We start from the raw sequence: 57671 nt of genomic DNA, 5'->3' as shown, positions 1-57671 counted from the left end.
AAATACACAACATATCCGCTTTGATGAAGGAAAACCAGAGTTTGACCATTGGCAATGGGTCAGTTACTGGTATCCACTCGGACAAGTAATTCACTTTAAACGTGGAGTTTATCGTCGCGCTTTGCAAGAGTTGGTGCGCGAACTTCCCCTAAAACAAGAGCTGATTATTCCTGAGCAAGACAACCATTTATTAGTGGAATAAGCCGCTTGATAAAAACGTATTAAGAGATGTCCACGATAATCGCTAGAAATCTTAGTGTTTATCGTGGACATTTTTTATGAGCGCAGTTTATGAAGCGTAAGCACATTCTCGACTGGTTATCTCTGCAATGACAGTTGTACTTGTTTCACTATTTTTGGTCAAAGTCACAATACTTTGCGTGCGTGTGCCATAGGTTGGTACATCTTTTGCTCCATTGCCAAAAGCAACCGGCTTAATATAAACAGACGATAAGACGTGCTCAATTTCAACAGCCACACCTGTATGCGGCAAATGCTCTTTGGGTGCTTGCACAGTATCGGACAATACGTCAAAAGCAGCCTGTTGCCAGTATTCAGGTGAGTTATTTTCAGCAATGAGAGGCAGCACTTCTTGCCGCAGCCTGCCGCGTAATCGTTCAGTTTTGAACCAACTGTCTTCTGGTTGACCGTTGGATATCACATGCAATCCTGCGTACAACGGTGTGGGAGCATGGCCACGATTATTAACAATAACCGCTTGCGTTGCATCACCAATAATCAAGTTGAAACCGGCATAATCTTGCAATCTGATATTTCGTGCAAAATCCATCGGACTTAAAGCACTGGTTAAAAACTCAGTCACAAGCTCGCCACGTGAACGCTCATCACGACCAGCTTGCACACCATCACGAAAATTTAAGATCGCCGCCCAGCGTCCATTTTGTTGATACACACCATCATGCGCTTCTTGGTGAATCCCTAACCACGTACCGCCGCTTTGCTTGTCACGTCCGGCATAGATGGGCTGATCAGACCACTGATGCAACTCTTGAGTTGGACGCTCTAAAAACTCATCACGATTGGACAATAGCACCAATGGCAACTCGTCAAATAACTGCCAAGCAATGGCGACAATACACATAGTATTCCTTTTACAACAGTCTATTATGGGAGTGATTTTTAGTAAAAATAAAAGCTATCTTTTAAAGCCAATTAACTAAAAAATCATTCTTTATTAATTTCCATTCAATATCTTATTGGCAGGATAACTGATTTGAGACGTCGAGCGTATCACTTGTGACTGCTTACTTGGTAAGTCAAACTCCCACGCTACCATACCTTGATTGTCATTCCAATTTCGCTTAGTGACGGGCGGTGTATGAGTAACCGAAACTTTTAGACTGTCATCGCGACTGATAGGCTCACTGCCTAATACTTGCAAACGCACAGATCGGTTATGCTGGTTGGCAAATTGATAAGCTTTAGTTGTTGTTAAAATTTGCTGCCGACTCAGCACGCCTTTCTCACCCTGCTTGTCTTCATTTATTATCTCTTTCACCATGATGTTTGGATCACGACCAAAGCCAATCCCCTGCTCTTTTAGCATCTGATAATTGTAACGCGATTGTCCAACGTAGTTATCGTCACGGTACAGCTGCAAGGATCCATCTACCCAATCTGAGGTTAAGAATGGTGCAGACGCATACCAATAGGCAGCGGTTTCAACACTAGGTGTGCTCCGAACCCACAGCTTGCTACTGCCAGATTGCTCTCCAATAACCGTACGCACTCGTCTACCACCACTGGGAATAGTCACTAATTGTGGCAACCGATACTCAATAATACCATTTTTGTTTTGGCTACTGACCGTAAAATTCGGTAATGGCGCTATATTTGGTGATCCAGAAGCGTCGCTATAGCTCTCTCTTCCAGATACTAATACAACAGGCATAGCCTCCGACATAGGTGGTACATACTGAACATTTTGGTTTTCTTCATATAGCGATAAGCGCGGCACATAAGGCAGCTGTCCTGTCGCACTTTGGTTGGGATTAACCGTACTAAGTGTCACAGGTACGTTGGACCAGTTCTCGCCAGTTTGTTGGGCGATGATTGCAGAGGCGGTGATACTCAACTGATCGCTATTTGTGTTTAGACGCGCTTGATAGGTTGGCTCCCAACCTGCGCCTTGTACCTGATAATGCAATTTAAGCGTACTTGGCGAGCGACTGGCAGTACGCACACTCACCTGTATCACACTATTAGAAATTGACGTTGAGTTGCCTGCTATCAGCTGATTCAGTGCGTCTTGTGCACTTACCCGACGCTGCTCGATCTCTAAAATCTTTTGGTTAAGACTGGCAGCTTGAGTCTCTATATCGCGTGCATTGTTGGCAATAGTTCCATCCATATTGACTTGCGTGACTATGGTCAAATTTTGCAAGTATGCTTTTGCCAAGCGCGCCGCTTCTAATTCAGCATTGATACTGGCTAGGGTATTTTGCTGAGCCTTAGCATTACCCTGGTATTGACACTCGGCTGCTTGCTCCCCCGCCAACTCTTCAATACTGATTTCACCAATATTGACGTTACCCATTGACTGTACGCTTAGACTCTCTTTATCAATATAAGGCGATAAGCAAGAAAATACAACGGTTTGCTCACCACTCCCTGTGATTGGTAATGCCCGTGTGACGCTTGCCAAGCCTTGGTAAACGGTCACTTGCTCGATACTACTTATTGCCGCCTGTGCGCTAGACAATCCCAATATGGTACTTCCGCCAAATACAAGCGGTAAGACAAAGCATTTATTCATTAGATTAAGCGGTGATAATGCGCCTATATCATAAGTCGAGACAAACCAGAGGGTTGGGCGTGCTTTCATATATCTTTCCCTAGAATTGAAATATTAGAAGTGAGATTTCTCATAATGTCAGCGCACGTCTCATATGAGATAAACGCACAACAAAATATTAAATGTATGAATGTATTAAACGCATGATTACCACTTTTTTACGATAGCGATAATAAGTGTCTTTTTAAAATCATACTCTATTACATGACTGATCTAAAAACTATAGTTTACTCTTATCCATTATCAATACCACCTCTATTCGCCCAAAAAATCTTCCGACCACAGCTCTTATCACCGATACCTGCTGCATTTTATTTATTGTTTTTCGTACCTAACAACCTAAAGAGGCGGCACAAGACAGATGCGTTAACTCACCCTCGCTGATTGTCGGTATAGCAATAATGTATGCCCGACGCATGAAATTTGCTATTATAGTCAGCACTTTATTACCAATATTATGATGCCCTTATGATGATTCATCCTCAGTACGATCCGGTAGCCTTGGCACTTGGACCAGTCGAAGTCCATTGGTATGGCCTCATGTATCTGCTGGCATTTGCCGCAGCTTACGGTTTGGCTTGGTATCGCAGCACCAAACGCGACAATTGGACGACTGATATGGTCTCCGACTTGGTCTTTTATGGTGCCCTTGGCGTTATTTTAGGTGGCCGCGTTGGTTACGTCTTATTTTATCAATTTGGTGAATTGCTACAAAATCCTGCCTATCTGTTCAAAGTTTGGGAAGGCGGCATGTCTTTCCATGGCGGTATGATTGGTGTCTTGCTTGGCATGTTGTACTTTGCCCGCAAATACAAAAAAACACCGTTTCAAGTGCTGGATTTTATCGTGCCTTGCGTACCAACAGGTTTGTTATTTGGCCGTATCGGTAATTATATCAATGGTGAACTATGGGGCCGTGTCTCTGATGGTGGATATAACTGGCTGACCTATTTCCCGCAAGCTGCGCCTTTTGATGTGCAGCAACTACAAGCCAATCCTCAGCTACAAGAATTGATGGTTGAAGTAAACGGACAATACCTATTGCCGCGCCATCCATCGCAGCTATATGAAGCGTTTGCTGAAGGCTTATTGTTGTTCCTTTTTCTGTGGTGGTATTCATCAAAACCGCGTCCACGTATGGCCGTCACTGCTGTATTTTTATTAGGTTATGGTATCAGTCGCTTTATCATTGAGTTCTTCCGCCAGCCAGATGCTGACCAAGGGTTTGTGTTGCTTGGATGGCTCACCAAAGGTCAGATGTTAAGTGCGCCAATGATCATTATTGGCTTTGCCTTACTGATTTATGCTTACAAGCGCGGTATTTATGACTGGGGTAAGCAAGCCGCTTATTAAGCGTTATTTTTAGCGAGTATCAAATTAATAATATGCTTTGAGAGCATAGAAGAGCCGTTTTATGAACAGTAGTAACCTTGATAGTAAACCTTTAAATAATAAAAATGAGCAGGCGTATCTAAACTTGCTGCATCAGGTACTAACCGAAGGAACAGAAAAAGGTGACCGTACTGGTACTGGTACACTCAGTCACTTTGGTGCGCAATTGCGCTTTGATTTAGCGTCAGGGTTTCCTTTATTAACCACAAAAAAAGTCCATTTTAAATCCATTGTTTATGAGCTATTGTGGTTTTTGAGTGGTAGCACTCATGTCGATTATCTGCAAAAAAATGGCGTCCGTATTTGGAATGAATGGGCGACAGCAGAACAAACCGCTCGCTTCAATCGTCCTGAAGGCGATTTGGGTCCTGTGTATGGTCACCAATGGCGTAATTATGGTGCAAGCCAGCTTGATGACGGCAGCTACCACAACGATGGCGTCGATCAAATCACGCAAGTTGTTGAGCAAATAAAGAGTAATCCCAATTCACGACGCCTTATCGTATCGGGTTGGAACCCAGGAGAGGCCGAACAAGTCGCCTTGCCGCCCTGCCATACTCTATTTCAGTTCTTTGTCGCTGACAATAAACTGTCATGCCAGCTATATCAGCGCTCAGCGGATTTATTCCTAGGTGTGCCATTCAATATTGCAAGCTACGCGCTCTTGACCCACATGGTCGCACAGGTTTGTGGACTGGACGTTGGTGAGTTTATCTGGACAGGCGGTGATTGCCATATTTATCAAAACCACCGCGAACAAGTTGAGTTGCAATTGACACGCTCACTTTATGAGCTGCCAACCTTAACGCTCAATCCCGATGTTGATGATATTTTTGCTTTCAACTATGAAGATATTAGCGTTAATGGTTATGAATCACACCCTGCCATCAAAGCAAAAGTCGCTATATAAATAGTGGTTTTTACTATATTTTAAAAAGAAAAATAAGGATAAATTATGAGTTATGCCCACACTGAAGTTGCCCAAATCGCTGCGATTAGTAGCAATCGCTGTATCGGTAAGAACAACGAGTTGCCGTGGCATATCTCAGCAGATTTGCAGCATTTTAAACAGATGACGACCATACAGAATGATGGTGGCATACAAGGTATTGTCATTATGGGTCGCAAGACATTTGAGTCGATGGGCAGCAAGCCGTTGCCAAAACGTGTGAGCTTTATCATCAGCACTCAAATGGATTATGCTGAGCAAAAAGGTCTGGTCGGCAAAGACAACGCTCATGTGGTGCATAATTTAGACGATGCCTTAACGCAAGCGGCCAGTCTTGCTCACGGTGCTCATCTTGAGACGATTTGGGTCATTGGTGGTGAGCGCGTGTTCAATGATGCACTGATGTATACCGATCGTATTGAGCTGACCCACGTCGATACTGATATTACTGATGGTGACGCATTTTATCCTACGCTGCCAGAGCGCTTTAAAGCAGTAAAAGAGTCTGAGCAAATGCACGATGACAAAAGCGCTTTAAGCTTTAAGTTTACGACTTATAAAGTAGATGCTGCTGAATAGCAGGTTTTGGTATATCAAAAAAGGGTCTGCCTCTGATAAATAAGATTATCTGAGGCAGACCCTTTTTTATTTAATAGTTATTTAATAACTGTCGAGTAGCTATACAGCTTCAGTCATGCAAAGTTACTCATGCAATACTTTATAGACGGTTTTTGCAAGTACAGGCCCAATCCCTTGTACGCCTGCCAGCTCTTGCTGGGATGCGCCAAGTAGTTGCTGCATACCACCAAAGTGATTGAGTAAGTCACGACGGCGCTTTTCGCCTAACCCTGGTATAACCTCCAGCACTGACGACGAGCGGCGCTTGTCACGCTTCTTACGATGCGCAGTAATGGCAAAACGATGCGCCTCATCGCGAATGTGCATCAATAAATGCAGTGCCTTACTGTCCATCGGCAGATCTAACGGCTCATGATCGATAAAGTGCAAGACTTCAAGACCTGCTTTACGTCCCTCGCCTTTTGCCACACTGATGAGCAGCGTATCTCCCAAGATACCCAGCTCTGTCAGCACTTCTTTTGCGATACCAAGCTGGCCTTTACCGCCGTCAATGAGCAACAAGTCAGGCAATGGTTGTTTCTTATAGCGACGCGTCAAGACTTGCTTCATCGCGGCATAGTCATCACCGCCTTGAATGTCATGAATGGCGTACTGGCGATAATCGCGACGACGCGAGCCGCCTTGATCGAAGACTACGCAGCTACCAATCGTTGCCTCACCCATCGTATGAGAAATATCAAAACACTCAATCCGATCAATGGTACGTTCTGTGACATCAGACAACACCTCTTTTAGCGCACCAAAACGCGCATGCAGCTCTAAATAATCGCCCAATTTGGTTTTTAGGGCGTTGTTGGTATTTAATTTTGCTAAATCCAACCATTCTGACCGATGCTCACGCACGCTAGTCTTGATGACCACCTTACTGCCAAAATGTGTCGCCAATGCTTCACCAACCGCATTTTGGTCAGGTAGCTCATGACTTAAAATAATCTCTGCTGGCAAGTCATCGGTCACCTGAAAATAAAACGAGGTGATGAACGCCGATAAGTTGTCCGCTAATGGCTCGCTACTATCGACATCAGGGAAGTAATTTTTACCACCCAACACACGCCCGCCACGTACGGTTAATACATTGACGCAAGTCATACCTGCTTGACTGGCAATGGCAATCACATCAGCCTCGCCTTCTACCGTATAAACCGCCTGCCGCGCTTGTACTTCTCGCAGCATTGACAGCTGATCGCGATAAAACACCGCCTTTTCAAAATCCAATGCTTCAGCAGCGCCCTCCATTTTTTCAATCAACGTGCTATGGATATCACCAGAATCGCCCTTCAAAAAGCGAATGGTGTTATTGACATCTTCGCTATATTCCTCGGGTGACACCAAACCCACACAAGGCGCACGGCAACGCTTGATCTGATACTCAAGACAAGGACGCTTACGCTGCTTAAAAAAAGTATTGGTACATTGACGCATTTGAAACATTTTTTGCATCAATACCAGCGTTTCTTTGGCAGCATGGGCTGAGGGGAATGGGCCAAAAAATCGACCTTTTTGATGATTGCCTTTGCCGCGACCATAAGCCAATCTTGGATACGGCTTATCCGCTGAGATAAACACATAAAGATAAGATTTATCATCACGCAATAGCACATTGTAAGGGGGACGATGCTCTTTAATCAGGTTTTGCTCAAGCAGCAACGCTTCCGTTTCGCTACGAGTAATGATGGTTTCGATGTTATGAATACGAGCCACCAGCGCCCGTGTTTTTGGATGATCAATCGTCTTGGCAAAATAGCTGTTCACACGGCTTTTTAATGATTTTGCTTTACCAACGTACAAAATATCCCCATTTTTACCCAGCATTTTATATACCCCAGGTAGGTTCGGTAGACGTTGAATCAAATGCTTAAGGCGGGCTTTTTTATCGTCGACGGGACTCGATGCTGAGACATTGACCATAGAATTTTTTGCTCTCAAAAATGTGAGTAATACCAACATTTATGGGGCAACGTAACGGGTTTTGCAAGCCAACGTACGATTTTGCAATCGCCACAAAAAACCAGCACAAGGCTGGCTTTCTGGATAAGACACGAAGTATCTAGTGACGAAAATTCGGTAATAACGCTGGAATACCAGGCAACATGCCAACGATTGCCATAACCCCAGTTAAGATCACAAAAGTAACGACAGGGATAATCCAGCGACTCATTTTCGACAGGTTGGCACTGCGCTCTTTTGAACCAATAAGACCTAAGTTATCTAATACCAAAGTAATCGACCAACCAAAAGCTGGATTGACTAAAGCTGAAGCAAATACCACAATGGCAGCAGACTGCGTTGTTTTACCTTCACGTGTCATCTCCATCCCTGCCTCAAGAAGCGGAATAAAGACCCCAACGATCAACGCCACACACATAACCGGTTCCCAGATGGCCAGATCCATAGGATAGCCCCAAATACCAGCGATAAGACAAAACAGCCCTGTTAAAACTGCTCCTGCAGGAATGGAACGCTTGGCAATCGCTGCGGGCACAATATAAGTTCCCCACGATGACGCAAAATTTGCGCCCCCAAGTATTGAGCCTGCAACTTGACGAATAGAAGCACTGGTCATCGTATCATCGATATCCATAAGCACACGTTCAGTACGTTTTGGATAGCTGATTTTTTGGAATACTTGATGACCTAAGAAGTCTGGTGACCACATGGCTACCGCTAGTACCGCAAATGGTAAGACCACAATAAAGCTTTCAACTGTGGGTAACCCCAACATCCAACCCGTATTTTCACCCCACCAGTACATTGGGTTCATGTTTGGTAATCCAGGCGCCGTTTCAAATGCAAATGGTGCTCCCATAGCAAACGCAACGCCGCCGCCTAATAAACAGCTGAGAGGAACCGCAAGCCAGCGCTTTTGAAAATTCTCTAGCACCGCATAGAGGATAATCGTCAGAAGAATCACCACAAAAGCAATATGTGCCATGCCAATACCTTCGGCCCAAGCAAATAGATTTTTGACTTGAGAGGTGGTTCCGATAAAACCCAGATAAAGTAGCAAACCGCCACACACGCCTTTGCTGGTCAAGTTTGCCAGCAAACTGCCTCCTTTACTGATTGCCAGCAGCAAACCAAAAGCGCCAATGAGCAAACCAAATGCCATGGGGTGACCCCCGGCAGCAACAACAATAGGAATGAGTGGGATAAGCGGACCATGAGTACCAGCAAGGTTGGCAGTCGGTAGTAAAAACCCTGAAAATAAAATTATAAAAAATGAAACTATCAAAAGCTCATAGCGTACATTTTCTAAAACAAATGCATCACTTAAACCTAACGGCCCTGCAAAAGTTGCCGCAATAGCACCGACCATCACCACTTTTCCAATGGTTGCGGCCATCGCTGGAATGGTATCTTCATACTCAAAACGATAATCGCGGAACGGCAAATTAGGCCGCCAGCGTTTTGGCTGCATGATCTGTAGTTCATGATTTAAGTAAGCATCACGATTTTCAAAATGTGAACTGGGCTTATGCAAGTCTACATAGCTTGCGTGTAAATCATTATCAGAGGGGGTTGGGTGCTGCGGATTGGCTCCTGAAGTGGGAAGCTGTGTATCACTCATCACATTTCCTAATATCGGCTGAGGTTGCGGTTGATTAAGCCTAGAGATGTGAATGTTTATCCAATCTCTAGGCCTAGCCAAGAATTGCAGACTATTGTATGTCAACGAACCTTGAAATACGAACTTATAACCATTTAGAGATATTATGTTCATTATGGCGAGCCATCACTCAAAATTTATGACTGTCTTTCTGAAAGCTGTCTCTGTATTTTGAAAGTAACATTAGAATATAAGATACTGATACGTTACTATGAAAGTAATCAGATGAAGCGTTTTTTCAGCTTGCCATCATCATTATGGTACTGCTGCCTTTAGCCACTTTAAGACTAGCGACATACATAATTTTTAATTATGATGAGAGCTTTTATTATCCATTGATCTTGAAGACTTAATAAACGTCTCTCGACTGGCAAATACAAAAGATTCAGAAGCAAGATAGTAGGATTAATTTATGAGTTTACTACCCATCAACTTTGAGACATTAAAACGCAAAGCCAAAAAGAACATCATGCCGTTGCTGACGCCTCATTTGCTCAAGCTACGTATCAATACATATGCACCCTATGTTGGCGCGGGTATCAAAATTGATCATATCGACCTTGATCAAGGGCTTTGCGTGGTGAGTATGGGATTGAATAGCCTGAATAAAAACATCGTTGGCACACAGTTTGGTGGCAGCTTGTACTCAATGGTTGATCCATTTTATATGCTGATACTCATGCACCAACTGGGCAACAGTTACGTGGTCTGGGATAAAAGCTCGCACATTGAATTTATTGCGCCAGGTAATAGCAAAGTAACCACGCGAATGAAGATACCCAGCTCTGAGATTATGACTATCCAAGAGCTGGCAAAAGATGGCGATGCTGTGTTTCGTGAATACCAAGCCGATATCGTCGATGATCAGCAAAAAGTGATCGCCACGATTACTAAGACAATATATATTCGATTACGTAAGTACAGTAAGTCTAAAGACCAAAGTAGTCGCATAGAAAATCTAGATGACTAGCTTGAAGAGTTAAAAAATACAGATCAATGCTGAGCGCTTAATTTACAATTATCTTTGCACATACAAAAACCCCAATCTAGCATTCGCATAGATTGGGGTTTTGTCTTTTTTGGTATGGCCCGCTTATTTATAAATAAACCTATGAATAAGGGCTTGTATCTACTTTTACCTTACTTTTAGTCAACCGAAAATTTCCGATCAACTAAGAGCAATGAGCTGCTGCTTAAATACCAGGCGCAGTGTCAACTGCATTAGGTACGCCAGCGTCAGTTTTTTTCTGAGCTGAACGAGCAGGAAGCTTTTCGCGGATACGTGCTGATTTACCAGAACGCTCACGTAAGTAGTACAGTTTCGCACGGCGAACAGCACCACGGCGTTTCACTTCAATACTGTCAATGATTGGTGAATGCAATTGGAATGCACGCTCAACACCAACGCCGCTTGAGATTTTACGTACAGTGAACGCTGAGTTTACACCGCGGTTACGCTTAGCGATTACAATGCCTTCAAAAGCCTGTAGACGCTCACGCTCACCTTCACGTACTTTTACTTGAACCACAACGGTATCGCCGGGTGCAAAGTTTGGGCGCTCAAGCAATTGAGCGTTTTCGATGACCTGAACCAATGGATGCTTGTTGCTCATGAGAGTTATCTCCTCACATTAGATAATAGAGGCTTAACGCATATCACCTGTTTGTAATAATTAATCGTATCTCTTTATAGTGAGACACAACGTAAAGGGGTTATAACCAACGGCCATTATGTTATGACCCGTTTTATTATTGCTCAAAATTTTACTACTTAACAGTATATCGAAATGACGTTCCATGCACTTTTTAAAAAAATTCAGCGCCATGAAAGCTACTTTTTATTTGCTTTTGCCAATGCTTTTAACCATTTTGCTTGCTCTATCGTTGGTGTAAACGCTTGCCATAAGTCTGGACGACGCGCTTGCGTACGACTGACTTGTTGGCTAAAGCGCCACTTAGCGATATTGGCATGGTGACCTGAAAGTAACACTTCCGGCACTGCCATACCTGCAAACTCGTGGGGCTTAGTATAATGTGGGCAGTCAAGCAATCCATCAACAAAAGAGTCTTGCTCAGCTGACTTATCATCACCCATGGTATCAGGCAAACGACGTATCACACTATCCATCAGTACCATTGCTGGCAGTTCACCACCTGTCAGCACATAATCGCCAATCGATATTTCCATATCGACATACTGCGACAGCAAACGCTCATCAATACCTTCGTAACGACCGCATAATAGAATCATGCCGTCATACTTAGCCATACTGACCACGCTGCTTTCATTAAGCGTTTGTCCTTGCGGCGACATATAAATCACCGGACAATGCTCACTGTCGACACGGCAACCGTACTGACCAGCACGCAAGCGCGCATCCTCAATAGCTTTTGATAATGGCTCAGCCATCATCACCATTCCAGGACCACCACCATACGGACGTTCGTCAATGCGACGATAGTTATCCTCGGTATAATCACGTGGATTAATACAATCAATCGTAACTTGTCCCTGAGTCACTGCCCGACCCGTAATACCAAACTCACGAATCGTCGCAAACATCTCGGGGAAAATACTAATGACGGCACAATACATCTGATGTCTACTTGAATAACGGCTAAAAAGTCGGAGTTCCTATTGAAAACGCTTGGCTATAAAGCCAAAAGTTATATTAATAGTCACTTGGCCATGCCACAAGTACTGTTTTTTCAGTCATATCGACTTCTATCACAGTTTGCTTATGCCAGGGAATTAGGCGTTCTTCATTGTCCAAGCTGTCTGAATTTGCTGTTACCCGCATGATGTCATGGGCACCGGTTTCAAACATCTCAGTAATATTGCCTAAATACTCATCTTGCTCATTAATAACGCGCAAGCTGACCAAATCCGACCAATAATATTCGTCCTCGGCTGTTTCTGGCAAAACGTTTTGCTCGACCCAAACGGTCACCCCGTTCATGGTCTCAGCAACATTACGGTCAGGAACTTGCTCAAATTGAGCCACAATTCCTGTCCCTTGTTCACGCCAAGCTTTAACAGTCAAAGGTTTCATACCTGTGGCGGTTTTCATCCACCACGGCTGCATGTCGAATATCGCCGTTCGATCATCAGTATCACTAAATACCCAAAGCCAGCCTTTGATACCGTAGGGCTTTTTAAGCTGACCAATTTTCATAAGGGCACTAGCGTTTGGAACAGATGACATAACAGCTAACCTAACGATGATTTAAACAGCAATTGTAAAAACAATTGAGTCAAAAGCGATAAACAGTTAATGGCGTACACTGGTTAGACCAGTTACGCTATGTGTTCTAAAGTCTATCAAGTCATGCCATTGGCATCTTGATAACAGTCACAAAAACTTAAGCAGTTGCTTCAGTTTGAGCTGCAGACTTGTTGTAAGCTTTTGCTAATGAAGCAACGCGATCTGAAGGCTGTGCACCTTTTGCGATCCACGCATTGTACGCTTCCATATTCAAACGTACCGCTTCTTCAGACTCTTTAGCGAGTGGGTTAAAAAAGCCGATGTTTTCAATATAGCGACCGTCACGCGCGCGGCGTTGATCAGCAACAACTACTTGATAAAATGGGCGTTTCTTGGCACCGCCCCGTGCTAAACGAATAACAACCATGTGAATTCTCTCTTTCGCAGGTATACCAAAAAGGGCATAATTATATCACAGTCTTGATTTATTGAAAACATAAACTGTGCTTATTTAATTATTTATTAACAATAGCTTAAATGCGTATCGATGTACAATACAATTGCTAGCTATCCTTGATATTTAGCCCGCAATTTCTATGCTCATCTGCCCCTTACTTAGACCAAAACAGTCAGATACCATAGCTTATTTAAGTATCAAAATTGGTAGAGTCACCACCCTTTAAAGCCATCAGGGTTACTTATAAATTGTGATACTCTATAACAACATGTCACTGCCATACCCTAATAGAGTTGCACTGATATAATAGTGAAAAAAGTCACGCCCTTACGATATAAGTGGGGCATGGACTTCGTATTGGATTTAATAAAACCCATCTTCACACTTTGGATTCACATGACCAAACCAAACCCACCACCCCGCCGTAGAAGTTGGCTCGCGCGCTCTTATTCCAACACTTGGCTGACAACCTTAATGGTGTCTTTCATTGTTCTCATCAGTGTGAGCTTGTCGATTTTGTTTTTTTGGCGCAGTCTGTATTTACCCGAACTCAAAAACCATGCCCGCTACCTCACCAGCGAATTACGGCTCATGATTAGCGTCAACGAAGACTGGAAGGATCAACCTGAAGTACGACGCTGGGTTTACGAGCATTCACATGTGGTGGTGGTAAACAACCCCAATGACTTTCCAAAAGTGTCTGATAAAGCCTTTGTAGGCGTATTTACTGACGTATTACAGCGTGAAATCAGTGCGCAGTTAGGGCGACCTGTTGAGGTATATTTTAAGTTCAAGCCAACACCGCAACTCTGGGTACAAGACAGTCGAGATGATAGCTTTTGGATTCGCGAACCGGTGGTCTATTACTCGCAGTATAGTCCAGGATTATTGGTGCTATTTCTCATTGGTTTGCCTATTTTATCGCTATTGACCATCATCTTACTGGCACGACAATTAAACCGCCCACTGCGATACTTACAACGGGCAGCAACCAATTACATTCGACTTGGACACGCAACCACGCTGCCAACACAAAAAGGCCCTACTGAGATACGTCAAGTGAATATGGCATTTAACCGTCTATTCACCACGCTGAACCAAGCACAAAAAGAACGAACGATTATGCTTGCAGGTATTTCGCATGATCTGCGTACGCCTTTAACTCGTATGCGGTTGACCGCCGAGATGCTACCAGATGACTTTTTTCGTGAAGGGTTGATTTATGATATTGAAGACATGGATGCCATTTTGGAGCAGTTCATCTCATTTATGAAAGATGGCTCCGATGAACCTGTCAGCTTAACCAATCTAGACACTATTTTTAATGAAATTATGGTGCAATTTGCGCCGATGGCTTTTGTTTATCAGTCAGAATGTCACAAAGTGGTGCCCATACGTCCCTTGTCTATCAAACGCCTGATCATCAATTTGGTCAATAACGCAAAACGGTATGGCGAGCCACCAATTTATCTATCCGCAACTGTCGTGCCAACCTTTATTGAGACTGTTGCAGAAGACGATGATGATGTTATCAGTGAAAATGTTGTTAATAAAGAAGCACAAGAGCAGCTATTGATATGTGTGCGCGACTGCGGTGATGGTGTTGCAGAAGACCAGCTAGAGCGAATCATGCAGCCGTTTGAGCGTGGAGAGACCGCCCGTACCACACAAGGCAGTGGTCTTGGTCTTGCCATTGTAGATCGTATTGCAAGATTGCATCACGGTACAGTAGAGGCTATCAACCACCCTGATGGCGGCTTGCAAGTCTGTGTGCGCATCCCTCTACTTTCTAAAGTAGCGGGCGATACAACCATGGCTGCGGATGCAGAACAAAATATCAGCACTGATAATAATGAGCTGAATCAAAAAACTGAAAGTAAATGAAAAAAAGGGAAGAAAACCTGTGTCAGGTGCTGTGTTATGCCCATATTTTTAGACAGCGTCTAGTCTTTAGTCCCAATCATAGGCGGAATATATTTGGCACTGTTGGTAAACGCTAAGGGTTGAGTAATGTCTTCTTGCGCCGCTTTTAAGGTTTGAGTCGTGGATGGCTGCTGCAAGAAAAGGTAATAGCCCAAGGTTATCGCATTTAAAAGTACCAAACCGCCGAATAAATATGGCATCCTTTGCCCTCCTATATTTTCAAGCTGTTTTCAAAATTACTATCAGTGATGAATAGTCTGTTTATAGGTTAATCAAAGGATTCCATAATCTGATTAACCTATACGTTTAATTTTGACCAAAACAAACCTGTCATCTCATATGACGAATTTATTTAGCGTCGAAATCACGTTCGCTTTTCTCTTGTGTTAATTCATCTGCAGCAAGGATTTGTGTCAGAGGTTTGATCGGCCATGTCATGACAAATCGGGCGCCTCCGAGCTCTTCACTCTCATCGACTTTCATGCCACCATTAAACCAAAAAGCGATTCGCGACACAATCGATAGACCCAAGCCATAGCCGCCAGAAGCACGTGTACGACTGTCATCCAAACGTGAAAAAGGAATGAACACCTTTTCACGGTCTGCTTCAGGAATACCATGACCATCATCTTCGACTGTCACAAAAGCATTACCCTTTTTGACCCCAGCACTAATGATAATTGTCGTTTCTGCATATCGTAATGCGTTACCAGCAAGGTTTTGAATCACACGGTGTAAGTAACGGCGATCTGCAATTGCCGTTACTTTAGCACTTGGTAATTTAGTCACGATTTTGATCGGCTTACCTAAGGCATTGGTCTCACGTTCGACTTGCTCCAATAGCTCTCTAAGATTGACCGGCTCCAAATCTAGCTTTGGTGAGCCTTCTTCTAGCTTAGCATAAGTCAAAATTTCATCAATCAAACCATTTAGTGCTTCAATATCTTCATCGATATAGTCACGCTGCATAAATCGAGAATCTTCGTCGTCAGTATCCGCCAACATATCTACAGCGAAACGAATACGGGCAACAGGTGTACGTAGCTCATGCGAGACCGCGCGCGTCAACTCGCGCTGTGACTCAATCAAACGTTTGATGTGCGAAGTCATCGCGTTAAAGGTTGCCGATAGACGAGCAATTTCATCTTGTCCAATGACCTGGACTTGAATATCCAGATTGCCTTTACTGACTTCATTAACACCAACTTGGATCAATTGCAGTTTGCGCTCGAGTGGGAAAATCAGTGCATAGACACCCAAGCTTATTAAGAACATACTGATAAGAATCATACTGATGATCAGGTTGAGAGGAAACCAATTAAATAATGGTACGGGCCCAATCAAAATTGCCATGTCGTTGATTTCAGAAGGTACCACAATCTTAATAGCCGAATTGCTTTTACTACTATTGGTGTCCTGTAATGAAATAACCACTTCATCACGTCGCAAGCGCGCCATCTGATCTGTATCCAGATCTAATGTGTTTGCTGCTCTTAATTCCAATGGAAAAGTAAATTTTTCTTCTAATTGATCCAAACGTGCTCGTTTATCTGCCAATGTCATGTGATAGGACAAATCATCTAATAAGAAAACAGCGATTGCTCGTACTTGCTGTTCAGTCACTTGCGATATTCTTGCCGTCAAAACATTCTGTTTATCTGGCAGACGATAATAGACATCAGCGTAGACAGGCTGACTGACATAACGAACGACTGTACCACCACTTTCAAAACGTCTCAGTTCACTGCCGTTAAAATCTACTTCATCGATAGGAATAATACTGAATTTTGAGCCAAATAAGCTGCTGGCATCTGATAACCAGTATTCGCGCTGCTGCTCACTGTCCTGATGTGCGATTCCCTCACTCACCAGATGAAATGCCCCATTTGCCATACTTTCACGGTAGGACTGCACGCGTTCTTTATTGATTGTATCCATCAATAGCTGAGCAAACAATGCTACACACAGACAGACTATGAGTAGTCCAGCATAAATACGAACAAAAATACTATGTTTTAAAGAAGAAACTAATGACATACGTGCCGTGACCAACTTAATGAATAAAAACTGCTCATATTATTTATAAATGAACGCTACATTATAAATGATACGGAGCACTGTTGAGTAAAGACCATTTTGGCTGCTATATTCTACCTGATATGTGCCCACTTCATAAAACTGCATTCTAATCTTGTCTATTTAGTCAGCACTCATCAATAATCGCTTAATTAAACCACATAACGCTGCATTTAAGTTTAAAAATTAAAGTTTAGTCAAAAAAAAACCAGCGTATAGGCTGGTTTTTTCTTTACTGTAATAGCCAGTAAGATACTAGATAAGCAAAATAGACTTAGTTACCCTCTTTCACAAACAAGTAACCTTTACTGCGTACCGTTTTGATGCGTTTCGGGTTTTCTGGATCATCACCAATTTTTGGACGAATACGAGAAATACGTACGTCAATTGAACGATCTTGACCATCGTATTCAATACCGCGTAAACGCTCGAAAATATCTTCACGTGATAAAATGCGGCCAGCGTTCGAAGCAAGTAACCATAATAGATCATATTCAGCACTGGTGAAATCAACCAACTCATCGCCTAGGTTGACAGAGCGTCCACCATTATCGATAACCAGTTCACCAAACTCTAAGCGCTGTGGCACATCTTCTGATGGTGCGTTTTCTGAGCGACGTAGTAGAGCACGAATACGAGCAAGCAATACGCGTGGTTGAGCAGGTTTTGCGACATAATCATCAGCACCCATCTCAAGACCCAATACTTGATCCATATCTTCAGTACGCGCAGTCAACATCAAAATAGGATTTTGATAATGAGGGCGAACTTCACGGCACACAGTAAGACCATCACTACCAGGAAGCATGACATCAAGTACGACCAAATCTGGTTGTTCATTGACGATACGGCGAATGGCGCGGTTACCATCAGTTTCAATTGCTACTTCTAAACCGTTTTTGACCAAGTAATCTTGCGTCAACATGGCCAGACGCTCATCATCCTCAACAATTAAGATTCGGGGGGTGTTGTCTTCTTCAGTCGTTGTCATTGTTATATCCTCTAATACATCTAATTTAAAAGCAGTAAAAGTAAGAGCGGTAAAATTAATAGCACCATAAACTGGTGCAATTGATGTTCGTATAGCTGTTACAAACTTGGTAGCACAGTATACTATTAAACCTACAGCTTCCTATACTATAGCTTATAGTCGTTAACAAAACCTATAAACTACACTCATTAAAACTTTAGTCTACGTCCGAATATTACGCACTCTAAGTGAATGACAGTGAGCAAAGTAGGTATATCAACCTTTTACTCTTTAAATATCTAGAAGTAATCAAGCTTAGTAGCTTTTACAGTAACATCGCGTTCGATTCCTACTCAATACTTATTATCTATCATATCTAATATAACGACATATTATCATTGTCGCTAGCAACATTTTTAATAATTTCTTAATATTGTTTTATGCACTTATTATTCATATGCATATTGCGAAAAATACTCTCAATCACGCCTATACTATAGATGCTATCCTATTAATATCTCAGTTTGATACGCTCTAAGACAGCTAAGAGAGTGAATAGTAGGTATAAAAAAACAGCCCATAATGGACTGTTCCTTTATTATCGTCTAAAGTCAGATTCAACCTTGTAAACAATAATCTTAAGCACGATTTTTATATTTACGGATGGTCTGTAACTGTGCTACTGACTCTGCCAACGAAGCTAACGCTGCATTGGTTTGTACCGTATCAGACTGGTTGACTAGCATCTGTTCAGCTTTTTGGCGTGCTGCAACGATCTTACTTTCGTCAAGATTGTGAGCGCGCGTAGCCGTATCAGCCAATACTGTTACCATCTTTGGTTGTACTTCTAGCACACCACCTGATACATAAATTACTTCTTCTTCACCGTCTGGTGTTTGCACTCGCATTGCACCCGGTTTCAGCAAAGTAATAAGCGGTGTGTGACCTGGCAATACACCAATCTCGCCTTCGGTGCCAGTAGCTATTAACATGCTAATTTCGCCTGAATACAGCTCTTCGCGAGCACTTACGACGCGACATTGTAACGTTGCCATACTTAACTCCTTACAATCAAAACTGCGATGCGTTATACCTACCAGCAAATAGGCTGTGAAAACCTATCTGCTCTTTAGCAAATGCTAACACAACTTACGCTGCAGTAGATTTCATTTTCTCTGCTTTAGCGACTACTTCATCAATGCCACCAGCCATGTAGAATGCTTGCTCTGGTAAGTCATCGTACTCACCTGCAATGATTGCTTTAAAGCTAGCAATGGTATCGCGTAGCGCAACATATTTACCAGGTGCGCCAGTGAAGACTTCAGCTACGTGGAATGGTTGTGACAAGAAGCGCTGAATCTTACGAGCACGATAAACAACCAATTTATCTTCTTCTGATAACTCATCCATACCCAAAATAGCAATGATATCTTTGAGCTCTTTATAGCGCTGCAAGACTACCTGTACACCACGAGCAACATTATAATGCTCTTCACCAATGACTTGTGGGTCTAACTGGCGAGACGTAGAATCAAGTGGATCAACCGCAGGATAGATACCTTGTGAAGCAATATCACGGCTCAGTACAACAGTGGCATCCAAGTGAGCAAACGTGGTTGCTGGTGATGGATCGGTCAAATCATCTGCAGGTACGTATACCGCCTGAACTGACGTGATTGAACCTGACTGAGTTGAAGTAATACGCTCTTGCAATAAACCCATCTCTTCAGCAAGTGTTGGCTGGTAACCAACCGCTGATGGCATACGGCCAAGCAGTGCTGATACTTCCGTACCTGCTAGGGTATAACGGTAGATGTTATCAACGAACAATAGTACGTCACGGCCTTTGCCAGTAGCAGGATCTTTCGTATCACGGAAGTATTCAGCCATGGTCAAACCAGATAGAGCAACACGTAAACGGTTACCTGGTGGCTCATTCATCTGGCCATATACCATTGCTACTTTAGATTTGCTAAAGTCTTCGGTATTTACAACGCCAGCTTCTTGCATTTCGTGATAGAAATCGTTACCTTCACGAGTACGCTCACCGACGCCCGCAAACACTGACAAACCTTCGTGTTTAAGAGCGATGTTGTTGATCAATTCCATCATGTTGACGGTTTTACCAACACCAGCACCACCAAACAAACCAACTTTACCACCTTTAGCAAACGGGCAAAGCAGATCGATAACTTTAATACCAGTTTCTAGCAATTCAGTACTGTTTGACTGCTCTGCATAACTTGGCGCATTACGGTGGATGCTCCACTTTTCATCAGCTACTACAGGACCTTCTTCATCGATAGGACGACCAAGAACATCCATGATACGACCTAGCGTACCAGTACCAACAGGCACAGAAATAGGTGCACCAGTATTAGTAACTGGTAGGTTACGCTTCAAACCTTCAGTTGAGCCCATCGCAATAGTACGTACGATGCCATCACCCAGCTGTTGCTGTACTTCTAATGTGGTTTCAGTGCCATCAACTTGCAAGGCATCAAAAATTTGAGGAACTTCGTTACGGTTGAACTCAACGTCAAGAACCGCGCCAATAATCTGTACAATACGACCGCTACTCATTGCGTTCTCCTTGAACTTCTATATATAGGTGTAGTCAATTATGAAACAGCAGCAGCACCGCCAACGATTTCCGAAATCTCTCGGGTAATCGCCGCTTGACGCAGCTTGTTATAAACCAACTGTAAATCGTTAATAAGGTCACCAGCATTATCTGTTGCTGCTTTCATCGCTACCATACGCGAGGACTGCTCAGAGGCAATGTTTTCCATTACCGCTTGATAAACAATCGACTCAATATAACGGCCAAGCAATTCATCAATCAACGTCTTGATGTCAGGCTCGTAGATGTAGTCCCAGCTAAGCTCTGTCTGTATGCCACTGTCTTCACCATCTAGTGAACCTTCTGGTAAAGGCACTAACTGATTGACGGTCGGCTTTTGTGTCATAGCATTGATAAACTGATTGTATACCACGTAAATACGGTCTAACTTACCGTTACTATAGTCTTCAAGCATCGCCTGAACTGGTGCATTTAGTTGTTCAAACGTGGGTTTATCGCCATAATCAGTCACTGCTGACGTCACTTTTCCACCAAAGTTTTTGAAAAAGCTCACACCTTTAGCGCCAATGACTGCAAATTCAGCTTGTACTGACTGGTCTTGATACTGCTGGATACTTTTAGATAAAGCTTTGAATAAGTTAATATTCAAACCACCCGCCAGACCGCGGTCAGAGGTAATGACAATATAGCCAACCTTATTGACTGGACGCGATACCATGTACGGATGCTTATAGTCTGATGAGGCATGCACCAAATGTGAAATAACCCGGCGCATACTATCAGCATACGGGCGACCCACTTCCATGCGCTCTTGAGCACGACGCATTTTACTTGCTGCTACCATTTGCATAGCACGAGTAATTTTTTGGGTGCTTTTAATACTGGTGACTTTGGCACGTATCTCTTTTAAGCTTGCCATAATGATTCCAATATAAGAGGGTTAAAAAGCATTGGCGCATGCAACAATCATTTAATATATAACATCAATCTTATAGAATAATATTTTATATCTTGTGCATTACGCGATCTAATACCGTCAATGGTTAAAACAGTGGCGCAAATATCTGGTTAGACAACGCGCCACTTTATAAACGACAGTTATAACCAATTCGGTTTAACCCGTTAAATTAATAACTGTGATTTTGTTTAAAGGTCTCTAAAGCTGACTTTAAACGACCTGCGATATCATCGTTATAGTTCGCAGTATCATCAATCTCACGCATCAATTCACTTTGTTCATCATGCATGTAACGTAAGTAAGCTTCTTCGAAAGAACCAATTTTTTCAACAGGAACGTCAGCTAAGAACCCTTCGTTTGAAGCATAAATAACAGCAGCTTGTTCAGAAATTGACATCGGCTGATACTGTTTTTGCTTCATAAGTTCAGTAACGCGCTCGCCATGATCAAGCTGTTCGCGAGTCGCATCGTCAAGATCTGAGGCAAACTGAGCGAATGCAGCCAATTCACGATACTGAGCCAGAGCCGTACGAATACCGCCAGATAGCTTTTTGATGATCTTAGTCTGAGCAGCACCACCAACACGTGATACCGAAATACCAGCGTTTACTGCTGGACGGATACCTGAGTTAAATAAGCTTGACTCTAAGAAAATCTGACCATCAGTGATTGAAATCACGTTTGTTGGTACGAATGCAGATACGTCACCCGCTTGAGTTTCAATGATAGGTAGCGCAGTTAAAGAACCTGTTTTACCTTTCACTTCACCATTAGTGAATTTTTCTACGTAATCAGCATTTACACGTGATGCACGCTCAAGTAAGCGTGAGTGTAAATAGAATACATCACCAGGATAAGCTTCACGACCTGGTGGACGACGTAATAGTAGTGAAATTTGGCGATAAGCAACTGCTTGCTTTGATAAGTCATCAAATACAATCAATGCATCTTCACCACGATCACGGAAGTACTCACCCATCGTACAACCTGAATACGGTGCAATGTACTGTAGTGCTGCTGGCTCTGATGCTGAAGCTACCACAACAGTGGTATATTCTAATGCGCCTGTTTGCTCAAGCTTACGTACAACGTTAGCAATGGTCGAACGTTTTTGACCGATTGCCACATATACACACTTGATACCAGATGACTTCTGAGCGATGATCGCATCGATAGCCATCGCGGTTTTACCCGTTTGACGGTCACCAATGATAAGTTCACGCTGACCACGACCAATTGGAATCATGGTATCAACGGCTTTATAACCAGTCATTACTGGCTGATCTACTGATTGACGATCGATAACACCTGGGGCGATCTTTTCGACTTTGTCAGTCATTTTGGCATCGATAGGACCTTTGCCATCAATAGGATTACCCAAGGCGTCAACAACACGACCTAGCAGCTCAGGACCTACTGGTACTTCAAGGATACGACCAGTACAATAGGCTTTTTGACCTTCTTGCAGCTTTAGGTAATCACCAAGTACTACCGCGCCGACAGAATCACGCTCTAAGTTAAGCGCCATTCCGTAGATTTCGCCTTCAAACTCAATCATTTCGCCGTACATGGCATCTTCAAGACCATGAATCTGCACGATACCGTCAGATACTTTGACAATCGTGCCTTCATTCTTTGCAGTTGCACCCGCATCAAGGTCTTGAATACGCTGCTTAATCAGGTTACTGATTTCCGCTGGATTCAATTGTTGCATTGCCTTGTTTCCTTTAATTTATGATAACCCGCCCACTGACTTAAATACTCTGATAATTACGTAGTTGTTATATGACTACGTTAATAAATGGTATTAGGCAGTTAGCTGTGTTTTTAACTGTTGTAACTTGCCGCGCATCGAAGCATCAATGACTTTGTCACCGACCTTGATGGTGGCGCCTGCCAATAGACTCGGATCGACCGCCTCGTGAATCACCACACTAGCATTTAGCGATGCGGCAAGACGCGTTTGAAGCGTTTCACGCTGGGCGTCGGTCAATGGATAGGCAGAGGTCACATATGCGTCAAGCTGCTTTAAGCTTATTGCCTTGTGGCGGCGATAATGCTCATAAACTTCAGGAAGCAGCGCCAGACGCTCTTGTTCTGATAACTGTTTAACGAAGTTACTAAGTGCTACTGATACATTTGGATAGCTGGCATTACTGTCAGGGCGAACCCCTCGAGTCTCACCTAACAATTGCTTAAAAGCAGAGTCATTAGGACTAGCTATTTGTGTATCATAAAGATCGATCAAAGCAGCTGACTTATGCTCAGCAGAAACAGCTGGATTGTCTAGCCAAGTGCTAAAAGACTTGTCATTGACAACGGTACTGGCAATAAATAAGAAATCTTCCCACTCATTTACTACCCCGTTTTCGTTGGCATAGTCAAACGCGGCTTTAGCGTACGGTCGTGCTAATGTTGATAAGTCAGCCATTATATCCTCACAATTACAGCTTCGCCGCCAGTTGGTCTAACATGCTGGCATGTTTTTGCACATCGACTTTGTCTTGCAAAATCTTTTCTGCACCAAGTACTGCTAGTTCAGCGACTTGGGCACGCAATGACTCACGCGCTTGATTGATTTCTTGGTCGATAGACGCTTGAGCTTGTTGACGAATACGCTCGCTTTCCGCTTGGGCTTGCGCTTTGGCATCTTCAACAAGCTGATTTGCACTCTTGTTCGCTTGCTCGATTAAAGCAGCAGCTTTGGTTTTTGCAAGATCAAGTTCGTTCTGGACCTCTTGCTCCGCGGTTGCCAAATCTGCTTTCGCTTTTTCTGCGGCATTCAGGCCTTCAGTGATTTTACGCTGACGTTCATTAATGGCACCGATAAGTGGTGGCCACACGAATTTCATGCAAAAAATCACAAATATTGCAAAAGCAATGGCTTGACCGACGAGGGTAAAATTGATATTCACGTGATCACCTCTTTGTTAATGAAAAATCAGTTTCATTGATCATGTTTGGCAGTCAAATTTTGACTATATCTAATAGAAAGCACTTGAGTACCAAACATTTACAACTGAGCTTTCGGATTAACCTGCTAGAGGGTTAGCGAACAACAATAGCATAGCAATACCAACACCGATCATCGGAATAGCATCAAGAAGACCTGCTACGATGAACATACGAGTTTGCAATTGTGAGCCAAGCTCTGGCTGACGCGCAACACCTTCCAAGAATTTGCCACCTAGAATAGCAAAACCAATACCTGTGCCAAGTGCGCCAAGACCGATAAGTAGCGCTACTGCGATAACTGTGTAACCACCTAATACTGGATCCATTGATGTATCCTCATTTACCTATTGAATGTCTAATTAATGTTCAGTTGATGATGCAAGCGACATGTAAACTATCGTCAGCATCATAAATACGAACGCTTGAAGTGTAATAACTAAGATGTGGAAGATAGCCCACGGTACCGATAACGCCCATTGAATCCAAAACGGCATTAGAGCAATCAGTATGAAAATCAACTCACCAGCGTACATGTTACCGAATAGACGTAAGCCAAGTGACACTGGCTTAGCGATCAAAGTAACGGCTTCTAAGATGAAGTTGATAGGGATCAAAATTGCTTGTACGATTGGGTTTTTGGCACTAAATGGATGTAGTGTTAATTCACCAATAAAGCCGCCCAAACCTTTTTCTTTAATGCTATAAAAGATAATCAGCGCAAAGACAGAGAATGACATGCCAAGCGTGATGTTGGGATCAGTCGTTGGAACGATCTTAAAGAAAACATGATGTGGATCGTGGCCCATAGCAGCGCCAATTTGACCCGCAATACCTGGAATAAAGTCAACAGGTATTAAGTCCATCAAGTTCATCAAGAAGATCCAAACAAAAATGGTTAACGCCAATGGCGCAATCAATTTTGAAGTACCACTATACGAATCACGAACATTGCTATCAACAAACTCGACGATCATCTCAACCGCTGCTTGAGTTTTGCCTGGCACGCCTGAAGTGACTTTTTTTGCAACCATCCAAAAAATGGTACAAAATAAAACGCCCAGACCAATTGACCATAGCATAGAATCAAGATGGATAGCTTTAAAGCCCATTAGCCCTGCTTCTTCAGCAGTATAGGCAACTTTCCAGCCCTCGCCCGGCAGATAGCCGTACGTCCAATTCGTTAAGTGGTGAGAGATATATTCTGATGATGTTTGTTCGGATGCCATAATGTAAGCTTCTTATTAATCAACGATTTAATCAACTACCAAAAATATGGTTGTCATTTGATGAGGTTTGATATATTTATTTATCATACTAATTAGCAAATAAATAAATTATATTAAAGCGCTCATATAACCAATAACATCCAACCCATAGTTCTATTACTAATGCAAAATGTAATAACTTGAAATAAATTTTGGTTATCAAAAAAGGGCTTATGATAATTCAGTAATAGCCCTTGCATGTATACGCAAAATTATTATATGTGTGCTTGCTTAATACCGTGTTTTCACAGCTGGCGCTTAGTGCAGCGCTTATAAGCAGAATATTGAGCCGCTTATATTAATGCAGCGTTGTATTCGTGTAAAGTCAATTATGATTTTTTTGTCCGTTGTATGAATAAGTTAGCCACTAGTAACGTTTACTAATATAGCTTTGTAAGGATAATTAAATTGTAAATATTTAATTATCTTGAACAGAACCTTCTGTCTATTCCATTACTCATTCATTGCATGTTGCGTTTGTTTCAAACGCTCATACAGCGGTTCAAAAATCATCGGTACTGTTTGCAAACAGCTTTTATGCTTTGACTTGATAAAACTAGTCATAGAGAAGCTGGACGGCAGGGTGACTTGCTGAGTGCTATTAATCAATTATCTGCATAGCGATTATTTATTAACACTAGCGTATATGCCACAACATCCAACTGTGACTAATTTGCATTACCATAAAACCGATAAACAGCGCAGGCGCTGATAGGGGTTGTACGGTAATAAAAATTAGTGCGAAACCAAACACGGTCAATAACCATTTGGCCATCTGACCTCGGTAAAGCTGGCTAACAATATGTTGGCGCGCGCGATAACCGGTATACCAAAAAATAAAAAAAGCGAATACTGCTTGAGTGACAAAACTAAGTAGCGCACCAATCGCGGTACTTTTCGCTATGGTCAACTGACTACTGTTAAGCCAAACCGTATCTAGTGCCCAAACAATCAGGATAAGAATAAATAATATCCATGCTTGGCGTTTGATATAGATGCCGATTTTATCTTTTTGTGTGCGTTTAGCAGGCTTGGTCATGAGTATTCCTATAGCATTATAGCAGCAGGATAATGTCGTATACCTATGCGTACGATATTTTTATCCTTAAACAGCTTACGCTATATCATTACTTTTTAACCAAAATAAAACGCTACTTATTATAAGGAGCCTAACTCCTTTAAGCAAGCATAATATTAAATTTGTCAATTATTTAACATCAAACCATGACCAAAACCAAGTCTTATCTACATTTGATTGACTTGATTTGTGCGTATACTAACACTTATTTGGTCAATGGTTGCATTTAATCTTATTTACCATCGATACAGTGATTGATTTGCTGCGCCATATTTGTCCAACCTTCTACAAATTCTTGGCTGTCACTCATGTCTTCAATTTGTACGGTAGTGCTGACTGGCTGTAGCTTAGCAAGTAGGCCTTTTGCTGCTGTGCTCTGATTGACCAAACACATCTGTTTAGTAGGACGATGTTCGTTCAACCAACGCAATTGACTGGCTTTTGGAGACAAGTGATGATCTGGGCTTAAACTGCCAGCCAGCTTTACTTGTGCTGCTTTTTCGATGTATTGATACGCATCATGATATGCCCAATAAGGACGAGCTTTTTGTCTGGTCTTTTGGATTTGAGCGACGGCTGCATCCATACGCTGAGCAAATTTTTCGGTATTGGCTTGGTAAGTTTCTTTATATTCTGGATTGGCGTTGCTATGAATAACTGCCAATGCGCGGGTGATGGCTTTAGCGTTTTCTGGATCAAGCCAGATATGCGGGTCAAGAGTACCTGCAATCGGTGCACCTGTGATATCACGAAGCGGATGACGATTAAAGGCCTTAAAATCGAATAGTGCAATGGCATTGGGTGCGGTCTTTAAACTTCCTGTAAGACTATTTTCTAAAGCGTCACCAAACCAAACCACATACTTGCTGTCTTTGATGGCTTTTTTATCACTCGGACTAATACTACCATGATGCCCGACATCACCAGCTTGTAGGATTTGATTGGCAGCGGGTGTGCCTTCAGTGACCGCTTGACTGAGCAGAGACATTGGATGGTTGCTGACGCTGACCGTTGCAGCTTGTGCCTGTAGAGCCAAAGAGCCAAGTAGCACAGCACCAGTCATCAACAATCTCTTTGATAAGACGTTTGAACATAGGGGAAGTTTGGAAACTGAGATCATAGTAAATTCTTAGATAGTTGAATAATAGAAGGATGAATCAATATCTTGGTATAACTTGGATGATTGAAAATAGAGGTATGTCGAGATAATTTAAGACAACTCCTCTGTTTTTCACTTTATTATGTTATACTATAACAATAAAAAATACTATGATAAAACAAAAAACACTATAATAAAATGAGCCATTTTATTTTTAGGAGCATGCAGTATGTCCAACAGTTTATCTATGTGCGAACATTTGCATGATGTACAAGACTTTACGCCGCAGGATGTAACTGAACGTTTGGCGGCAGCCAAAGAGCAATGTACCTCAACTGGCGCACGCTTTACTGCTTTGCGTCAACAAATATATCAGTTGGTATTAGAGGCCAACAAACCTATTGGTGCCTACGATTTAATCACCCAGTTGCAGCAAATGCGATCGTTGGAATCTGATATCTCAGATGAGACGCCAAAAGGATCATCAAAACAACAAGCCCCGAAGAACGTTGCACCGCCGACCGTTTATCGCAGTTTGGAGTTTTTATTAGGTGAAGGCTTGATTCATCAATTGACTTCTATCAATGCTTATGTACCTTGTTGTCATCCAAGAGCGCAACATACGGCAGCATTTTTGATTTGTGAGCAGTGCCAACGTGTACAAGAATGTAGTAGTTTGCCCGTACAAGAGATGATGGGTTTTGCTGAACAAGACATTGGTTTTGTTGTCGCACGTAGTGTGATTGAGCTGAGTGGTTTATGTCAGACATGCCAGTCAAGATAAGTCGTATTATTACTGATACTTCTTATTTCTATTCTTTTTATTTCTATTCTTTTTTAATTAAGTCGCTGTGACCTTATGAAAACTTCTGCCTTCTCTTCGAATAAACAATCAGTCTCTCCCACTGATACTCACGCTATCGATGATAAAACGCAGCTATTGAGTTTGCAAAACGTGAGTTACTACATCGGGCAACAGCGGTTACTCTCAGATATTGATATCGATATTGCTGTCAATGAAACAGTGAGTCTTGTCGGTCCTAATGGCGCTGGTAAGTCAACATTGGTGAAGCTGATTTTAGGGTTGATTGATCCAACCAAAGGTGGCATTAAAGCACATCAACCCTTGCAGCTTGGCTATGTGCCGCAGCGCTTTACTGTACCGCCCATACTACCGTTACGAGTAAGCGATTTATTGGAGCAAGCAAACAAAACAAGGTTAACGCCTGAGCAGCGCCAGTTCATCTTTGATAATTTGTCATTGACGCATTTATTATCGCGACAAATGCTACATTTATCTGGTGGGGAGACACAGCGCGTATTGCTGGCTCGAGCATTACTAGACAAGCCCAATTTATTGGTTTTGGATGAACCTATGCAAGGATTGGATCCTGACACTGAGGTTTGGCTTTATCAGTTCATCGATCAATTACCAGATTTCTTGCGTTGTGCCATGCTGGTAGTATCCCATGACTTACATTGGGTCATGAGAGGCAGTCGCCGAGTGATTTGTCTGAATAAGCATATTTGTTGTGAGGGGCAACCAAGCGAGCTTGCGATTAGCACAGAATTTCAAAAGCTTTTTGGTCATTACTACGAGCAGCCCTATGTACATCAACCTCACGCTTGTACACATCGCGCGCCAAGTGAGCTTGAGCTCTAATTATTACCATCAAACCCACCTAAGCTGAATGCATAATATTTGCATTCGGCGTTATGTTTTATAAAAATTTTACGGATATATATTATGACTGCTTGGTTAGCCATCATTGCCCCTGCTTGGATCGCTGGCAGTATTTTAGCGCTATTATCAGCACCCTTAGGCTGTTTGGTATTGTGGCGACGTATGGCATTTTTTGCGGATGCATTGGCACATGGCACCTTACTCGGCGTTGCCTTGGCAGTATGGTGGCAGTTACCAATGGGTATTGGTATTGGCTTGGTCAGTCTTGTGGTGGTATTTGGCTTAGTACTGATTGATGATGAGCGCCTGCCATCTGATGCCGTATTGGCAGTTGTGGCGGTATCTTTACTATGTTTGGGTCTATTAACCTTGACTCAGTTGACCGACCATCAGGCCAATGTGCTGGGATTCTTATTTGGTAATCTGCTTGAGCTAGATTGGGCCGATTTGCCGTTGATTGCTGGCAGCGTAGCCGTTGGATTGGGCTTGCTTATTTATATATGGCCGGCGCAAATCAAACTTGCCACCCATGAAGCGTTAGCCCGTATTCAGGGCATCAATCCAACCCGTCAGCGACTATTTTTTATGGGTGTGCTGGCAGGATTCTGCGCGATTGCCTTACAAGCGGTGGGTAGTTTATTAATCAGTGGCTTGTTGGTCTTGCCAGCACTCACAGCGCGCCTATGGTCAAAATCACCGAAACATATGGTAATCATAGCATTGCTTATTGCTCAGCTTGGTGTCACATTAGGCGTTTGGGGTAGCATCTGGCTCGATATACAGACTGGACTCTCTATCGTATTAATCCTAGCCATTTTATTCTTTGTGGCGCTAATCGTCTCAAAACTGATCGCTAAGAAGTTTTGGTCTGCTCGTCATTAATCGCTATATAGGGCCAAGCATTATTGTTTTGCTCTACTTTCTAATTCAACTTTATTTTATCAATAATGCTAGAGCTTTCATGGGCTTTATGTTATAAATTTTTCTTAGCATTATTGACAACCACGTTAGACTTTCGTTGAAGATGCTCATTGATGCGACGCATAACGGCAGTAAACGATAGAAGGCGCTTACTTATTTATTTTAACAACATTCATTGTTTTGACTCGATAAGGGGCTCATCCAATGCCAACCTATCCGGCTCATAAAATCAGCACAGTAGATAAACAGGTAAACATACTACAGATCACAGATTTGCACTTATCAACGCCTCTGACGTCTATAACGGATGGCGATGATAAAGCAGCTGTTTGTCAAGATTGCTTTGAGACCGTTCTACACCAAGCATTAAGTACAGAAATTCGTTGTGATTTGATTCTTGTGACTGGCGACTTGGTCAATCAAGTTAAGACCACGATTTATGATCATATTTTTGAGACACTACACGCAACTGGCATCCCGTTTGCTTGTATTGCTGGCAACCATGATGTCACCGATGAAGCAGGTTCAGATTTACCGTTTTTACAGCGTCAATTGATTCCTCAGCCAACCGATGCCCGTTTACTGAGTCGACATGTCATTGATACAGATTATTGGCAGTTGTTGTTATTGGATTCGTCTATCACAGGTAAAGTGGCAGGTGAAGTGACGCCTGCGGATATTGATTGGTTGTGTAAAAGACTAGAGAGCTGCGATAAACCTGCTTTAATTGCTCTACACCACCATGTAATACCAGTAGATTCTGCTTGGATTGATGGTCATATGACAGAAAACGCCGAAGACTTTTGGCAACATATGGCAGCATATGAACATTTAAAAGTCATTATCAGCGGTCATACTCACCAAGATCAGATTCGTCATCGTCAAGGGGTGACGGTCTACAGCACGCCCTCTACTTGTTACCAGTTTAAGCCTTTTGAAAACGATTTTGCTTATGATAAAAGCACTCAGCCTGGTTATCGCTGGTTGCAATTAGCCAACAATGGAAAGGTTGCAAGCTGGGTTGAAAGACTGGATACTTGATGCCCAGATTTATTGACAACCTAATGAGTCTAGGCCTTATGCGCTATGGTTTTAGCCCATATATTTTGGTTGAATGTGGAAGGCTTCACGAGGTAAAGAGGTTGGTAATATGAAAAATCACTTCATTATTTTTAGAAACAATGATACAACTTATAAAATAAAACGAGGACTACCTGATATTGGATATTGGGCAGAATTATAATAGCTAGGATGGCTTGACCGACCACAAGCTAAGTTTTCACAGTCAACAATTTGTAGCATTGTATAGACGATGCTATTTAAATAAAAAAATATACAACAATATACCTGACTAGCCATGTGTCAATGTCAGCACATCAAGATACCGTACTATTAGATCAGCTGTGTTACTTGTGTCACCAAGTGGTAAAACGTTTAGTAAAGGGACAAATCTTAGCGTTGGTAAATTGATAGCGTCTTGTCTTTTGATACGTCGTTTTATTGAATTAATTTGAGAAAAGTAGGATACCTATATGAGCACCCTGACCACAAACCCGAGTGAAGTGAAATTTACTCCTTATATGCCTGCCGAAGGCGAAGAGTATATGTCTGATGCGCAGCTAGAGCACTTCAAGGCTATTTTATTAGACTGGAAGAACCAATTGATTGGTGAAGCGGATCGTACTAAAACCTATATCCAAGACGAATCAAGTGCCATGCCAGATATCAATGACCGTGCCACTCAAGAAGAAGAGTTTGCATTGGCTTTACGTACGCGTGACCGTGAACGTAAGCTTATCCGCAAAATCGACAAATCTATGGCAGAAATTGAAAATGACGACTATGGATTTTGTGAGACTTGTGGGGTAGAGATTGGTCTACGCCGTCTTGAAGCTCGTCCGACAGCCACCCAATGTATTGATTGTAAGACACTGTCTGAGATCAAAGAACGTCAAAATCAGGGCGCTTAAAAGATTTTCTCACATAATACGATACGTTAAGTAAAAACACGAGCGACCATGCTATTGGTCGCTCGTTGCGTTTCATACTGTGCAATTTTGACTAGCAATCATAAGTAATTGTCTTTTCTGCGCTAGAGTAAAGACAGCTGATACGCATGATGATCACCATGAACTAAATCTAACTAAAATAGACCTAGTTTATGCATATCTTTTTGCAACTATCTTTATTATTCTAGACATATATCTTTTTTATCACTTCTCTTTTATTTTACAAGCCATTCAAATTCTTATGCCAACGTCAATCACACCCCCGCCTATTGGCCGTTTTGCTCCTTCACCAACTGGTGAATTACATCTGGGCTCATTAACGACCGCTCTTGCCAGCTTTTGCCACATAAAATCATTGGGTGGTCGATGGCTATTACGCATTGAAGATACGGATACCGAGCGCTGCGACCAGCAGTTTACTGAACAAATCCTAATAGACCTAGAAGCGCTTGGGCTGTATTGGGATGGCGATGTTATTTACCAGTCCGAACGCATCGATATTTATAATGATTACTTATCCTCTGCTCTGCGTCCTTTAACTTACGGTTGTGAGTGCTCACGTAAGAATTTGGAGCAGTATTGGGAAAAGGAAGAGCAGGCAAACGCTCTGAATGAAACCCATCAATTACAGCCAAATAGAACGCATTATCCACGCTGCTGTGTCTCTAAAGAGCTAGATAGGCAGCAGCATAAGCTACGTATACAGTTACCAAATTATTGGATTGGCTTTAACGACGGAATTCAAGGCATACAATGGGACAATCCTCAGCAGACACTGGGGGACATGGTGGCTCGTCGCCAAGATGGTATGATTAATTATATATTGGCAGCGAGTATCGACGATGGTTTGCAGCAAATCACTCATATCATGCGAGGCTTGGATATCTTGCCAATGACAACAGCACAAGTCAGTATCATGCAGGCCGCTCAGCTGCCAGCCGTCGACCATTGGTATCATTTACCACTAATCTGCAACCCAGACGGGCAAAAACTCTCTAAACAAAATCTTGCTCAGCCCATCGACACACGTGATCCTAGTGGTTTAATTGCTAAAGCGCTCCAGCTATTACAGCAGCCTGTCGTTGACAAAGACACACCCGCCAATATGCTCAAACAGGCGATTGCTCAGTGGAATAATACGCCTCTACAAGGCAAACAACAGCTCAGCGCTATTGAGTAATAAGCACAAAAAAGCGCCGCCATTAGCGACGCTTTAACAAACTCAAAATTCACTTATTAAGACCATTATTACTATGAATGCTACTATAAGACTGAGATGAATTTTTCGAAGCCTCTGACGTGCCAAACACGCAGCAAGCGAGTAAAATTCATACCAGTCTTACCTCGCTATTGGCGTAGCGCTTTCAATTTTCATTTAGTAATAACGGCACTGACTCTTTTCAATCTCAGGACTCTCTTTGTAGATTTTCAATAGTAATGCAACCATCACCAAGCTAATCAGCATAGAAGAACCACCGTAACTGAAGAATGGCATGGTCAAGCCCTTGGTTGGGAGCGCACCCATATTCATACCAGCGTTAATGATTGTCTGCGCGATAAACACCACACCAATCCCAAACGCGGTATAGCTCATACGCATCTGTCGACGTTTTAGCGCGTTATAACTAATACGCATCGCACTACCAATAATTAGTGCCTCGAGTATCAATACCATAGCGACACCAACAAACCCCAGTTCTTCACCCGTAATGGCCAACAAGAAATCGGTATGCGCCTCTGGTAGATGCGAGAGTTTTTGTATGCTCTCACCATAACCCACCCCGGCAAACTCTCCGCGACCAAAAGCAATCAAACTGCGTGCTAACTGATAATCGGTATCTTGCACATCGTCAAAAGGATCGACAAACGACAGCACACGCACCAATCGATACTGTGCCGTTGTCACCATCAGAACAGCACCACCAATGGCGGCTGCACCCAATGCTAAAAAATGCTTATAAGGGGCACCAGCGATATAAAAAATCGCAAAGATAGTACCTAAAATCACAACGAAGGAACCAAAATCTGGTTGTGACAACAACAAGATAGTTATCAGCGCAACCACCAACATAATCCGCAAAAAGCCATCCAATCCATTACGTACTTCAAATGAGCGGCGCACCACAAAGTCTGACACAAAGACTATCATGACCAATTTGGCCAACTCTGCCACCTGAAAATTGAAAACGCCCAAATTTAGCCAGCGTTTAGAACCATTAATTGGCGCACTAAACAAGGTGGCTACTAATAATAAGCCAGTGATACCCAATAACATAAACTGAGTTTCAGTCTTATATAAGGTTCGTAAGGACACGCCATAATAAGGGATAGCCGCAATTATCAGACCGATGGCCATATATAGAAGCTGGTTATCAAAAAAGTAAAGCTCTGTCATACCGCGACTGAGCGCAAAAGGAATGGATGCAGAAGCCACCATCAATAAACTCAGTACCATCATACAGCCGACGCTTGAGATTAAGATGGCACGGGCTGACGGTATAGATAGCACACCATCTGTACCTGAGGCTGGTTTTGGCTGAGATGAGGAACGAAACAAGGAAGAGAGCGCCATAATTTTATATACACTAACGAACGAAAAAACACGGCGTCTATTAAACGCCACCGTTTGAAAAATAAGAAGTAAATCGAATCAGATGCCGACAGTACGGCCCAATCCTGATAGAGGAATAATGTCGTACTCAACATCTATTCCCCGTTCAATACAGCCTTAATATGGAACATATCGTTGAGCGAACCATAGAGGCTACTACCCAATAGGCTAATCATGGTTGACAGTAGCAGTAATCTATAGCCAAAACAATCATTTATGCAGAAAATGCAAGCATCTACTTAATCAGACTACCTGATTGGCCATACTCAACTGATTAACGAGTTGAATGAAGTGTTCACCACGGGCAGCATAACCGCTATATTGATCAAAGCTGGCACAAGCTGGTGACAATAACACAGCCTGCACTTGTGATAAGCTACTTTTAGTCACTTGCGGTACAGTGGCAAAAGCATTCTCCATCGTCTGACACTGATAGAGTGCGACATCCTCGCTTAGCTTAGCTGATCGAAGATGCTGCTCGATCATTTTGGCATCTTCTCCAATCATCAGTACATGACTGACATATTGATTGATAAAAGACGTCAACTCACCAAATTGTTGACCTTTACCCTGCCCGCCTAAAATCAATAATAGCTTACCATCTTTTGGCGCATAGACTTCGCCGAGTCCTTGAATAGCGGCTATGGTCGAGCCAATGTTAGTACCTTTTGAATCATTAAAATAGTCAATATCGGCAACTTTGGCGACGTACTGACAGCGATGATCAAGTCCTGAAAACTGTTGCAAAGTCTGTAGCATGCTATCAAGTGGCAAACTGGCAAGCTCACCTAACGCCAATGCAGCTTGGGCATTGAGCAAATTATGACGACCTTTAATCAACAGTTTGTCTGCCGACAGTAGCCTTTCTGTACCGCGCGCAAGATAAGTTTGACCTTCAGAATCAATGATAAGACCATACTGCCCCTTATCAGGAGCCTGAATACTGGTGCTCACTCTAGGTAGGTTATCGGCAACCAGCGGGCGAGTGAGTGCGTCTTCTCGATTGATGACCACAGATTTGGCACCTTGAAAGATGCGATGTTTTGCTTGATGATAGCCAAGCATATCGCCATGGCGATCCAAATGATCAGGCGACATATTCAGTACCGTCGCCACCTGCGCTCCCAAATTGGTCACCGTTTCTAGCTGAAAGCTGGACAATTCAAGCACGGCCAGTTCCATATCGTCATTGGCAAGTAGGGTCAATGCTGGTACGCCTATGTTACCTCCGACACCAACATTCACCCCAGCATCCGCTGCCATTTTTCCAACCAATGTCGTCACTGTACTTTTGGCGTTAGAGCCTGTTATCGCTACTATTGGTACAGTGCAAGCTTCACAGAATAGCTGAATATCACTGACGACAGGAATGTTGGCTTGCCGTGCAGCCGCCACAGCACTGGTATCAAGAGAGATACCAGGACTAATAATAATACGCGCCGCTTGTTGTAATAGCTCTGCGTCGATGCCACCAAACTGGCGAATGCTAATCTCAGGAGGTAACTGATTGGCTAACTTGGGTGCAGCTTGCGCATCTGTGACAGCTACCTGATAGCCTTGATTGGCCAAATAGCGCGCGACCGATAGCCCCGACTGTCCCAAACCGACCACGACTTGTAGACCACTGCCTTTATGAAGTAAAACGTCTGCTGCAGTACTGGTGGTCATATCTATTCCTTCTATTAAATGCGCGAAATGGCATCAAACAAACCTAGGGTGGCAATAAGCAAAACGATACCATTGAGATGAGAAGCATCATAACGGTATCGCTTAGATTTCGGTACTGCTTTTTTATGACTTTATGCTATGATGCGCCTGTTTTTATATACAGAAGCTAATGTTATAATAGTCATTCTGATTTATATATGACTGGGTATTAATCCACCCGTTTTAGTTTATCATGTTGTCACTGTTGGCGCGCTATTGTCATCTCTTTAGCCAAAGCCCATGTTGTGATAACGGTATATCAGACTATCGCTGTCATCTGACAGGTTATTTATCACTCTCTAACGCAGCAACTCACTGCTGACGCTATTCGTTATTATATACGCTATTTTTAATACCTGACTTTACGCATCCTATTTTAAACATGATTTTTAGGCAATCTCACAGCATTTATCCTTGTGTTGATGATTGTTGAGCGCATGCGTAGTGTGAGTAAACAAACTAGTAAACATACTTTGTACTAGCCCTTAATAATTCGATACCACAACGCGACACAGCTCACGTTGTTGTAAAAATGACCCGCTATGATTATAGCGACGCAATCATTTTATCAGTGAATAATGATTACTCTTTTTGCCTCCAACCTTATACAGTTTACTTATGACATCTTTTATTGATAACTTACGTGATGAGTGGTTTTCCAATGTACGCGGTGATGTTTTATCAGGTTTGGTCGTTGCACTGGCCTTAATTCCTGAAGCCATTGCTTTTTCTATCATCGCAGGGGTTGATCCCAAAGTTGGCCTATACGCTTCGTTTTGTATCGCTGTGGTCATCAGTTTTGTCGGAGGTCGTCCTGCTATGATTTCGGCAGCGACAGGGGCTATGGCGTTGGTGATGGTCGATTTGGTTGCCGAGCATGGCTTACAGTATTTACTGGCAGCGACTCTATTATGCGGTGTCTTTCAGATTGTGATGGGCATTTTAAAGCTTGGTAATTTGATGCGCTTTGTTTCGCGCTCAGTGGTCATTGGCTTTGTCAATGCGCTGGCAATATTGATATTCGCCGCTCAGCTACCAGAGCTAAACCCGATGACTGAAGGCATCGGTATGACGGTTTATATCATGACCGCAGTGGGTTTAGCGATTATCTACTTGTTCCCGCTTATTCCTAAGGTTGGGCGTGTCATTCCTTCACCGCTTATCTGTATTGTTGGATTAACCGCTGTTGCGATGTATATGAATCTTGATATTCGTAATGTTGGCAGTATGGGCGATCTGCCTGACTCACTACCGATGTTTTTGCTGCCTGATATTCCATTGAACCTAAACACGTTGTTTATTATCGCGCCTTATTCCATCGCGCTTGCCATCGTTGGTTTATTAGAGTCTATGATGACAGCGACCATCGTTGATGAGTTGACAGACACCCCAAGTGATAAAAACCGTGAATGTCGCGGCCAAGGTATGGCAAACGTTGTGTCTAGTTTTTTTGGTGGTATGGCAGGCTGTGCGATGATTGGTCAGTCCATGATCAATGTCAAATCAGGTGGGCGAACACGGTTGTCTACCTTGATCGCAGGGGCGGTTTTGCTCATCATGGTGGTGTTTTTAAGTGAGTGGGTCAGCCAAATTCCAATGGCAGCCCTCGTTGCAGTGATGATTATGGTCTCCATCGGTACGTTTAATTGGCAATCTATTCGCGAGTTTAAAACGCATCCTATGTCATTCAACATTGTGATGTTAGCGACCGTTTTGACCACCGTGTTTACACACAATCTGGCTTATGGCGTGGGTGTGGGTGTATTGTTCTCCGCTTTGGCATTTGCCAATAAGATTGGTCAATTTTTAACCATATTTAGTGAGTATGATGAAAGCAGCAACACACGCTATTATTATGTGCAAGGGCAAGTTTTCTTTGCGTCTACGACACAATTTTTAGGCAGTTTTGATACCAAAGAAGCGTTAGACAACGTTCAGATCGACGTCAGTCAAGCACATTTTTGGGATATCAGTGCCGTCGATACGTTGGATAAGCTGGTTATGCGCTTGCAACGTGAAGGCACAGATGTCAAAGTGGTGGGACTCAATCATGCAAGCCGAACCTTGATTGATCGCTTTTCTGTCCATGATCTTCGCGAGATTGGTTTGCTCGATTAATCAACGCTACATTTATTGATCGAACAGACCGTCAGATGTCGATCATCAATAAACGGTTGAATAAACAGCTGTATTGGCATAAAAACTGGGTATCAATCTGACTGCCCTTACTTGAAGCAAGCAGCTGCATCTTATTACTGCAATGATAGAGTGGTCTTATGAGTAATTTAAAACCCGATAGTGTGATCGCCTGCTTGGACTGCCCAGATCATGTACAGGCCGTATTAGAGGCAAGTATGTGGGCTTCTACTCGTATGCAAGCACCTGTGGGATTGCTACATTCTGTACCAAGCTTGCAACAAAAAGCCGCTGTCAATTATTCAGGCTGCCTGAATATCGATGATGAAAACACTTTGCTTGAGCAGTTTACAACCACAGAGCATTTAGGTAATTGTGAACTAAAATCGCAAGGCAAACTGCTGCTACATCAAGCCACCACCTACTGCGAACAGCAGCGCCATAAACTTAAGACTTATACCTTACATCGTCATGAAAACTTGAGTGAGAGTATCGATTATGTCGATGATGAGGCACAATTGATTGTGATCGGTCATCATGTGACCTGCAAATCAACATTGGGCCAACTGATTAGAGTCAGTCATTGCCCCATTTTGGTGACTCATGCACCATTTTTGCCCCCTACTACGGCCTTATTCGCCTTCGATAATAGTCCAACGTCTCACAAACTCCTCAATTGGCTGTGCAAAACGTCCCTTGTTCGTGCTTTGACGGTTCACATTGTCATGGTAGGCAAAGAGAACTCTGAGAATTGTGATGCGCTACGTGAAGCCTATGCGCGCCTCAGGCAGGCGGGTATCAAATCTAAAAAAGCCCTATTAGACTGCCGTGATGTGACGGCGGCTTTGAATTACTATCAAACTCAAAACAATATCGGGCTTTTGATGACAGGCGCGTTTGGCCAATCTCGTCTGCGTGGCCTACTAAAAGGCAGCGATACCAAAAAACTGCTACACAGTACTAAAACACCTTACCTTCTTTTACCGAAAGATTACGCGTAGTTTTAGACCCAAGTCTCCTCTATCTAAGCGCAGAGTATGAGTAACATCAGGCTCTGCTGCTTGTCTTTATTGCGCTCATCTCTTCATTCTCTCTTTATCAAATTCTAATAATGCCTTATAAAATCAAGTTAGCAAAACATCACATGAAATAAGGGGATAGCCTCCCCAAGCACTTAAAAAGTTGGTTATAATAAAGTTTTCGTTGGTTCACGCCAAAGGTCGATAGGCATTAGTTATGCTGGCTACAATGGCTTTTACCGTTGTAGCAGAGTCAGTATCTTTTGCCACAACTGTCATCATTCTTAGAAAATATATCCGATTTACCTCCCCCCTTGAGTAAATTGGCACAGTTCTTGAATGACTAATAGTAAGCAAGGCAGCGATACGATATATCCTAATGTCTCTATCAACCTGCGGCATCACACAAATAAGGAATTTTTTATGAAGCTAATCACTGCGATCTTAAAACCGTTTAAGCTCGATGATGTACGTGAAGCGCTTTCTGACATCGGAGTAAAAGGTGTCACTGTTACTGAGGTCAAAGGTTTCGGTCGCCAAAAAGGTCACACAGAACTTTATCGTGGCGCAGAGTACGTGGTGGATTTTTTACCTAAAGTAAAAGTTGAAGTGGCTGTTATCGATGAGATGGTTGAACCTGCAATCGAAGCCATTACTCGCATTGCTAGTACAGGTAAAATCGGTGATGGCAAAATCTTTGTCACAGCGCTTGAGCAAGTCATCCGTATACGTACAGGCGAGACAGGTCCTGATGCTATCTAACGCATCAGACCAATTTATAGATAGACCATAACAGTCATACCGATAGCTTATTGCATCAATTCAAGGGGGAATTAACATGCAAAACCAAATCTTCGAGCTCCAGTACGCACTTGATACCTTTTACTTTTTAATATGTGGGGCGCTAGTCATGTGGATGGCAGCGGGCTTCACTATGCTAGAAGCCGGTCTGGTTCGTTCAAAAAACACGGTTGAAATCTTAACCAAAAACGTCGCCCTTTTTGCTACTGCTAGTATCATGTACATGGTATGCGGTTACGCGATTATGTATGGTGGCGAGTTTTTCTTAAGCGGTATCGCAGGCGGTGAGACATTGGTACAAGATGCTTTGGCTGCTTCAGCAGAAAATGGCTTTGGTGGTGATTCTGTTTACTCCGCTGCGTCTGACTTCTTTTTCCAAGTGGTGTTTGTTGCGACCTGTATGTCCATCGTATCAGGTGCAGTGGCTGAGCGTATGAAGCTATGGTCCTTTTTATTGTTTGCGGTCATTATGACTGGGTTTATTTACCCGTTGGAAGGAAGCTGGACATGGGGCGGTAATGATGTCTTTGGCTTATACAATCTTGGCGACATGGGTTTTTCTGACTTTGCCGGTTCTGGTATTGTACATATGGCAGGGGCAGCAGCAGCCTTGGCAGGTGTTTTGCTACTAGGTGCACGCAAAGGTAAATATGGCTCTAATGGTGAGATACGTGCTATTCCTGGAGCAAATTTACCACTCGCGGCCCTTGGTACACTGATCTTATGGATGGGCTGGTTCGGCTTCAATGGCGGCTCTGTATTAAAACTTGGCGATATTGCCAGTGCCAACTCAGTCGCTGTGGTATTTTTGAATACCAACGCAGCAGCAGCAGGCGGTGCTATTGGCGCACTACTAATCGCTCGCTTAATTTTTGGCAAAGCAGATTTGACCATGCTCTTAAATGGTGCACTTGCAGGTTTGGTCGCAATTACCGCAGAACCCTCTACACCTTCTGCCCTGCAAGCCACTCTATTTGGTTTGATCGCTGGTGTCATCGTGGTACTGTCTATTTTAGCATTGGATAAAATAAAAATAGATGATCCAGTTGGTGCTATTTCAGTTCACGGTGTGGTAGGTCTGTTTGGCATACTTATTGTACCGATTACCAATTCAGGCGTCACGTTTGTCGGACAACTCGCTGGTGCTGCCACGATCTTTGTATGGGTGTTCGTTGCCAGCTTAATCGTGTGGTCGATTATCAAATTAGTGATTGGTCTACGTATCTCTGAAGAAGATGAGTATGAAGGCGCGGATATCGCTGAGTGTGGTATGGAAGCGTATCCAGAGTTTGTCAGATAACATGAGAATGTTTTACTAAATACTCATCCAACAAAAAACCCGCAGAGCCAAAAGGTTCTGCGGGTTTTTATTAGTTTTAACTTTATAAAAAATATACGATCAGCTTATTTCTTTTTCCACTGTTGACTGCGTGAAAATGGACCGATATACCCTTTGATGTTCAAGGTATTGCCACTTAAGGTAGCTGTCATACGATAGTCTTTACCTTTTGCTGGGTCAGTAATTGTACCGCCACTATATTTGCCATTGCCATCAGATTTCAGGCCCTTGATGACTGTCGTACCAATATATTGTTTACCCTTTTCCGTATTAGCAGCAATAAGTTTACCAGTCAACACGCCATTAGATTCAGTAATTTTTACAGTACCTTTTGGCTGACCTTCATCAAACGTCTGCCAAGTGGTATTGGCTAATGGATCAGCGGCAAATGCCATGCTAGCAATACTGATACCGGCAACAGCTAATGTGGTTTTTGTAAATAGTTTCATAGATTGACTCCCTTCATACAATGATTGCTCGAAACATGATGTTTCTGATTTCTATGCTTATCCTTTGCTAGAATTTCCTACTATAGGCACCGCGATTTTATATAATGTGAAAGATATTTATCGTGTTTGCCTGCTAGTTTTTTCAAAGACATAAGCGATGTCTTGGATTCATTATAAGCAATTTTTAGCGTTTGCCTAGTAATTTTTTTACGCATTATTATTTCCATAAAACAAAACCATATCAAAGAGTTACAGAAAGGGGTTGTCGATATTTTTGTCCAATTGGTCATCTTTTTCTTTTGACTTACCCTCTTGCTTACTATAGAGACTATAACTTTCGAACGCTTGGACAATTTTATTCGCTAGCTCCTGTAACTGCTGCGCTTGCTCATACCCAGCAGCATCTAGCGTCAATTCGACATCGCCATACATAATGATTTTATCTTCTTGATTCTCAATGACAAGCTCACCTATCTGCATGCTTTGGTGGTTGTTGGCAAATGGTTCAATCATCTGATCATCCTTTTTATTGATAGTCTTTTGCTTATATTTGTTTACCAAACAGCCTTTGACCAATCAGTATCTGATCAACGGTTTCCTAAATCATTATTTAAAATAAGGTACCATGAAATCAATACCTCCTTGGTTTGCTCTCTCTTTACGCTTTTAGCTGCGTTAATATCCAATCAATAATTGCCCAAACGAATAGCATCCACTCAGGCTCTTTTTGTGACGCCTCAGGCACGTCTGAACTCTCTCCTGCCTTCAATGGCAAATCAAAAGCCTGTGCCTTGGTTTCGGTATCAAGCACAGGTAACGCATCGATACCCGTCTTGTCCATCAACTCATCAACACTGATAACTTGTATACGCTCTGACTCGTCGTTGGGCGCGTAATAAACGCCTGCTTGGTTAATTGCTGGAATATAAACAGCTTTATAAAAGTGGCTGGGTACAAGCACTCGATCAGCCAGTTGCTTGGTTTTTTTGTCTGTAAATGCCACCCCTGTTACCGCATAAACCTCACCATACTGCTGAGTCAAGTAACGAGTTGCCGATTCAATATTGCGCCAGATATAGCGATTGTTGCGTGGCGACTGCGGAGCAATGTTGGCCAGACTAAAGCTGTCATATTGCTGGCTACGCGTTGCCATATCACCATTTGGCGATAAATGGCCGCGATCATAGCCAGAGCCTGAATAGTCGGATAATGAGGCGCGCATAGATTTTGGTAATCTACTCTCTTCATGAAAGCTGTCTTCGCGGTCTATCTGCTTGGCTTGTTGTAGACGGGTACGATCCAAATACTCTGCTGACCATAGTGGTGTACGTGATACACCAGAGTACATCACTGCAAAACCATCCATGCACAATGCCTGCGTCTTATTATTTAATTTGGTATTCGTAAACTCAGGATAAATACCGCCATAAAAAGACTGACTACATTGACTAAAATCATGAGCATATGCTGACGATAAAGTGATTGCCATAGTCATCACTGTCATCATGACGCTGTTTTTAAAACTGTGTTTGAGCCTGCCAAGACTTATCATGCAACTATCAACCATCTATCTATGCGTATCATTACGTGTACGCTATCGTAGCAGGCGTCTGCAAATAAAGAAAGATAAGGCGTAAGTCGTGACATTTTAAATGCTATCGGCTATACTAACCCGTCTCAAAACGGTGAAGTGGGTGAGTGGCTGAAACCGCACGCCTGGAAAGTGTGTATACGTTAATCGCGTATCGAGGGTTCGAATCCCTCCTTCACCGCCAATCTTATAAAATCATCTTTTATTTCAGCTTTCCCATCCTGTCCCAAATACCCCTTAAAATTTTTATACATAACGCGTCTAGCGTTTTTTTTGTGTCTGTTGTTTTCCTAATATAACCTATCAAAACCCAGTAGAACCAAACATTGTGTTGGTCTATTATTTATATACACCTCAATTAGACTAACATTCTATCTAGAATTATATGCCTTAGACAAAGATAAGTGTCTTAAGCTTCCCATCACTCTTCCTTACTCATTTAAATACAACTCAGGCATATGATATGACTCGAGCGATATCATGCAATCAATACACTCATACGAATACTCTGATTTATAAGAACGAAGCACTATTGTAGCGACAGTGTTAAAACTGAATATTTGTTTTGCAAATAGAAAGTTATAAGACTAATCTTATATTTCTTACGAGAAGCTAACAATAGGTAACATTATGAAAATCAATAAGCTATACGCAGGGATTGCATTGGCAAGTACATTAATACTGACAGGGTGCGGTGATGATAACGATGACAATGTATCAAACCCAGATAATAATGGGGGACCTATCGTTAATAATGAGCTGAACTATGCAACTTTCGATCCTTTCACTGACATGTCAAATGATAAATATGAAGAAGCTTGGGGCAAGCTGGCGTACAAAATCAGTAATGATGGCTTGACGGAAACAATCTCTACCGTGATAGGAAGCTCACCTACTGCCTATCAAGACAGTAGAAGCGACGATGAATTGGAATATTACGCCAGTAAAAACGCGTTTGCTGCTGTTCCTGAGAGTTTTGACAGTAAGTTCTATAAAATCAACTTTGTTGATAGCGATACCTTTACGCTAAAAGTTCAGTCAAATAATTCAACTTTTAACTCTACTTATGACATTACTACTCTTGACCTTACGGGCGTAGGCAAGCAACCACGCAATGCTACTACCGGTATAGATACTGATTTAGACTATTTCCCTGAGGGCTTTAATGCTACTTTCCCTAGTGGCTCTCAATGCTATATTATTTTAGAGACCCCTGAGCAAAATTACTATAGCTTTGCTGATGGTGACGATGTCGGTAGCATGACTATTGAGCAGTGGATTGCTAATGAGAGAGAAAACAATACCGTTACTAATCTTGTGCAAGAAAATATCGGACTCAATAATGAATTACCAGCTGCTAGATATACTGACGGAGATGGAGATGTCATTGCCGTTGTCAGATACAATGGATTGATTTACGACGCGTTCTACAATCAAAAAGGCATCCAAGAAAAAGAAAACACTGATCCTGACACTGAAGAGGTTTACTGTAATCTGTATAACGATGTAGCAACTAAATTCTTTGAAACACAAATCAAAGCCAACTATTAATGTGGGCTATATATTAAGATCTAACTACTTATCTACATAAAGACAAAAAATAGCGCCTACAATGGGCGCTATTTTTTATATTACGACACTGCATACACATGCCAAAAGCATAATAGAGGGCTAATTACTTTTTGATTAAGGTATAGGCCACGTTGGTATCATCCAACTGCACTAAAGACGCCAGTCTGGCCGATAGCGGGTCTTTATTTTCAATGGCCGTTAATATTGCTTTGTGTCTTGGTAAGGAGTGCGTTTGTAAGTTAGGCCTTAGGCTGGTCAGCTTAATGGATTGTTGTAGCGGTAATACCAACATTTTTGACATATAAGCCAGTAGGTCATTATGTGTGGCCTTGGCAATGGCAAGATGGAACTCTATGTCAGGTTGCATAAACTCTTCTGCATTGGTCGCCTTCTCCATGCCATCATACGCTGTTTTAATCTGTGCAATATCATCATCAGTTGCAGTGCTAGCAGCGATGTAAGCCATCTCAGGTTCTAAAACACGTCGAACGGTTGATAAGGTTTTAAAAAAATCGTTTTCTGGTGTGGACTGAATCAACCAAAACAGCACATCTGGATCAAGCATATGCCATTCATCCTTTGGACGCACGACCGTACCGACTTTTGGACGTGAGTACGTCAAACCCTTAGAGTTTAGTACCCGTATAGCTTCACGAGAGACGGGACGACTGACCTGAAACTCCTCACACAACTCATCTGAGGAAGGTAGTTTTTCGTTTTCAGGAAAATGACCAGAAACGATTTTTAGACCCAATTGTTGAACAATCAATGCATGTTGGCTTTTGCTTGGAACAGGATTCTTGTAGTCGGCAGCGCTCATATCTTATCATTACTCATATTTGACATTAGTATGTTATAGAAGACCTTATCAATAAACAAGGGCTTCTATTTTGCATAAACTAGTGCCAATTTTTGAGCAAACTAGTGCGAATGACGAGGAACCTCGGAACCACGACAGCCGACTAGAAAATCGAAATCACAGCCTTCATCCGCTTGCAGCACGTGCTTGACATAGAGTTCACGATAGCCGCCGATGAAATTAGGTGTCGGCGGTGCTGGTAAATTGGCCAGACGCTGCTGTAGCTCTTCATCGCTAACATCTAAGTGCAGTTTTCCGGCGTAAGCATCAAGCTCAATAAAGTCACCGTTTTGTACCGCAGCCAATGGTCCGCCTGCGCGGGCTTCTGGTGCCACATGTAGTACCACGCTGCCATACGCCGTACCACTCATACGCGCATCAGAAATTCGCAGCATATCTGTGATCCCTTTTTCTAGCAGTTTGGGCGGTAATCCCATATTGCCAACTTCAGCCATACCGGGATAGCCTTTAGGTCCTGCGTTTTTAAGTACCAGAATGCAGGTTTCATCGACATCTAGATCTGGATCTACAATACGGGCTTTATAGTCGTCAAGGTCTTCAAATACCACGGCACGACCACGATGTTTCATCAATTCTGCTGACGCGGCGGACGGTTTGAGAACAGCTCCTTTTGGTGCTAGGTTGCCATGTAAGATGCACATCCCACCATCTTTACTCAGTGGATTGTTTACTTGACGGATGACCTCATCATTATAAATGGGCGAGCTTTGACAATTCTCCCAAATGCTTTGACCGTTGGCAGTCAGTGCTTGCGGATGCGGTAGCAGATTGTGCTCACCCATACGGCGCAATACCGCAGGCAGACCACCACTATAATAAAACTCTTCCATCAAAAATCGTCCTGATGGCTGCAAATCAACAATGGTAGGCATGCCACGACCAATACGATTCCAATCCTCTAGCTCTAAATCAACACCAATACGCCCAGCGATGGCTTTTAAGTGAATCACCGCATTGGTTGATCCACCAATGGCGGCATTGACTTTAATCGCATTTTCAAACGCTTCCTTGGTTAGAATTTTAGACAGCGTCAGATCTTCTTTAACCATATCAACAATACGCATACCTGATAAATGCGCTAAGACATAACGCCGAGAATCCACGGCAGGAATAGCAGCATTGTGCGGTAAAGATGTACCTAATGCTTCAGCCATACAGGCCATGGTAGAAGCTGTGCCCATCGTATTACACGTACCCGCTGAACGAGACATACCTGATTCTGCAGATAAGAATTCGTTTAGATCAATTTTTCCCGCTTTTAACTCTTCGTGCATTTGCCAGACGATGGTACCTGCGCCGATATCTTTGCCTTTATGTTTGCCATTTAACATCGGCCCGCCTGTGACGACGATGGCAGGAACATCACAACTGGCTGCGCCCATCAGTAGTGCTGGCGTGGTTTTATCACAGCCTGTTAATAGCACAACCCCATCCATTGGGTTACCGCGAATCGCTTCTTCTACATCCATACTCGCTAAATTACGCGTTAGCATCGCCGTCGGGCGTAGGTTAGATTCACCATTTGAGAAAACGGGAAATTCAACAGGATACCCACCCGCTTCTAGAATGCCTTTTTTTACATGCTCAGCGATTTTGCGAAAGTGGGCATTGCAAGGGGTCAGTTCTGACCACGTATTACAAATACCGATAATGGGTCTGCCATCAAACTCATGGTCTGGGATGCCTTGATTTTTCATCCAGCTACGATACATAAATCCATTTTTATCCGCCGTTCCAAACCAAGCTGCTGAACGTAATGGCTTCTTATTTGACATCTCTATATCCTTATATAGTAATACTATTTAAATAATATTAATCAAAATACACTAAAAACAATCTTTTTAAAAGGGTTTACATTTAAATAGTATTACTATATTTTAGTTAAAGCTTTTATACATTATTTTGGTTATCTACTGATAACGCCCTTAACTACAGATAATTTCTCTTTGGCATGATGCTTGAGAATTACCACATGGAACGTGGAGTCGGATATGGATTTCGAAAAGAACGTTATACGAACAGTGACCTACAGATTAATCCCTGCATTAATTGTCCTTTATGTGGTCGCTTATATTGATCGCGGTGCAGTCGGCTTTGCCCATCTACATATGGGCGCTGATGTTGGTATCGGTGACGCCGCTTACGGATTTGGCGCAGGCTTATTCTTTATTGGTTACTTCATGTTTGAGGTGCCAAGTAACTTGTTATTGGCCAAGTTTGGGGCACGCAAGTGGTTTACGCGTATTTTATTGACATGGGGCTTGATCACCATGGCGATGGCGCTGACCCAAGGCCCTAAGAGCTTTTATGCGCTTAGGTTCTTACTTGGTGTTGCTGAGGCAGGTTTTTTCCCTGGTGTTCTATATTTGATTACCCAATGGTTCCCAGTGCGTCACCGAGGAAAAATTATGGGGATGTTTGTGCTGTCGCAGCCTATTGCTATGGTTATTGCAGGGCCGTTATCCGGTGCTTTGCTAGGTATGGATGGCATGGCAAATATGCATGGCTGGCAGTGGTTGTTCATAGCCGTCGGCTTACCTGCTGTTCTTTTGGCGCTACCCACTTATTTGTATTTGCCAGATGATATTAAAACCGCTAAATGGTTAACCACAGAGCAAAAAAGTTGGTTGCAAAATGAATTGGTTAAAGATGAGTCTGAGTATGAACAGACAAGGCATGCCAATCCTTTACATGCGCTAAAAGACAAACGTGTACTGCTCCTTGCATTGTATTACCTGCCTGTCACCTTGAGTATTTATGGCTTAAATTTATGGCTACCCACTATTATCAAGCAATTTGGTGGCGGCAGCGATCTAAGAGTTGGTTTCATATCGAGTATTCCTTATATTTTTGGGGTTATCGGACTGCTGATTATTCCGCGCAGTACGGATCGTCTAAATGATCGTTATGGCCATCTTGGTTTTCTTTATGCGGTAGGTGCGTTTGCCATGTTCTTAAGTGCTTGGCTCACCTCTCCTATCTTGCAATTGGTGGCTCTATCTGCCGTCGCGTTTTGCTTATTTTCAACCACGGCTGTTTTTTGGACACTACCAGGCCGCTTTCTAACAGGCAGTAGTGCGGCAGCTGGTATTGCCTTGATCAACTCTGTGGGCAATTTGGGCGGTTATTTGGGACCTTATGGCATTGGCTTATTAAAAGAATACACAGGTCACATGGCATCAGGCTTGTATTTTCTCTCTGTGGTTATGGTGTTTGGCTTACTCCTAACCTATTTCGTCTACGCCAAGTTTGAAAAAAAGAAATCTGAAAAAACAACCGTTAGCGAACAAGCGTACTAAGGACATTAATCATGAATATTATTCAATTTGAAACCCAAGACCAGCAGCGCGCGGTTGGCATTGTCGAAAATAATACTGTCAAACCAGTCAATCAGGTGACGACGGTTCGAGACTTAGCATTAATGGCAATCGAAAATAAGTTGAGCCTAGAGCAACAAATCGACCAGTTAGGGTTTGCCTCTGAGAACTATGACTACGCACAACTACTAGATAATCTACAGGTACTTGCGCCTTTAGATCATCCAGATACCGCGCATTGTTTTGTTTCAGGTACAGGTTTGACCCATCTAGGATCAGCGGCTACTCGTGACAAAATGCATCAGCAGAACGCGGCTGATACTGCCTCAGTGACCGATACCATGCGTATATTTCAGTTAGGTATTGAAAAAGGTAAACCTGCTGACGGTAAGGTAGGTGCACAACCTGAATGGTTCTATAAAGGAGACGGTTCTATTGTGGTTCGTCCTGGTGCAGAGCTACCGATGCCTGACTTTGCAGAAGATGGTGGCGAGGAACCTGAAATTGCAGGTCTGTATGTGATTGGTCTAGATTCAAAACCTTACAGAATTGGCTTTGCTATGGGCAATGAATTTTCTGATCACATCATGGAACGTCGCAACTATTTATATCTTGCCCACTCCAAATTACGTTTCTGTAGTTATGGTCCAGAGCTACGCACGGGTGAGCTGCCAAAACACTTGGTCGGTACCAGTCGCCTGCGCCGTGATGGTGAGGTGATTTGGGAAAAAGAATTTTTATCAGGCGAAGACAATATGTGTCACAGCCTGACCAATCTTGAATACCACCACTTTAAATATCAGCAATTCTTAAAACCAGGTGATGTACATATTCATTATTTTGGTACAGCAACGCTGTCATTTGCAGACGGTATGCAAACTCAAGTCGGTGATGAATTCGAGATTGAGATGAAGGAATTTGGTCATTCTTTAAAAAATAAGATTGCACATACTCAACCTGAGCTATCCATTGGTTCAGTTAAAACACTCTAAGGAGAATACTATGATTATCGGACATAATTTTATTGCAGGTCAACGCAGTGCGCTCGGTAGCAAAGTCTTAAAAAGTATTAATGCCAGCACAGGAGAAGCGTTGGCTTATGAGTTTTATCAAGCAACTGAAGAAGAAGTCAACAAAGCGTGCGAAGCCGCCAGTGACGCCTTTAAAAGCTATCGCAATACATCACCTGAACAGCGTGCGTTATTTCTAGAAGCGATTGCTGATGAACTAGATGCGCTAGGACAAGACTTTCTTGACACTATTTCACAAGAAACAGCGCTACCGCTTGCACGCTTACAAGGTGAGCGTGGTCGTACTAGTGGTCAAATGCGTTTGTTTGCTAAAGTGCTACGCCGCGGTGACTATTTAGGGGCGCGTATCGATACGGCACTACCTGAACGTGAGCCTATGCCACGTGTAGATTTGCGTCAAGTGAAGATAGGTGTCGGTCCGATTGCCGTGTTTGGGGCAAGTAACTTTCCCTTAGCATTTTCGACAGCGGGTGGTGATACGGCTTCTGCGTTAGCTGCAGGCTGTCCTGTGATTGTCAAAGCTCATAGCGGACATATGGTAACAGCGGATCAAGTAGCACAAGCGATCGACAGAGCAGTCGTGCGCACCAATATGCCAAAAGGCGTGTTTAGTATGGTTTATGGTAATGGTGTCGGTGAAGCGCTAGTAAAACATCCCTTGATTCAAGCGGTTGGTTTTACGGGTTCACTAAAAGGTGGTCAAGCCTTAAGTGCGATGGCAGCCGCTCGCCCTAACCCTATTCCAGTATTTGCAGAAATGAGTAGTATCAATCCGATGCTCATGCTGCCAGCTGCCTTAAAAAATCGTGGTGATAGCATTGCTCAAGACTTAGCAGACTCTGTCGTGATGGGCTGTGGACAGTTTTGTACCAATCCTGGTCTGATTATTGGAATTAAATCCCCTGAATACAGTCAATTCATTGAAAACTTAACTGACATTATGGGGGCTAAACCTGCACAAACCATGTTGAATGCGGGTACGCTAGAAAGCTACTCATCAGGTTTGGAAGATCTGATGACACATGAAGGGTTTGAGCATTTAGCAGGCCAGACTCAACAAGGGGATCAAGCGCAGCCGCAACTGTTTAAAGCAGACGTCGAATTACTACTGGCAGGCAATCAGTTGCTACAAGAAGAGATTTTTGGGCCTGCGACCATCGTCATTGAAGTCAAAGACAAGGCACAGCTGATTCAAGCACTCAGTAGCATGAACGGCCAGCTAACAGCCGCTTTAATTGCTGATGAAGCCGATTTTGCTGAATTCGCAGATGTGGTACCTGTATTAGAAGAGAAAGCTGGACGCCTGCTATTAAATGGTTATCCAACAGGCGTAGAAGTTTGTGAGGCAATGGTTCATGGCGGACCTTATCCTGCCACATCTGATGCACGTGGCACGTCAGTCGGAACGCTGGCGACTGACCGTTATCTACGCCCTGTGTGTTATCAAAACTATCCACAAAGCTTATTGCCAGAAGCATTGAAGGATGAAAATCCATTTAATATTTTAAGGCTAGTCAACGGTGAAATGACTCGAAGTAAAATTTAATGTAGATAGCATGTAACTTAAAAAAAGAGACCATTGAGTGGTCTCTTTTTTTTGGCTTATTAAATGTTCATCTCTTGAGTTTTCATCTCTCAAACTTTCTCATTTGACTAAATTCACATATCTTTGGGATTGAGCATAGTCAATGACAGGATTAACGATTGACCTTTGTTTGCCGCTCTGTTAGATTTTAATACGATACAAAACGTATCGTTTTTAATAAATGCTATGGATAGCGTTTTTTCCGCCATGTCACAATATCCTCAATAGTGAGTGATTGTGTCAGTCAATTTAGTTCATGCCAAGGATAGCTATGATGAGCGATTATTTACCAAATCTACTCTTACCATCCAAAACACCTCCCGCACAGCCAAAATCAAAAGTACCAATCTTTTTTAGTATGTAGCCATCATGTATTTATATGGCCTGTTCTTTTAAATAAATGGAATAGATTGAGCCGTATCTGTTGCTAAAAACAAATATTGTGTCACAAACATATTCAACAGCGTCGTTTTCCATGGAAGGAAATAAAAATTATGAGTATTTTTGCCATTTTGTTGTCTTTGTCACTTTTGATATATTTTGCTTATCGAGGTATTAGCGTATTGGTTCTTGCCCCTATACTCGCTATTTTAGCCGTGGTTTTAAGTGGTGAAGGTAGTCAAACCATGGGTATTTATACCGAAGTATTTATGCAGGGTCTTGGAGGATTTGCGGTCAAATACTTTCCATTATTTATATTGGGCGCTATCTTTGGCAAGCTGATGGAAGATTCAGGTTATGCCTACAGCATCGCACGTCATATCGTTGATAGACTAGGCGACAAACATGCGTTATTGGCCGTGGTACTTGCCTGCTCTATCCTAACTTACGGCGGCGTCTCAGCCTTTGTCGTGACTTTTGCTATATACCCTATTGCTGCTGCTCTATTCAAACAAGCCAACCTACCTAAAAGGCTGATACCTGGAGCCATTTGTATCGGCGCACTCACTCTGACAATGACTGCATTGCCAGGCTCTCCTGCCATTCATAATGTGATACCCATGCCTTATTTTGAGACCGATGCATTCGCAGCACCTGGACTGGGTATCATTGCATCGATTGTGATGCTAAGCGGAGCCATGTTATGGATGCACCGCCAACTGCGTATTGCAAGCGCTAATAATGAGGGGTATGGCAATCATACATTAAATGAAAAAGAACCTTATTCGGGTGTGAATGTACCCAATTTCTGGATAGCACTTTTACCCATTATCATCGTGATAGTGGGCAACTATGCTTTTTCAAAACTGATCATTCCTCTATGGAACAATAGCTATTTAGCCGACGAAAAATTTGGTGGCGTAGCATTAAATTCAGTGATTGGTATTTGGTCTATTATTTTATCGCTATTTCTTGCTTGCATTTTTGTGATTGTGTTCAGCTTTAAGAGAATAGATAGCGTTGCAAACAGCTTAAATAAAGGCGCTATGGGTTCTTTGCTACCCATTTTTAACACAGCTTCAGAAGTCGGTTATGGTTCTGTGATTGCCACACTTGCTGGTTTTGCAGTGATCAAACAGTATCTTATGGGTATCTCACCTGAAAACCCTCTTATCTCAGAAGCGATTATGGTCAACGTTTTGGCAGGGATTACTGGATCGGCTTCTGGGGGCTTGGGGATCGCTTTAGAAATTATGGGCGCAAACTACATGCAATTGGCAGAGCAATACAATATCAATCCTGAACTGATGCACCGTATCGCCTCTCTCGCCTCAGGCGGTCTAGACTCACTACCCCATAACGGTGCCATCATAACCATGCTCACTATTTGTGGTTTAACCCATAGAGAATCGTACAAAGACATATTCGTAGTCGCGGTGATCGTTCCTATCATTGCGCTTATTTTAGTCATCATACTCGGCACCATGTTTGGGTCTTTTTAAAAGAGTCATTAGAAAAGCCCGTTTTAATAAAAGCTGGCATCGATAAGGTAACAAGAGCGTTTGATAGAATTTAATAGACAAAGTGAACAAAATTGACAGATGTTTACGCTGTCTTAAAGTACTGAAAAATTACTGGTTGTTATAGTGATGTAATAATAGCAAGGTCTAAAGTGCTTGGCAGATGTCATCGTTCATGAATTCGATTATAGTGGATATTGATAATATTTATTTAAACACATTGAGGAATCAAATCATGAAAACACTTGGATTATGTACGCTGGCAGCCTTGAGCTTGAGTGCCTGTGCAACAGGTATGAATGGCGGAACAACGGGCAATACTCAAAATAACGTAGTGACTCAATACCCCGTAGAAGCTACGCTGCTTAATATTTATACCAAAGCACGCAGTGAAAGTTTGGTCGCCACCGTAGGCAACCAAACTGCTACAGCAGACATCAAAGTCACTCCCAAAGGTCAGATGACATACAATAATAAGACTGTCCAAGGCACGGAAATTAATACCATTAACAAGGTAAATAACCAAGTTACGAATCAGTCTGTCGCTATTAATTACTTTACTATAGACCCATTAGTCTTCCACGGTTTTACTGACAGTACGGGTAAATACTCCCTATCAAACCAAACGACAGCCATTCCAAAAATGGCAACGGTTGGTGCTTCTAGTCCATTAATTACCGAAAACGTTTATGCTGATCGCAGCATGCGCAAAAAAATAGGCACATACAACCAAAGCTGGTCTCTAACACGGGATAGCAACAATACGGCGTGGTTCTGTATAGATACGTCGAGCAATTTGCTGCTTGATGTGGATCCTGAAGGTACGTCATCAGAATGCTACAAAATAAATGCTCAAGGCGATATTTTAGCCAGTAAGGTGACGATCAGCCAGCCTTCTAATAATGGGACGAACACAGTGACCTTTACAAGCAGATAATTCTTACTATAGCTGTCATCAATACTGTTTACCCCCATAAAACCTTAAAGTAAAAATAAAATAAAAAATGGCGCCTTAAATAGGGGCCATTTTTTATGGTTTATATTTAACGATTAGGTACGATGCCCTTCGATATGTTTACCTTGATATTTGCTTTTTACGCTGTGCGCTGTTTTTATTTTTTTTGGATTATGGTGTGAGACAGCTGGTTTATGTTTGACATGTTTGTACTTGTTATTGACTCCTGCACCCGCTTTTTGGTGCTTTACCTGCGCGGCATGATGGTCAGTAAAGTGCGGTGCAGCATTGGTTTGGCTAGCCACTGTCAAACACGTAGTGATCGCTAAAAGTGAACTTATCATTATCTTTTTCATTGTTATTTCCATCTAAATTGGTATGAATGGTGGTTGAATATGCGTTATTTACTCTTAAATAAAATAACGTATTGCGATAAAGCGCGGCTCTATCCACAACGAAAATAATAAGTGATTTAAGCGTTAATTAGATTTATGAAAGATGAAGAAAGGTTTCGATTGTTGCTAGCAGCTTGAGCTGATCTCGTGATGGTACTTGTTAAAAGGTTTTGCTTATTAAGAGATTTGCGCTGGTTAAAAAGCCTACAGAATTAACTGACTCGATGCCGTCATACATATCAGTTTTTTAATATTCTCTTACTGTAAATGTAAAAAATATCGTGCTCTTAAATATTTATCAGTTAAGATGGTTGTAAAGCATCGTCATTGTGACAGCCAATATAACTGCTTAAATTTTTTAAACACCCTCGACAGAGATGAATCGCCACTCATAAAAAATACTGACTCATGTCATCAGAGTTTAATAAAGTTTCAGCTAATATGTTACTAAAAAAATCATAAAAAATATCAGGATAAAGCAAAGTTTCAAATGAGAAATAGGAGCTAACAATGAGTAATGACAAAAAGACCATAGAAGACTATAGGCATCTGGTCGTCAGTAAAGATGTCACTGTCCATTTATCACAAGACCAACAAGCAATGATCCTAAAGACTTATGATTACGGGTTGAACGCTATGACTGATATTGATGAGATGCTACTCAGCTCAGTCATTCGTCAGCTTAAAACAGCAATTCAGGCGGACACATAAACCTACTTTAACTATCATTTGGTTAGATAAGTTTTGATTAGATGCTGTTTCGTTGAATGTGACTTAAGTTAAATATGACGTAAATAGTATCGATCATTTGTTTAGACAGAATCGTTAAGCTGACACTAAAAAGCCCCAAACCACTCGTAAAGGCAGTTTGGGGCAATCAATAAGCGATATAAACCGTTAAGTATTAATCGTCATTATCAACCTGACTGCTCGTAATCTTACCAGTCATACTATCGACAATCACTTTATGGACTTGGTTGCCTTTGCCAATCTCAATCTTATAAACGGGCTTGCCAAAATCCATGTCGAATTCAGCTTCAAGTACCGTTCCTTTCAACGTTTTATTGGCATTTTTGATGGCTTGAGACAAGCTGACTTTTGCTTGTTTCATGGTGTTATATTCTGCCAAATCTTCTTTATCTAGACGCTCTGTCTCATCTTTTGTGACTTTTCCTGTATTGGCATTCACTCTTACTTCTTGTTCATTATTATTGGCAATCATTTTAATATCATAATGACTGTTTTCTGCACGATCTTCTTGATCAAAATCTACACTAATAATGTCGCCTTTAACTGCTTTATTAGCAAGGGTAAGTGCCTGCTCTAAACTGATCTTACTTTGTGAAGCAGCGGCAATCTCGCTCATAGAAGTAGCCGCTTGGCTGGCTGAAACAGAAGCCATACTAATGGTTGCGACACTGAGTGCCACCGCTAGCGATTTTTTTAACGTTGATTTTTTTTTCATAATCGATGTTTTTTTCATAATAGTATCCTAATAGGTCTCCAAATATCCTTTGAAGACAATTATTCAGTTAAATAATGTCATGAATTAGTAATGACACTCTTAATAAAATGTTTATTTCGATTAGGATGATGACACAGTGTTAATCTTGATGTCCAAGTGATTTATGCTGATAAAACGTAACGAATGTATCGTTTACAGCGTTGAAACTTTTACAGATATGTTCAAAAGTAGCCGAATTATTTGCCACTTTTCAAAATGTAGACTTCGTTGGACAAAATTGTAGCGCTACCGTTTATGGCTAAATATCATAAACAGTAAAATTTATATATT

At 42.4% G+C, this 57671-nt stretch carries 53 protein-coding genes and 1 tRNA gene (1 of these 54 running past the window's edge); 24 read left to right on the top strand and 30 right to left on the bottom strand.

Annotated elements, in window-relative coordinates; translation table 11 throughout:
* Window positions 1-202 carry the 3' end of an RNA pyrophosphohydrolase gene (locus FW759_RS12645; RefSeq protein ID WP_062845620.1) on the top strand. 320 nt of this gene lie to the left of the window's left edge, so only the last 202 of its 522 coding nucleotides appear in the window; its start codon lies off the left edge, out of view; its stop codon occupies window positions 200-202.
* Window positions 203-289: 87 nt separating this feature from the next.
* Here the strand turns inward: FW759_RS12645 and FW759_RS12640 are convergent, their stop codons facing one another.
* Both FW759_RS12640 and FW759_RS12635 read right to left on the bottom strand, forming a co-directional pair.
* Complete coding sequence (locus tag FW759_RS12640; protein WP_446443169.1) at window positions 290-1102, bottom strand: NRDE family protein; 813 nt, start codon at window positions 1100-1102, stop codon at window positions 290-292.
* A gap of 93 nt (window positions 1103-1195) precedes the next feature.
* Complete coding sequence (locus tag FW759_RS12635; protein ID WP_446443168.1) at window positions 1196-2845, bottom strand: DUF4139 domain-containing protein; 1650 nt, start codon at window positions 2843-2845, stop codon at window positions 1196-1198.
* Between the two features lie 438 nt (window positions 2846-3283).
* Between FW759_RS12635 and lgt the strand changes: the two genes are divergently transcribed.
* From lgt to FW759_RS12620, 3 genes are all read left to right on the top strand, one after another.
* Window positions 3284-4168, top strand: coding sequence for a prolipoprotein diacylglyceryl transferase (lgt, locus tag FW759_RS12630; protein ID WP_062845623.1), 885 nt, complete (start codon window positions 3284-3286; stop codon window positions 4166-4168).
* A 61-nt stretch (window positions 4169-4229) separates the two neighbouring features.
* Window positions 4230-5117: a thymidylate synthase gene (locus FW759_RS12625; protein WP_446443167.1), complete on the top strand. Its 888-nt coding sequence runs from the start codon at window positions 4230-4232 to the stop codon at window positions 5115-5117.
* Between the two features lie 45 nt (window positions 5118-5162).
* Window positions 5163-5735 (top strand): dihydrofolate reductase, encoded by a 573-nt coding sequence (locus tag FW759_RS12620; protein WP_446443166.1) that lies wholly within the window; start codon window positions 5163-5165, stop codon window positions 5733-5735.
* A 123-nt stretch (window positions 5736-5858) separates the two neighbouring features.
* Here FW759_RS12620 and uvrC read toward each other — a convergent pair whose 3' ends face one another.
* On the bottom strand, window positions 5859-7703 hold the full coding sequence (gene uvrC / locus FW759_RS12615; protein WP_446443165.1) for an excinuclease ABC subunit UvrC: 1845 nt from the start codon (window positions 7701-7703) through the stop codon (window positions 5859-5861).
* A gap of 139 nt (window positions 7704-7842) precedes the next feature.
* Window positions 7843-9363 (bottom strand): DUF3360 family protein, encoded by a 1521-nt coding sequence (locus tag FW759_RS12610; protein WP_446443164.1) that lies wholly within the window; start codon window positions 9361-9363, stop codon window positions 7843-7845.
* A gap of 451 nt (window positions 9364-9814) precedes the next feature.
* Between FW759_RS12610 and FW759_RS12605 the strand changes: the two genes are divergently transcribed.
* Window positions 9815-10372 carry a DUF4442 domain-containing protein gene (locus FW759_RS12605; RefSeq protein WP_084387357.1) on the top strand — a complete coding sequence of 186 codons (558 nt, stop codon included), beginning with the start codon at window positions 9815-9817 and terminating at the stop codon, window positions 10370-10372.
* Between the two features lie 223 nt (window positions 10373-10595).
* Here the strand turns inward: FW759_RS12605 and rplS are convergent, their stop codons facing one another.
* The 4 genes from rplS to rpsP all read right to left on the bottom strand — a co-directional run bounded on the left by rplS (window position 10596) and on the right by rpsP (window position 13035).
* The gene (gene rplS, locus FW759_RS12600; RefSeq protein ID WP_062845628.1) at window positions 10596-11015 is read right to left on the bottom strand and encodes a 50S ribosomal protein L19; all 420 of its coding nucleotides are present in this window, start codon (window positions 11013-11015) and stop codon (window positions 10596-10598) included.
* Between the two features lie 218 nt (window positions 11016-11233).
* Window positions 11234-11998 carry a tRNA (guanosine(37)-N1)-methyltransferase TrmD gene (trmD, locus tag FW759_RS12595; protein ID WP_446443163.1) on the bottom strand — a complete coding sequence of 255 codons (765 nt, stop codon included), beginning with the start codon at window positions 11996-11998 and terminating at the stop codon, window positions 11234-11236.
* A 76-nt stretch (window positions 11999-12074) separates the two neighbouring features.
* Window positions 12075-12608 carry a ribosome maturation factor RimM gene (rimM, locus tag FW759_RS12590; RefSeq protein ID WP_446443162.1) on the bottom strand — a complete coding sequence of 178 codons (534 nt, stop codon included), beginning with the start codon at window positions 12606-12608 and terminating at the stop codon, window positions 12075-12077.
* Between the two features lie 157 nt (window positions 12609-12765).
* On the bottom strand, window positions 12766-13035 hold the full coding sequence (gene rpsP, locus FW759_RS12585; protein ID WP_021812802.1) for a 30S ribosomal protein S16: 270 nt from the start codon (window positions 13033-13035) through the stop codon (window positions 12766-12768).
* A gap of 426 nt (window positions 13036-13461) precedes the next feature.
* Here rpsP and FW759_RS12580 point away from each other — a divergent pair, with 426 nt between their 5' ends.
* A complete protein-coding gene (locus FW759_RS12580) occupies window positions 13462-14949 on the top strand; it encodes an ATP-binding protein (protein ID WP_446443161.1) in 1488 nt (495 codons plus the stop codon).
* Between the two features lie 59 nt (window positions 14950-15008).
* Here FW759_RS12580 and FW759_RS12575 read toward each other — a convergent pair whose 3' ends face one another.
* The 13 genes from FW759_RS12575 to FW759_RS12515 all read right to left on the bottom strand — a co-directional run bounded on the left by FW759_RS12575 (window position 15009) and on the right by FW759_RS12515 (window position 27937).
* Window positions 15009-15188: a hypothetical protein gene (locus FW759_RS12575; protein ID WP_062845632.1), complete on the bottom strand. Its 180-nt coding sequence runs from the start codon at window positions 15186-15188 to the stop codon at window positions 15009-15011.
* A 148-nt stretch (window positions 15189-15336) separates the two neighbouring features.
* Window positions 15337-17025 (bottom strand): ATP-binding protein, encoded by a 1689-nt coding sequence (locus FW759_RS12570; protein ID WP_131400059.1) that lies wholly within the window; start codon window positions 17023-17025, stop codon window positions 15337-15339.
* Window positions 17026-17338: 313 nt separating this feature from the next.
* Window positions 17339-18055, bottom strand: a complete 717-nt coding sequence (locus FW759_RS12565) for a response regulator (RefSeq protein WP_010197939.1) — start codon at window positions 18053-18055, stop codon at window positions 17339-17341.
* A 617-nt stretch (window positions 18056-18672) separates the two neighbouring features.
* Window positions 18673-19089 carry a F0F1 ATP synthase subunit epsilon gene (locus tag FW759_RS12560; protein WP_062845634.1) on the bottom strand — a complete coding sequence of 139 codons (417 nt, stop codon included), beginning with the start codon at window positions 19087-19089 and terminating at the stop codon, window positions 18673-18675.
* Window positions 19090-19183: 94 nt separating this feature from the next.
* Window positions 19184-20617, bottom strand: a complete 1434-nt coding sequence (gene atpD / locus FW759_RS12555) for a F0F1 ATP synthase subunit beta (RefSeq protein WP_062845635.1) — start codon at window positions 20615-20617, stop codon at window positions 19184-19186.
* A 38-nt stretch (window positions 20618-20655) separates the two neighbouring features.
* A complete protein-coding gene (gene atpG / locus FW759_RS12550; RefSeq protein WP_062845636.1) occupies window positions 20656-21537 on the bottom strand; it encodes a F0F1 ATP synthase subunit gamma in 882 nt (293 codons plus the stop codon).
* A gap of 208 nt (window positions 21538-21745) precedes the next feature.
* The gene (atpA, locus tag FW759_RS12545; RefSeq protein ID WP_062845637.1) at window positions 21746-23290 is read right to left on the bottom strand and encodes a F0F1 ATP synthase subunit alpha; all 1545 of its coding nucleotides are present in this window, start codon (window positions 23288-23290) and stop codon (window positions 21746-21748) included.
* A 93-nt stretch (window positions 23291-23383) separates the two neighbouring features.
* Entirely contained in the window at window positions 23384-24007 is a 624-nt protein-coding gene (locus tag FW759_RS12540) for a F0F1 ATP synthase subunit delta (RefSeq protein WP_446443160.1), read from the bottom strand.
* A 13-nt stretch (window positions 24008-24020) separates the two neighbouring features.
* Window positions 24021-24491: a F0F1 ATP synthase subunit B gene (locus FW759_RS12535; RefSeq protein WP_062845639.1), complete on the bottom strand. Its 471-nt coding sequence runs from the start codon at window positions 24489-24491 to the stop codon at window positions 24021-24023.
* Window positions 24492-24608: 117 nt separating this feature from the next.
* The gene (atpE, locus tag FW759_RS12530; RefSeq protein WP_010197960.1) at window positions 24609-24857 is read right to left on the bottom strand and encodes a F0F1 ATP synthase subunit C; all 249 of its coding nucleotides are present in this window, start codon (window positions 24855-24857) and stop codon (window positions 24609-24611) included.
* Between the two features lie 33 nt (window positions 24858-24890).
* Window positions 24891-25757, bottom strand: a complete 867-nt coding sequence (gene atpB / locus FW759_RS12525) for a F0F1 ATP synthase subunit A (protein ID WP_062845640.1) — start codon at window positions 25755-25757, stop codon at window positions 24891-24893.
* Window positions 25758-26433: 676 nt separating this feature from the next.
* The gene (locus FW759_RS12520) at window positions 26434-26835 is read right to left on the bottom strand and encodes an ATP synthase subunit I (RefSeq protein ID WP_062845641.1); all 402 of its coding nucleotides are present in this window, start codon (window positions 26833-26835) and stop codon (window positions 26434-26436) included.
* A 271-nt stretch (window positions 26836-27106) separates the two neighbouring features.
* The gene (locus FW759_RS12515) at window positions 27107-27937 is read right to left on the bottom strand and encodes a metal ABC transporter solute-binding protein, Zn/Mn family (protein ID WP_228139870.1); all 831 of its coding nucleotides are present in this window, start codon (window positions 27935-27937) and stop codon (window positions 27107-27109) included.
* Between the two features lie 265 nt (window positions 27938-28202).
* Between FW759_RS12515 and FW759_RS12510 the strand changes: the two genes are divergently transcribed.
* The 6 genes from FW759_RS12510 to gluQRS all read left to right on the top strand — a co-directional run bounded on the left by FW759_RS12510 (window position 28203) and on the right by gluQRS (window position 33767).
* The gene (locus FW759_RS12510; protein ID WP_062845643.1) at window positions 28203-28757 is read left to right on the top strand and encodes a Fur family transcriptional regulator; all 555 of its coding nucleotides are present in this window, start codon (window positions 28203-28205) and stop codon (window positions 28755-28757) included.
* 75 nt (window positions 28758-28832) lie between these two features.
* Window positions 28833-29636: a metal ABC transporter ATP-binding protein gene (locus FW759_RS12505; protein WP_446443159.1), complete on the top strand. Its 804-nt coding sequence runs from the start codon at window positions 28833-28835 to the stop codon at window positions 29634-29636.
* An 84-nt stretch (window positions 29637-29720) separates the two neighbouring features.
* Window positions 29721-30539 carry a metal ABC transporter permease gene (locus FW759_RS12500; RefSeq protein ID WP_062845644.1) on the top strand — a complete coding sequence of 273 codons (819 nt, stop codon included), beginning with the start codon at window positions 29721-29723 and terminating at the stop codon, window positions 30537-30539.
* A 243-nt stretch (window positions 30540-30782) separates the two neighbouring features.
* On the top strand, window positions 30783-31619 hold the full coding sequence (locus tag FW759_RS12495) for a metallophosphoesterase (RefSeq protein ID WP_446443158.1): 837 nt from the start codon (window positions 30783-30785) through the stop codon (window positions 31617-31619).
* 491 nt (window positions 31620-32110) lie between these two features.
* Window positions 32111-32548 (top strand): RNA polymerase-binding protein DksA, encoded by a 438-nt coding sequence (dksA, locus tag FW759_RS12490; protein WP_446443157.1) that lies wholly within the window; start codon window positions 32111-32113, stop codon window positions 32546-32548.
* Window positions 32549-32828: 280 nt separating this feature from the next.
* Window positions 32829-33767 carry a tRNA glutamyl-Q(34) synthetase GluQRS gene (gene gluQRS, locus FW759_RS12485; RefSeq protein ID WP_446443156.1) on the top strand — a complete coding sequence of 313 codons (939 nt, stop codon included), beginning with the start codon at window positions 32829-32831 and terminating at the stop codon, window positions 33765-33767.
* A gap of 195 nt (window positions 33768-33962) precedes the next feature.
* Here the strand turns inward: gluQRS and ftsW are convergent, their stop codons facing one another.
* Together ftsW and murD are read right to left on the bottom strand one after the other, a co-directional pair.
* Window positions 33963-35159 (bottom strand): putative lipid II flippase FtsW, encoded by a 1197-nt coding sequence (ftsW, locus tag FW759_RS12480; RefSeq protein WP_167541803.1) that lies wholly within the window; start codon window positions 35157-35159, stop codon window positions 33963-33965.
* Window positions 35160-35441: 282 nt separating this feature from the next.
* A complete protein-coding gene (gene murD / locus FW759_RS12475; RefSeq protein ID WP_446443155.1) occupies window positions 35442-36866 on the bottom strand; it encodes a UDP-N-acetylmuramoyl-L-alanine--D-glutamate ligase in 1425 nt (474 codons plus the stop codon).
* A gap of 657 nt (window positions 36867-37523) precedes the next feature.
* Here murD and FW759_RS12470 point away from each other — a divergent pair.
* The 4 genes from FW759_RS12470 to FW759_RS12455 all read left to right on the top strand — a co-directional run bounded on the left by FW759_RS12470 (window position 37524) and on the right by FW759_RS12455 (window position 42161).
* Window positions 37524-39023, top strand: coding sequence for a SulP family inorganic anion transporter (locus FW759_RS12470; RefSeq protein WP_446443154.1), 1500 nt, complete (start codon window positions 37524-37526; stop codon window positions 39021-39023).
* 158 nt (window positions 39024-39181) lie between these two features.
* Entirely contained in the window at window positions 39182-40042 is an 861-nt protein-coding gene (locus tag FW759_RS12465; RefSeq protein WP_062845650.1) for a universal stress protein, read from the top strand.
* Between the two features lie 441 nt (window positions 40043-40483).
* Window positions 40484-40822 carry a P-II family nitrogen regulator gene (locus tag FW759_RS12460; protein WP_010197981.1) on the top strand — a complete coding sequence of 113 codons (339 nt, stop codon included), beginning with the start codon at window positions 40484-40486 and terminating at the stop codon, window positions 40820-40822.
* 76 nt (window positions 40823-40898) lie between these two features.
* Window positions 40899-42161, top strand: coding sequence for an ammonium transporter (locus tag FW759_RS12455; protein WP_062845651.1), 1263 nt, complete (start codon window positions 40899-40901; stop codon window positions 42159-42161).
* Between the two features lie 104 nt (window positions 42162-42265).
* Here the strand turns inward: FW759_RS12455 and FW759_RS12450 are convergent, their stop codons facing one another.
* From FW759_RS12450 to FW759_RS12440, 3 genes are all read right to left on the bottom strand, one after another.
* A complete protein-coding gene (locus FW759_RS12450) occupies window positions 42266-42649 on the bottom strand; it encodes a DUF2147 domain-containing protein (protein ID WP_062845652.1) in 384 nt (127 codons plus the stop codon).
* Window positions 42650-42898: 249 nt separating this feature from the next.
* On the bottom strand, window positions 42899-43162 hold the full coding sequence (locus tag FW759_RS12445) for a hypothetical protein (RefSeq protein ID WP_131400070.1): 264 nt from the start codon (window positions 43160-43162) through the stop codon (window positions 42899-42901).
* 145 nt (window positions 43163-43307) lie between these two features.
* Window positions 43308-44138: a DNA/RNA non-specific endonuclease gene (locus FW759_RS12440; RefSeq protein ID WP_446443153.1), complete on the bottom strand. Its 831-nt coding sequence runs from the start codon at window positions 44136-44138 to the stop codon at window positions 43308-43310.
* A gap of 195 nt (window positions 44139-44333) precedes the next feature.
* Between FW759_RS12440 and FW759_RS12435 the strand changes: the two genes are divergently transcribed.
* A tRNA-Ser gene (locus tag FW759_RS12435) sits at window positions 44334-44424 on the top strand.
* 446 nt (window positions 44425-44870) lie between these two features.
* Window positions 44871-45791 carry a hypothetical protein gene (locus tag FW759_RS12430; protein WP_443566925.1) on the top strand — a complete coding sequence of 307 codons (921 nt, stop codon included), beginning with the start codon at window positions 44871-44873 and terminating at the stop codon, window positions 45789-45791.
* A gap of 124 nt (window positions 45792-45915) precedes the next feature.
* Here FW759_RS12430 and FW759_RS12425 read toward each other — a convergent pair whose 3' ends face one another.
* Together FW759_RS12425 and FW759_RS12420 are read right to left on the bottom strand one after the other, a co-directional pair.
* On the bottom strand, window positions 45916-46632 hold the full coding sequence (locus FW759_RS12425; protein ID WP_443571231.1) for a FadR/GntR family transcriptional regulator: 717 nt from the start codon (window positions 46630-46632) through the stop codon (window positions 45916-45918).
* Window positions 46633-46733: 101 nt separating this feature from the next.
* Window positions 46734-48467 carry an IlvD/Edd family dehydratase gene (locus FW759_RS12420; protein ID WP_446443152.1) on the bottom strand — a complete coding sequence of 578 codons (1734 nt, stop codon included), beginning with the start codon at window positions 48465-48467 and terminating at the stop codon, window positions 46734-46736.
* Window positions 48468-48683: 216 nt separating this feature from the next.
* Between FW759_RS12420 and FW759_RS12415 the strand changes: the two genes are divergently transcribed.
* From FW759_RS12415 to FW759_RS12395, 5 genes are all read left to right on the top strand, one after another.
* Window positions 48684-49991: an MFS transporter gene (locus FW759_RS12415; RefSeq protein ID WP_131400075.1), complete on the top strand. Its 1308-nt coding sequence runs from the start codon at window positions 48684-48686 to the stop codon at window positions 49989-49991.
* An 11-nt stretch (window positions 49992-50002) separates the two neighbouring features.
* Entirely contained in the window at window positions 50003-51001 is a 999-nt protein-coding gene (gene araD1 / locus FW759_RS12410) for an AraD1 family protein (RefSeq protein WP_446443151.1), read from the top strand.
* Window positions 51002-51011: 10 nt separating this feature from the next.
* The gene (locus FW759_RS12405; protein ID WP_446443150.1) at window positions 51012-52586 is read left to right on the top strand and encodes an aldehyde dehydrogenase (NADP(+)); all 1575 of its coding nucleotides are present in this window, start codon (window positions 51012-51014) and stop codon (window positions 52584-52586) included.
* Window positions 52587-53116: 530 nt separating this feature from the next.
* Entirely contained in the window at window positions 53117-54508 is a 1392-nt protein-coding gene (locus FW759_RS12400) for a GntP family permease (protein WP_446443190.1), read from the top strand.
* 253 nt (window positions 54509-54761) lie between these two features.
* On the top strand, window positions 54762-55463 hold the full coding sequence (locus FW759_RS12395) for a hypothetical protein (protein ID WP_446443149.1): 702 nt from the start codon (window positions 54762-54764) through the stop codon (window positions 55461-55463).
* A 113-nt stretch (window positions 55464-55576) separates the two neighbouring features.
* On the opposite strand, the gene FW759_RS12390 is transcribed toward FW759_RS12395, so the two are convergent.
* The gene (locus FW759_RS12390; RefSeq protein ID WP_446443148.1) at window positions 55577-55825 is read right to left on the bottom strand and encodes a hypothetical protein; all 249 of its coding nucleotides are present in this window, start codon (window positions 55823-55825) and stop codon (window positions 55577-55579) included.
* A gap of 561 nt (window positions 55826-56386) precedes the next feature.
* Here FW759_RS12390 and FW759_RS12385 point away from each other — a divergent pair.
* The gene (locus FW759_RS12385) at window positions 56387-56587 is read left to right on the top strand and encodes a hypothetical protein (protein ID WP_062845669.1); all 201 of its coding nucleotides are present in this window, start codon (window positions 56387-56389) and stop codon (window positions 56585-56587) included.
* A 193-nt stretch (window positions 56588-56780) separates the two neighbouring features.
* Here the strand turns inward: FW759_RS12385 and FW759_RS12380 are convergent, their stop codons facing one another.
* On the bottom strand, window positions 56781-57359 hold the full coding sequence (locus FW759_RS12380) for a PepSY domain-containing protein (protein WP_446443147.1): 579 nt from the start codon (window positions 57357-57359) through the stop codon (window positions 56781-56783).
* Window positions 57360-57671 lie beyond the last annotated feature (312 nt).

The organism is Psychrobacter sp. 1176_08, assembly GCF_052850615.1.
The sequence above is the reverse complement of the archived record's forward strand: the minus strand, read 5'-3'. Positions and strand labels throughout refer to the sequence as shown.

Bases quoted from the DNA above. Each gene is read 5' to 3' on its own strand.
- FW759_RS12640 (WP_446443169.1), bottom strand. From the start codon at position 1,102: ATGTGTATTGTCGCCATTGCTTGGCAGTTATTTGACGAGTTGCCATTG.
- FW759_RS12635 (WP_446443168.1), bottom strand. From the start codon at position 2,845: ATGAAAGCACGCCCAACCCTCTGGTTTGTCTCGACTTATGATATAGGC.
- lgt (WP_062845623.1), top strand. From the start codon at position 3,284: ATGATGATTCATCCTCAGTACGATCCGGTAGCCTTGGCACTTGGACCA.
- FW759_RS12625 (WP_446443167.1), top strand. From the start codon at position 4,230: ATGAACAGTAGTAACCTTGATAGTAAACCTTTAAATAATAAAAATGAG.
- FW759_RS12620 (WP_446443166.1), top strand. From the start codon at position 5,163: ATGAGTTATGCCCACACTGAAGTTGCCCAAATCGCTGCGATTAGTAGC.
- uvrC (WP_446443165.1), bottom strand. From the start codon at position 7,703: ATGGTCAATGTCTCAGCATCGAGTCCCGTCGACGATAAAAAAGCCCGC.
- FW759_RS12610 (WP_446443164.1), bottom strand. From the start codon at position 9,363: ATGAGTGATACACAGCTTCCCACTTCAGGAGCCAATCCGCAGCACCCA.
- FW759_RS12605 (WP_084387357.1), top strand. From the start codon at position 9,815: ATGAGTTTACTACCCATCAACTTTGAGACATTAAAACGCAAAGCCAAA.
- rplS (WP_062845628.1), bottom strand. From the start codon at position 11,015: ATGAGCAACAAGCATCCATTGGTTCAGGTCATCGAAAACGCTCAATTG.
- trmD (WP_446443163.1), bottom strand. From the start codon at position 11,998: ATGTATTGTGCCGTCATTAGTATTTTCCCCGAGATGTTTGCGACGATT.
- rimM (WP_446443162.1), bottom strand. From the start codon at position 12,608: ATGTCATCTGTTCCAAACGCTAGTGCCCTTATGAAAATTGGTCAGCTT.
- rpsP (WP_021812802.1), bottom strand. From the start codon at position 13,035: ATGGTTGTTATTCGTTTAGCACGGGGCGGTGCCAAGAAACGCCCATTT.
- FW759_RS12580 (WP_446443161.1), top strand. From the start codon at position 13,462: ATGACCAAACCAAACCCACCACCCCGCCGTAGAAGTTGGCTCGCGCGC.
- FW759_RS12575 (WP_062845632.1), bottom strand. From the start codon at position 15,188: ATGCCATATTTATTCGGCGGTTTGGTACTTTTAAATGCGATAACCTTG.
- FW759_RS12570 (WP_131400059.1), bottom strand. From the start codon at position 17,025: ATGTCATTAGTTTCTTCTTTAAAACATAGTATTTTTGTTCGTATTTAT.
- FW759_RS12565 (WP_010197939.1), bottom strand. From the start codon at position 18,055: ATGACAACGACTGAAGAAGACAACACCCCCCGAATCTTAATTGTTGAG.
- FW759_RS12560 (WP_062845634.1), bottom strand. From the start codon at position 19,089: ATGGCAACGTTACAATGTCGCGTCGTAAGTGCTCGCGAAGAGCTGTAT.
- atpD (WP_062845635.1), bottom strand. From the start codon at position 20,617: ATGAGTAGCGGTCGTATTGTACAGATTATTGGCGCGGTTCTTGACGTT.
- atpG (WP_062845636.1), bottom strand. From the start codon at position 21,537: ATGGCAAGCTTAAAAGAGATACGTGCCAAAGTCACCAGTATTAAAAGC.
- atpA (WP_062845637.1), bottom strand. From the start codon at position 23,290: ATGCAACAATTGAATCCAGCGGAAATCAGTAACCTGATTAAGCAGCGT.
- FW759_RS12540 (WP_446443160.1), bottom strand. From the start codon at position 24,007: ATGGCTGACTTATCAACATTAGCACGACCGTACGCTAAAGCCGCGTTT.
- atpE (WP_010197960.1), bottom strand. From the start codon at position 24,857: ATGGATCCAGTATTAGGTGGTTACACAGTTATCGCAGTAGCGCTACTT.
- atpB (WP_062845640.1), bottom strand. From the start codon at position 25,757: ATGGCATCCGAACAAACATCATCAGAATATATCTCTCACCACTTAACG.
- FW759_RS12520 (WP_062845641.1), bottom strand. From the start codon at position 26,835: ATGACCAAGCCTGCTAAACGCACACAAAAAGATAAAATCGGCATCTAT.
- FW759_RS12515 (WP_228139870.1), bottom strand. From the start codon at position 27,937: ATGACTGGTGCTGTGCTACTTGGCTCTTTGGCTCTACAGGCACAAGCT.
- FW759_RS12510 (WP_062845643.1), top strand. From the start codon at position 28,203: ATGTCCAACAGTTTATCTATGTGCGAACATTTGCATGATGTACAAGAC.
- FW759_RS12505 (WP_446443159.1), top strand. From the start codon at position 28,833: ATGAAAACTTCTGCCTTCTCTTCGAATAAACAATCAGTCTCTCCCACT.
- FW759_RS12500 (WP_062845644.1), top strand. From the start codon at position 29,721: ATGACTGCTTGGTTAGCCATCATTGCCCCTGCTTGGATCGCTGGCAGT.
- FW759_RS12495 (WP_446443158.1), top strand. From the start codon at position 30,783: ATGCCAACCTATCCGGCTCATAAAATCAGCACAGTAGATAAACAGGTA.
- dksA (WP_446443157.1), top strand. From the start codon at position 32,111: ATGAGCACCCTGACCACAAACCCGAGTGAAGTGAAATTTACTCCTTAT.
- gluQRS (WP_446443156.1), top strand. From the start codon at position 32,829: ATGCCAACGTCAATCACACCCCCGCCTATTGGCCGTTTTGCTCCTTCA.
- ftsW (WP_167541803.1), bottom strand. From the start codon at position 35,159: ATGGCGCTCTCTTCCTTGTTTCGTTCCTCATCTCAGCCAAAACCAGCC.
- murD (WP_446443155.1), bottom strand. From the start codon at position 36,866: ATGACCACCAGTACTGCAGCAGACGTTTTACTTCATAAAGGCAGTGGT.
- FW759_RS12470 (WP_446443154.1), top strand. From the start codon at position 37,524: ATGACATCTTTTATTGATAACTTACGTGATGAGTGGTTTTCCAATGTA.
- FW759_RS12465 (WP_062845650.1), top strand. From the start codon at position 39,182: ATGAGTAATTTAAAACCCGATAGTGTGATCGCCTGCTTGGACTGCCCA.
- FW759_RS12460 (WP_010197981.1), top strand. From the start codon at position 40,484: ATGAAGCTAATCACTGCGATCTTAAAACCGTTTAAGCTCGATGATGTA.
- FW759_RS12455 (WP_062845651.1), top strand. From the start codon at position 40,899: ATGCAAAACCAAATCTTCGAGCTCCAGTACGCACTTGATACCTTTTAC.
- FW759_RS12450 (WP_062845652.1), bottom strand. From the start codon at position 42,649: ATGAAACTATTTACAAAAACCACATTAGCTGTTGCCGGTATCAGTATT.
- FW759_RS12445 (WP_131400070.1), bottom strand. From the start codon at position 43,162: ATGATTGAACCATTTGCCAACAACCACCAAAGCATGCAGATAGGTGAG.
- FW759_RS12440 (WP_446443153.1), bottom strand. From the start codon at position 44,138: ATGGCAATCACTTTATCGTCAGCATATGCTCATGATTTTAGTCAATGT.
- FW759_RS12430 (WP_443566925.1), top strand. From the start codon at position 44,871: ATGAAAATCAATAAGCTATACGCAGGGATTGCATTGGCAAGTACATTA.
- FW759_RS12425 (WP_443571231.1), bottom strand. From the start codon at position 46,632: ATGAGCGCTGCCGACTACAAGAATCCTGTTCCAAGCAAAAGCCAACAT.
- FW759_RS12420 (WP_446443152.1), bottom strand. From the start codon at position 48,467: ATGTCAAATAAGAAGCCATTACGTTCAGCAGCTTGGTTTGGAACGGCG.
- FW759_RS12415 (WP_131400075.1), top strand. From the start codon at position 48,684: ATGGATTTCGAAAAGAACGTTATACGAACAGTGACCTACAGATTAATC.
- araD1 (WP_446443151.1), top strand. From the start codon at position 50,003: ATGAATATTATTCAATTTGAAACCCAAGACCAGCAGCGCGCGGTTGGC.
- FW759_RS12405 (WP_446443150.1), top strand. From the start codon at position 51,012: ATGATTATCGGACATAATTTTATTGCAGGTCAACGCAGTGCGCTCGGT.
- FW759_RS12395 (WP_446443149.1), top strand. From the start codon at position 54,762: ATGAAAACACTTGGATTATGTACGCTGGCAGCCTTGAGCTTGAGTGCC.
- FW759_RS12390 (WP_446443148.1), bottom strand. From the start codon at position 55,825: ATGATAAGTTCACTTTTAGCGATCACTACGTGTTTGACAGTGGCTAGC.
- FW759_RS12385 (WP_062845669.1), top strand. From the start codon at position 56,387: ATGAGTAATGACAAAAAGACCATAGAAGACTATAGGCATCTGGTCGTC.
- FW759_RS12380 (WP_446443147.1), bottom strand. From the start codon at position 57,359: ATGAAAAAAACATCGATTATGAAAAAAAAATCAACGTTAAAAAAATCG.